Raw genomic sequence first — 56,934 nt, 5'->3', positions numbered from 1 at the left:
CGGCATGGTTCAGCAGGATTCGACCCAGCGCCGAGGTGTCGACGTAGACCAGCATCAGATGCTCTCCTCGCGCAGCTCTGCAAGGACCTCGTCCAGGTCCTCGTCCCGCGAAACGCCCTTCACGGACCTCCACCCCCCGCCCGTGCCCGTCGGCATGCGGACCTGACCGAGAGCCACCATCTGGTCGAACCTGCTCTTCGGAGCGGGCGAGATCACCGCGATCGGACGGCCGTGATCCGTGACGAGTAACGACTCGCCATTCTGGACGCGCCGCAGCACCCGGCCCGTCTGCTGGTTCAACTCCCCCACGCGAACTTCGCTCATACATTTACGATAACTCGGCTCGTAGAACTTTTCTACAGAATCGACCGGCGTTAAGGCGCCGCTAGCTTTCTGGCTGATCGAGGTAGAGACAGAAAGGGTGGCCCTCGGGGTCGAGCATGACGCGTACGTCGGCCTGGGGTTGGAATTCTGCGAGCTGCGCACCCAGGTCAACGGCGTCCTCGACTGCCGCGGCCACGTCGGTGACTCCGATGTCCAGGTGGACCATCTGCTGCTGGGCTTCGGGCTCGCTCGGCCAGACCGGCCGCCGGTAGCGGCGGTCGAAATCGAAGGCGAGGTTGCTGTGAGTGGCGTTGCCCGACGGATCACGGATGAGGACGGTGGCGTACGTCGGTTCGGAGCTGCTGACCTCCCAGCCGAACAGGTCCGCATAGAACTTGGCAAGTGCGAGCGGGTCGGTGCAGGCGAGGTTGACACCGATCCATCCTGTGGTGCGGTGTCCCGAGCCTGTCGAAGGGTCGGCGATCGTCATGCCGCTCACGCTAGACCGGATTCCGGACGCAAGGCTTCCGATTAGCGGGAACGATACGGCCGTCAGGGGCTTGGGAGCACGGCAATCTGGGTACCGAGCCAGGCATGACTGACGCCACCACCTATCGGTCCATGACAGCAACGACGCTGCAGACCGCAGCGACGGTCGTGGCCGCTACGTTCCTGCTCGTCGGAGTCCTCGGGTTCATCCCGGGTGTCACCACCGACTATGACTCGATGACCTTCGCCGGCCACGAGTCCACCGCCCTGCTCCTCGGCATCTTCCAGGTGTCGATCCTGCACAACATCGTGCACCTCCTGTTCGGGATCGCCGGGCTCGTCCTGGCCACCTCGTGGCGCGGAGCCCGCGCCTACCTGATCGCCGGCGGGGCGATCTACATGGTCCTGCTGATCTACGGCGTGGCCGTCGACCACGGCAGCAGCGCGAACTTCGTACCCGTCAACAGCGCCGACAACTGGCTTCATCTGGCGCTGGGCGTAGGGATGCTGGCGCTCGGCCTGGGACTGGGACGAACAGCAGATCGACCCGGCGCACTCTGAATGGAACGCACGAGCGTGTGGCTGGCCACGGCCGAAAGGCCGCGGTCCGCCACCCCGGAAACGGGGCGGAAGGCTGATCTCGCGGTCGATGTGGCCGTGGTGGGCGGAGGCATCGTCGGGTTGACGACCGCCCTCCTCGCACAGCGGCGCGGCCTCCAGGTCGCCGTGCTGGAGGCTGCGACCGTGGGTGGAGGCACCACGGGGTACAGCACCGGAAAGGTGACCGCGCAGCACGGGCTGATCTACGCCGAGCTGGTCGAGCGGCACGGCGAGGACGACGCCCGGCTGTACGCCAGTGCGATGCGCGCCGGGGTCGAGCAGGTCGCCGACCTCGCCACGGAGCTGGAGATCAGCTGCGACCTGACCCGAGCGCCGGCGCTGGCCTATACCCGGCAGCCGGACCAGCGCTCCCGGATCGAGGACGAGGCGAGCGCCGCTGCTCGGCTCGGGCTCCCCGCACGGGTGACCGACCGAACCGACCTGCCCTTCGATGTCGAGGCCGCGGTTGCGTTCGACGACCAGATCCACTTCCACCCCCGCAGATACCTGGCGGGCCTCGCCGACGCGTTCACCGCGGCCGGAGGGGAGCTACGCGAGGGAACGCGGGTCATCGACATCGATGAGCAGAGCGACCGAACCGTCCAGCTCACCACCCACGCCGGCACGGTGGTGGCCGACAAGGTGGTCGTCGCATCGCTGCTCCCGCCCGGCCTGCTCGGCGGCTACTTCGCGCGAACCAGGCCCTCCCGCTCCTACGGGTTGGCGGTCCGCCTGCGCGACGCGGCGCCGACCAGCATGGCGATCGGCATCGACTCGCCCAGCCGCTCGACCCGGCCCTGGCTGGACCCCGGGCCGAACGGCCTGATCGTGGTCGGCAACGGCCACGAGACCGGTGCCGAGCCCGACACCGAGGCGATGTACGCCGACCTCGAGAGCTGGGTCCGCACCACCTTCGACGTCGAGGCGATCGACTACCGCTGGTCGTCGCAGGACTACTTCACCCCGGACCGGTTGCCCTACGTCGGCTACCCACCGACGAGCGAGATGATCCTGGTGGCCACCGGCTTCCAGAAGTGGGGCCTGAACAGCGGGACCGCTGCCGCGATGATGCTCGCCGATCTTCTCGCCGGCACCGACAACCCGTGGCTACCGGTGTTCGACGCCAGCCGGATCGGCGACGTCCGGAGCGTCGGCCGAATCATCAAGGACAATCTGAAGGTCGGCGAGGAGCTCGTCGCGGGCCGTCGTCAGGACCCCGAGGCCCGCCCCGCCTCCGAGCTGCAACCGGGCCAGGGCGGCTTGGTCGACCTCGACGGCGACACGGTCGGCGGCTACCGGGACCCGGCGGGCGCCCTGCACACAGTGAGCGCCAGGTGCAGCCACCTCGGCTGCCCCCTGCACTGGAACCAGGCCGAGACCAGCTGGGACTGCACCTGCCACGGCTCCCGGTTCTCCCCCGACGGCTCCGTCCTGGACGGGCCCGCCGTCAGACCGCTGGACCGACCCGGCACCCACGGTCCCGATCCGGCTTGACCTCAAGCCGACATGAGCACCGACGCTGGTGCCATGAAGTTCACCGACACGCAGCTCCGCTACCTCCGCACCCAGCCGCTGGGCAGGCTCGCGACCCTCGCCCCCGACGGCGGCCTGCAGAACAACCCCGTGGGGTTCACGATCGACGAGGAGCACCGGATCATCATCGGCGGCTACGAGATGGGCCGGTCACGGAAGTTCCGGAACGTCCAGAAGCACGCCAAGGTGGCCTTCGTGGTCGACGATCTCGGGTCCACCGACCCGTGGAAGCCGCGGATGGTCGAGATCCGGGGCACCGCCGAGCCGCTCACGGACGTGGACCCGCCGATGCCGGGGACCTCACGCGAGGTCCTCCGGATCACGGCGGACTCGATCAGGGACTACGGACTCGGTGACTGACTCAGCGCTTCCGGAACAGCCGGGGCGGCACCAGCGAGAGCGGGTTGATCGCCGCCCGGATGCGCTGCCACCTCGTGCGTGAGTCGGACATCGATGAGCGAAGCGTCCCGACCTGCTCCCAGAAGGCTGCGACCTCATCGTCCTGCGGCCCGGCTTCGCCGAACATGGTGGTGTCGGTGAGCAGCGCCAGCCCGGGCGCACCGTCCATGCCCGGCGACGCGGACAGCGCCGAGGCCTGCTCGCGGCGGGTGGCGCCGACGGGCACCCCGACCCCGAAGTCACGGGCGTGGTCGAGCGTCTCGCGCCAGCCACCGGAGAGACGGGCGACCGGAGTCCCGCGCGTCCGCCGGCGATGTCGCCGCCAGATCTTGGCGCCGATGATCGCCCCGCACAGGGCCGCGATGAGCAGCAGCGGGATGCCGACGTACGTGAAGACGGCGATCAGCCAGCCCGGCAGCGTGAACCCGTCGGGCCGGGAGTTGGCCTTCTGGTTGACCGACTCGTCCAGCGGGTCGCCGGAGGTCGCGGGCGGGCGTACGGGCGCCGGCGGCGGGACGACCTTGCCGGTGACGAGCTCCTCGGGCTGAGGCGCGTTCTGCTCGGGCGGCTTCTCGGTGTTCATGAACTCGGACCAGTCCAGGGTGGCCCAGGACCCGTCCGACATCCGCAGCTCGACCCAGGCGTGCATGTCCTTGCCCTGGACGACGCCGTCGGAGCCGACGACGGCACCCAGGACCACCCGGGCCGGGACGCCGACCTGGTTGGCCAGGATCGCCATCAGCGCGGCGTACTGCTCGTCGTTGCCGGCGAGCTGGCCGCCCTTGGCGGTGAAGTCGGCGAGCCGACGCAGGGAGTGGCCGGCCGGGTACTGCTGGTTGGGCGGCTCCCCGTCGGTGTAGGTGCCCTCCTCCTTCAGCTTCTCCGCCACCGCCAGGGCGTTGGTGATCGGCGAGTCACCACCACCGGCATACTCGGCGGCGAGCGCCTGGAACTGGGCGGCCTCGTCGCCGATCGGCGAGCCTCCCGACCAGGTCTCGCTCTTCTCCCCGACCTTCTCGTCGGCGACCGAGGCGGTGAAGGAGTAGGAGTCGCCGGGCTTCAGCGCCGACGGCAGGACACCGGTGGACGTCGCCAGGTTGTAGCGGAACGAGTCGGCGTCGGGACCGTCGAACGAGATGTGCGTCAGCGCGGTCGGCAGCGGCACCCAGACGCCGCCGAAGTCCTCCCCGATCGTGATCGTGCCGCGCACCTGCTTGCCGTCGGCGAGCGGGTTGCGCAGCGTCGAGCTGATCTTCTGGAAGGTGTCGTCGGGACCTTCGGTCTCGCCGGAGTCGTTGGCCGCGCGCCAGACGGTGCCGTCGTACGAATCCATCGCGGCGACCCGGACCCGGGTGCCCTCGGGCAGGCCCGAGACGGTGAACAGGTCCTTCTCGTAGAGCCGGCGGTCGTCCTCGGGCGTCTGGTAGCCCTTGGTGTAGACGCGGAAGCCGGCCAGGGGCGACGGGTACTGCCCGACGTTGAAGGGCGGCTCGATCTCGCCGCGCAGCACCGTGCGCTCGGGCGCGAGACCCGGGAGCAGCGGCCCGGCGAGGAACGCCAGCCCGGCCGCGCCGAGGCACAGGGCGGCTCCGATCGCGGTCCGTGAGAAGCGTCGGCCACCGGCGGCGAGGGCACGAGCCCGCATCCCGCGGATGCACAGCCAGGTGATCGCGATCGCTCCGAAGAGCGCGCCGAGCAGGGCGGTCTTGGACGGGTCCTGGACGCCGAGCAGGATCACGCCGGCCATCAGCGCGAATGCGACGAGCACCGGCGGCAGCGCCGCCTTCATCCGCACCGCCAGCGCGAAGCCGACGCAGCCGGCGACGAGACCGAGGATGTAGGGGATCGTCAGCAGCGCCCCGCCGTCGACCGGCGGCAGCGTGGTCAGCAGTCGCTTCCAGCCGTGCACGGAGTTGTCGGCGAGGGTGCCGATCGTGTCGGGGACCGGGAGGAACGAGAGGTCGCCGATGCCATGCAGCGCGACCGCGCCACCGAGCACGAAGAAGGCGGCCAGTAGCCCGACGGCCAGCACGACCACCGGCTGCCCGCGGCCGACGAAGGCGATGAGGATCCCGAGCAGCAGCCCGGCGACGCCGGCGACCAGGTAGGTCCAGCCGGCGTAGGTGTCGTCGAAGCCGAGGAAGGCGATGGTGCCGAGAAGGAACAGGAGGAGGGCGTCGACGGCGTGGTGCTTCTTCATCCGGACAACCCCTTCGACAGCACGATCGGCAGCTGGTCCAGGTCGGGCAGGGTGAGCATGGGCAGGTCGGCGACGGCCTTGAAGCCGGCGCGCTGCGAGGAGTCGACCCGTACGGCGACGGTGGTGGCATCGACCGAGAACTGGCCGGCCGCGCGCTGCAGCGCGACGAACTCCGGGTAGCGCCCGGTCACTAGCATCACCAGCGACGCGTCCGGCGCCTGCCGGGCCGCCTCGGCGGTGATCTCGATCAGGTTGGTCTGCTGCGGCTTCGCCCGGGAGCAGGCGTCGAGAGCCGTACGCCCTCCCCCGCTCGCCGCGGTGGCGCGCACCATCAGCACGTCGCCGGTCGCGAACGAGACGTCGAACTCGTCCAGGATCCCGCGCCGCAGCAGGGAGCCCGCGATCGACATCGCGGTCTCGTACTCGTCCTCGCTGTCGTAGGACATCGGCGAGGAGTCGACGATGACGACGATGTGGGAGCGGCGGGTGTCGAGGAACTGGCGCACGAGCAGCTGTCCGTGGCGTGCCGAGGAGCGCCAGTGGATGTGGCGCAGGTCGTCGCCGGGGACGTACTCACGCAGCGCGTGGAAGGCGAGGTCGCTCATCGAGGTGTTCTGCGCCGTGGACCCCTCGAGGTCACGGACCAGACCGACCCCGAAGGGCTCCAGGTGGGTGGTGCGCGGGTGGACGAACACCTCGGTGCGGTCGGTCCACTCCTGCACGCGCCGGAAGAGCCCGAGGGGGTCGCCGCGCACGGTCCGTACGGGACCGACGTCGATCACGCCGCGGCGCTGGGTCGGCACCACGAACAGCTCGGTGTGCTCGGCGCCGGGAAGCAGCATCGGCAGGTCGTACGTGACCCCGCCCGCTCCGATGGGGAACTCCAGGCTCGTCGAGACGAGCGGACCGCGCGCCTCGTTGCGGGCCCGCAGCTCGCCGGTCAGCGCCTGGCCGACGGCGACGCGCGGCGGCTCGACCACGGTCGCCACCGCGAGCCGGGTGCGTCCGATCATGAAGAAGGCCGCACCGATCACGAGGAACAGCGCAGCCATCGCCACCACGGCCGCCTCGATCCAGCCGAGCGCGGTCGCGGCGACCCAGGCCAGCGCGCCGAGGAGCAGCACACCCCAGCCGATCGAGGTCACCGTGCCGAACCACGGACGGACCCGGTCGGCGACGAACGAGTAGACCGAACCCGCCCCGGACGTTACCGGGGCGAGTCGTTTCCGCAGGTCAGCAACGGTGTTGCGGACACTGAGCCTGCTCATCTCAGGCGACACGCTCAGTGGGAGCCGGGACCGAGGTGAGCAGGTCGCCGATGACGTCCTCGACCGTGATGCCGTTGAACATCGCCTCGGGGTCGAGGATCAGGCGGTGGCAGAGCACCGGCTCGGCGAGCGACTTGACGTCGTCGGGCAGCACCTGGGAGCGGCCCTCGGCGAGCGCCCACACCTTGGCGGTGCGCACCAGGGCGAGGCAGCCACGCATGGAGGCTCCGAGGCGTACGTGCTTGTGGCGACGCGACTCGTCGACCAGTGCGGAGACGTAGGCGACGATCGCGGGGTCGATGTAGACCTGGTCGGCCATCTCCGCCATCTGGGTGACCGTCGGGGCGGTGATGATCGGGGTGACCAGGGTGGCGCGGTCGCGGACCGAGGAGTTCATCAGCAGCTCGACGGTGGCGTTCTGGTCGGGGTAGCCGACCGACGTCTTCATCAGGAAGCGGTCCAGCTGCGCCTCGGGCAGCCGGTACGTCCCGGCCTGCTCGATCGGGTTCTGGGTCGCGATCACCATGAACGGCCGGCCGACCTCGCGGGTGGCGCCGTCGACGGTGACCCGGCCCTCCTCCATGACCTCCAGGAGCGCCGACTGGGTCTTGGGGGAGGCGCGGTTGATCTCGTCGGCCAGCACGATCGAGTGGAAGATCGGGCCCGGGTGGAACTCGAAGGCGCCCTTGCCCTGGTCGTAGACGGTCACACCGGTGACGTCGGACGGGAGCAGGTCCGGCGTGAACTGGATGCGGGCGTGCGAGCCCTGGACCGTGTTGGCCAGCGCGCGGGCGAGCTGGGTCTTGCCCGTGCCGGGGTAGTCCTCGAGGAGCAGGTGGCCCTCGGAGAGCAGCGCGGTCAGCACCAGGCGGATCACGTTGCGCTTGCCCAGCACCGCCTTCTCGACGTTGTCGGCAAGCTTCTCGAAGGTCTCGTGGAACCAACGAGCCTGCTCGGTCGTGACGGTCATTTCTTCTCTCCTACCACGTAACGTTCTTCGAAAGAGTGGGTCGACCCGACGTCGAGCAGGTCACCCTGAACGGAGTGTTCGCGCCGACCCAGCCCCGGCCGCTGCCCGAGCCCTTGCCATTGCTCCCGATGGTCACGTTCCACCGCGAGGTCGTGGAGTTGGTGCTGCACTCCCAGGTCTTGCCCGGGAAGGCGAGGTCGGTGATCGTCGAGCCGACGTACCAGCAGGTGCCGCCGCAGGCGACGTCCGGCTCCGGACACGATGCACCCGTGCACTCGCCGGCCTTGTTCACCTCGAGGATCGGGTCCGGCGGCGGGTCGGTCCGCACCGTGACCGAGTCGGACTTGCTCGCCCGCGGCGAGTCGCTGATGGTCACGGTGTAGGTGTAGGACGTGTCCCAGTTCGGCGCGGTGTCCGTGCCCGAACGGCTGCCCGCGCCGGTGCCGGTGCCGAACTGCGCGACCTCGGTTCCACCACGCTTGACGGTGACGGTCGCGGCCTTGCCGTTGGGGTCGTAGCTGACCCGCCAGTTGACCTTGTTTCCGTCGACGCTCGCCGAGATCGACGGCGTGCCCAGCGGACCGTAGGTGGTCACGTTCTTCGATGACGGGGCGCCACAGGAGTCGCCTGCGCCGGTGCCGCCGGAGGAGTCGTTGCAGGCGCGCAGCTGGACGGTCGTCGAGGTGCCGTTGGTGAAGCCGGTGATCGTCTTGGTCTGCTGACCGGCGCCCTCGGGCGGGTAGGTCCAGCTGCCGCAGGAGGAGCCGTTGCGCACGCACTCGACCCGGTTGGTCTTGCCGTGCGAGGCCCGCGGCGTGAAGACGATCTCGGCCGTGCCGTTGGCCCCGGTCGGGGTCGCGCTCGCGAACGAGACCGCGTCGGGTGTCGCGGCCGCCTCGACCTTGCCGCCGGCGGAGTAGCTGGAGATGTGCGCCTCCGGCGAACCACCGGCAGTGGTCTCGCGCGGCGAAGTCGCCTCGGCGTTGCGGGCCCTGACGGCGTACGTGTAGATCGTGCCGTCGTTGGCGACGTCGTCGCGGCAGCTGGTCTCGGTCACCCAGGAGCAGACGATCTTCTCGCCGGTGCCGCCGGTGCGGCGTACCTCGTAGGTCACCGGGGCGGGGCCGTTGGCCGCGACCGGGCTCCACGAGACCGTCACCGCCTTGCCGGAGTTGTTGGCCGTGTTGGCCCACTCGAAGGTCGGGGTCGCCGGGGTGTCCGGCTTGCCGGCACCCATCCCCTCGACGGTCGCCGTCGGACCCTTGTTGGTCTTGACGCCCTTGTCGTTGAGCGGCACCACCGTGAACTGGACCGGGTCGCCGTTGGAGCTGACCGCCGCCGCGTACGTCGTCTGACCTGCGGAGATGTCCTTGATGCCGCCGCCGGGCCAGCTGATCCGGTATTTCTGCACGTCCGAGCAGTCGCACGGCGCCGGCTTGCTCCAGCTCAGCTCGACCTGGTGGTCGCGCTGGCGGGTGACGCGAAGGTTCTGCACCGGGCCGGTGTAGGCGTCGGGCTCGCCCTCTGCCGAGTTGCTCCACTCACGGCTCGGGCCGACGGAGTTCACCGCGCGCACGCGGAAGTCGTAGACGACGCCGTTCTTCAGCCCGGTGATCCGGCACGAGGTCGACGGGCAGTCCTGGACGTGGTCGCCGTTGGCCTCCACCTCGTAGCGCTGGATCGGGTCGTCGCCGTTGTCCTTCGGCGCGTTCCACGACAGCGCGACCACGTTGGAGAGGAAGTCGGAGGTCGTACGCAGCCCCGTCGGCGCGCCGGGGACGTCGATGACGTCCACCTCGATGACGCCGGTGGCCTTGACCCGCTTGGAGTCCTTGCCGGAGTCGCTGACCTCGATCGCGTAGCGGTAGTGGCCGTGGCCCTCCTCGGGCGTGTTGAAGGTGATCTTCGAGCCGCTGGCCTTGCCCATGTCGGGCGAGTCGCCGTCGACCGGGTCGAGCTTGGTGACCACGATCTCCTGCGACTCCGACGGCACCGGTGTCTGCAGATAGTCGGCCAGGTCGATGGCGACCGTCTTTCCGGCCTCGGTCTGCAGCGGCTTGATCGGAGAGAGCGACGGGGCGGGCAGCGCGATGACGGTGACCAGGAGCTGTCCGGTCGCGTCCGTGCCCTCGACGCCGATCTCCAGGGCGCCCTGGGCGCCGGCGTCGGCGTGCTCAGCGGTGAGCCGCAGACCGCCGTCCTCGGGCTTGACCTCGACCCCGTCGAGCCCGTCGCCGACCTCGGCGGTGAAGTCGAGGTCGTCGGCGTCGCCCGGGTCGGCGGTCCACACGTGGCAGATGGCGGCGATGTCGACCAGCGCGCCGTTGCCGCTCTCCGGGACCTCGACCGGGGTGCTCGGACAGTTGATCTCCGGCTCCTCCTTGCCGATCTGGACCGGCAGCGAGATCACCGAGAGGTGGGCGTCGGCGGAGGTGATCTTCTCGCGGTCGGCGACCTCGAACGTGAGGGTCGCCGGACCCTTGGTCTCGCCGGCGGTGACCTTGACGGTCGTCGCGGTGGTGTCGCCGGTGTTGAGCATGCCCTCGGGAGCGGCCACGATCTTGTCGGTCGTGGTCAGCACGACCGGGTCGCCCTCGGGGTCCTCGACGTAGTCGGTGATGTCGACGTTCTTCGTCTCGCCAGGGTTGAGCTGGAGCTCGGAGCCCGGCTTCAGGTAGGGAGCGTCCTTGGGACGCGCGGGGACGTAGATCGAGCCGACCGCCTGGGCGCCGTCGGGGTCGGTGACCCGGTAGGTCCACACCCGGGTGTTGTCGCCGACCGGCAGGGTGACCTTGCCGTCGTCGATCTTCGGCTTGGACTCGTCCTCCCCGACCGACGGACCCTTGACCGCGTCGACGGTGAGGTCCTCGAGCGAGTCGTCGATGTCGGTCACCTTGGTCATCACGTCGACGGTGGTGGTCGACGAGTCGCCCTCGGGATGGGCGACCACGATCCCCGCCATCGGCGGGTTGTCGTAGCCCTCCTGATAGCGGATCGCGAGCTCGCCGGTGTCCTCGTGGAGACCCGTGGTGGCGCGGTAGGGGACGTGCTGGAACGGCTCCCCGGAACCACCCTGGACCGTGACGATGCCGTCGGAGCGCTGCTTGACGTTGGAGCCCTCGGTCGCGTCGGTCGAGGCGAGGTGCAGCTCGGTCCCCGGCGTACGCAGGTCGTTGGCGAGCACGTCGTAGGTCAGCTTCTTGGAGGGGTCGAGCGTGACCAGGTCGTCGACGGCGACCGGCCGCTGGGGCGCGCCGGGCGCGACGACGGCGATCCGCACGGTGCCGGTCGCGACCGCACCGAACGGGTCGCTGACCTCGTAGGTGAACTCGTCGGTGCCCGCGGCGTTGGGGAAGGCCTGGTAGGTGATCGTGTTGGCGCCGTGGGCCAGGACGCGGCCGTAGGAGGGCGCGCTGTTGATCCTGGTCACCGAGACCGAGTCGCCGTCGGGGTCGGTGCCGACCGTGGGCAGCCGCAGCGTGACCTCGTCGCCCTGGACCACCCGCGACTCCAGCGCCTTCGGCGCGGGCGCGGAGTTGTCCGCCTTCTTCTTCGGCAGCGGCTTGACGTGGATGCGGATGTTGCCCGAGGAGTGCTCCGCGGAGGGGTCGCCGGTGTTCTGCACGACGTAGCGGACATCGACGTCGACCGGCCCCTTCACGTCGTCGGGGGCGACGTAGCGGACCCGGTTGCCGTCGATGTAGGCCTCACCGACCGTGGGCTGGCCCAGCACCTGCAGCTGGCCCTTGGTCTCGATGGTCTGGTCCACGACCAGGCCGACCGGGTCACCCGAGGGCGTCGAGTCGTTGTCGAGGACCGGGATCGAGACGGAGTCGGCGGCCCGGACCGTGGCCTCGTCGTCGACCGCCTCGGGGGCGTTCTCGGCGCCGCGCAACGCCGGTCGCTGGCTCACCGTCACCGATCCCTCGGCCTCGGCCGCGCCGTTGCTGATCGTGTAGCGGATCGCCTGGGTCGACGGGTCCATGTCGGGCTTGGACGCCTGGATCCGCAGCCAGCGCCCGTCGAGCACGGCGACCGTCAGGTCGCTGTCGCCGACCGGCTCGGCATGGGTCACGGCGAGGAGCCGGCCCCGGGAGTCGTAGTCGTTGGCCAGGACGTCGAGGGTGCGGGTCGAGGTGCCGAGGACGGCGGTCGTGTCCGGGGTCGCGATCGGCTCGTCCGCCGCCTGGGAGGCGGGTTTGACGTCGACGCGGATCTTCGCCGCGGCGGGTTTCGCCGCCCCGAAACCGGCGTTGTAGCTGAGCTGGTAGGTGCCTGGCGAGCTTCCTCTGGCCCGCACCACGCCGGTCTCCCGGTCGGTGCTCACCTCGAGGCCGCCCTTGGGCGGGACGTCGCCGGCGAGGGTGAGGGTCGCGTCGAGGTTGGACGGATCGGCGCCGGGGATGTCGTTGTCGAGCGGGCGGATCGTCACCCAGGAGCCCTGGGTGCCCTCGGCGACGTCGTCCTTCGGCTCCGGGGAGGCGGTGGTCGCCCCGGCGACGATGTTGATCCGCACCTTGTCCTTCGACGGCTTGCCGCCGGTGCTGACCTGGTAGCCGAGGTTCTCGCTGCCCGAGGCGTCCGCGGCGGCGGTGTAGCGCAGCAGCCCGTCGGGCGTCACGCTGGCCTTGCCCTTGGACGCGGTCGGGGACTGGGCGGTGACCGGGTCGCCGTAGCGCTCGTCGCGCCAGTCGCCGACGACCGGGATCTCCACGGTGCCGCCGGCCGCGACGGTGTAATCGGTCGGCGTGTAGTGCTCGCGCAGCGTCGGCTTGCCGGTGCCGCCCGAGCCCTCGATGCTGAGCTCGACGCTGGCGTCGTCCTGGCCGGCCTTGCCCTTCATCCCGTCGTCGACCGTGTATTTGAAGCTGGTCTTCTTCCCCTGCGCCGACTCGGGGGCGGTCACCAGGACCGACTGCCGGTCGGGGGCGATGGTGGCCTCGACGCCCTTGACGGAGGCCTCGCCGACCGAGACGACGCTCAGGATCGAGTCCTTGGCCGAGGAGTCGTTGTCGAGGACGTGCAGGACCGTGGTGCGTCCGGCGCGGGCACCGAGCTGGTCGTCCTTGGCCTTCGGCGCCTGGGCGGCCTTGGTCTGCTGCTGCTGCTTGTCCTTCTTCTGGTTCTGCTTCTGGGTCTGCGGCTGGAACGCCTCCCAGTTGGAGATCTTCTTGATGTCGGCGCCGTCGATCTCCCAGACATCACCGTTGCGCAGGTCGTTGAGCACCAGCTGGCCACGGTTGACCCGGAACTCCAGCTCCGCGGCCGGGCCGAGCGTCGGGATCTCGCCCAGGATCGGCTCGCCCTCTCCGCACTGGGTCACCACCGAGCCGGTCGAGCCGTTGGCCCAGGCACCGAAGATGCAGTCGCCGAGACGTACGGGGGCCGCCGGGTCGCCGGCGGACTCGGCGATACGGCGGATCTCACCGTTGCGCAGGTCGACGGCCTTGAGGCCCTCCCCGTCACCGACGAGGACGTCCTTGGCCTTGACGGAGGGCTGCTGGAGGACCGCGCTCTCCGCGGTGTCACCGAAGTCGACGGCGATGTCGGAGCCCTTGGAGGCGCCGAGCAGCCAGCCGGCCTGGTCGAGGGTGATGACATGGTCACCGACGACGGTCGCCGAGGTCGGTGTCTCCGCGTACTCCGGAGCCTTCGGGAGCTTGGTCTCCTCGGGGTCGGCGAACCGCTCACCGTCCGGGGCGAAGGCGGTCAGCGTCCGCTTGGCGGCCGAGACGGCGTACGCGGTCCCGTCGGTGCCGATGGTGAGCACCGCGTCGGCGCCGACCGTCTCGGTGGGCTTGGTGGAGCCGGAGAGGTCGGAGAGGTCGCCGACGCCGGCGGTCGGGTCGACGGAGGTGAGCCAGACCTTGCCGGTCTTCTGCTCGGCGACGCCGATGGTGTTGCCACCCATCACCACGCGGCTGTCCTTCACGGTCACCGCGTCGTCGTCGATGCCCTCGGCGAGCTTGGTGTTGACCGGCGTGATGGTGCGGGCGTCGCGGTCGACGGAGGCCACCGCGATGCCGTTCTGCACCACGTCGAGACCGGCACGCTCGGACCTGGACCCGGTCTCGTTGCCCGCCCAGACGACACCGTCGAGCTGGGCGACGGGGCGGTTCTGGCGGCCCAGCGTGCCCCAGGACTGGTTGGTGACCCAGATGCCGCCGTCGTCGAGATCGGCCTTGTGCACGGGGTAGCCGGTCGACTGGATCGCGTAGACGGTCAACCCGCTCGCAACGACGGCAAGAGCTGCCCAGGACGCGATGGAGGTCCGATGACGCCGCATCCACCCGGGCGCCATCCCGAAACGTGCCACCAAGACTCTCCCCAAGTCCTTCCATGCCAAATGGCCAGCCGACGCGAAAAGCCTGGCTTACTCTAGGCGCGCCTCAGGGTAAGAAGCCACACGAACTAGCCAAACGTGGCACACGGCTCAGTGAACACGCTCACCGATACCGTACGGGATGTTCTAAAGTGTCCGCTTCCAGCACCACTATTTCGCATCCTGCCTGGGATGTCTCGATACATGGCTCCGCAAAGGAACAGCATGACCGCTTACCCAGCCCTGCGTGCCGCGGGGGCGACTGATGTCGGCCGGGTCCGCGAGGTGAACGAGGACTCGTTCGTCATGCTGCCCGCGGTGGCCGTCGTCGCCGACGGGATGGGCGGTCATGCGAGTGGCGACGTGGCCAGCGCTCTCGCGGTGGAGACCTTCCAGAGCCGCTTCGCGACGATCTGCCCGGTTCCCGAGGACATCCAGGACGCCGTCCACGCCGCCAACTCCGCGATCACCTCGGAGGCGGCTCGCAACTCCGAGAAGCAGGGCATGGGTACGACCCTGACCGGCGTGGCGCTCGTCGAGTTCGAGGGCGCTCCCCACTGGCTGGTGTTCAACGTCGGCGACTCGCGCGTCTACCGGCTCTCGCCGGCCGGCGTCACGCAGGTGACCATCGACCATTCCGAGGTCGCGGCCATGGTCGAGGCGGGCATGATCACCGCCGCGGAGGCCCGTGTCCACCCGCTGCGCAACGTCATCACCCGGTCGCTCGGCACCTACCCGTCTCCCGAGGCCGACACCTGGCTGATGACCGTGGCGCCCGACGACATCTTCCTGCTCTGCTCCGACGGCCTCACCGGCGAGCTCGAGGACCACGAGATCCATGAGATCGCGTCCAAGACGCTCGGTGTCGGCGGAAGCATCGACAACCTGGCCCAGAGGCTGGTGGACGCTGCGGTTGCTTCGGGTGGGCGCGACAATGTCACCGTGGTACTCGTGACACCCCCTCCCTCGCTCTTCGCCGTCCCGACGGAAGTCGACGCCTCCTCGTCCCATGAGTGATACCGCTACCTACTGTGCTGGGCACTGGCTCGCGTTGAAGGGCGACCAGTGCTGGGCGCTCGTCCAGCTCGGGCCCGGTGACCCGCGGGTCACCGGCGTCCAGGCAGCGCTGGCCGACCCCCACCCGGTTGACGCGATCGCCGGTCTGCTCTCCGCCGACGGGCCACGCGCCCCCGGCTTCGCGCTGGTCGGGCGCGAGGGCCCACGCGTGCGGTACGCCGTGCGCTCCCCCGCCAAGGTGACCGCCGTCGTCAATGAGGTGCCGGTCTTCATCGACGGCATCGACGTCGCCGGCAGGTGGGCCGACGGCCACTTCGCCGCCGTCCCCGAGCGGGCCGAGCTCGCCAACGGGGCCTGGGGCGGGATGGAGGAGGACCAGCCGCTGGTCGACACCGCCCACGCCCGCTCGCTGGACGTCGTCTTCGACCCCAACTTCTATGTCCAGGTGCAGCAGCACGTCGACTCGACCATGGCGCCGCCGCTGGACCACACCATCCGGCGCTCGGATCTGGCCGCCGCTCCGCCGCCCGCCGCGCCTCCTCCGGCCATGCCGAGCGCCCCCTCGTTCCAGAGCCCTCCCCCGTCGCCCGTGCCGCCGCCACCGGTGGCGCCGCCCCAGCCTGCGCCCGAGTCCAAGAAGGGCATCATCGACGGGCTTCCGTGGCGGAAGAAGGGTGCCAAGAAGCCCGACCCGAACGCGTGGGGTCCGCCGGACCGGCAGCCCTCACCCCCGCCCGCGACACCGCCCGCGCCGCGGCCCACCGCGCCTCCTCCGCCGATGCCCGCGCCGGCGCCTGCGCCGTCGCCCACCCCGCCCAACGACATGGCGACCCGCGTGCGCGACGTCGCGACGCCGACCCCGGTGCCGCCGGCGGGCGGACCGACCGTGTGGGCGGTCTACTGCCCGCAGGGCCACGCCTCACCGCCCTACTCCCCGACCTGCCGCATCTGCCGGATGGCGCTGCCGCCGCACCAGCAGCCGGTGTCGGTCCCGCGCCCCGCGCTGGGCCAGCTCAAGCTGGGTGACGGCCGAGTCGTCATCCTGGACCGAGGTGCCGTCTTCGGGCGGTCGCCGCGCGCCGATGCCAGTGGCAACACGGGGGCCGGTGGCGTACCTCCGCATCTGGTGAAGGTGATGCTGCCCGACATCAGCCGGCTGCACACCGAGGTGCGCCTGGAGGAGTGGCAGGTGCTCGTCCGCGACCTCGGCTCCGCCAACGGAACCTACCTGACCCTGCCCGGTGGGCGGCCGCAGCAGATGCGGCCGATGGAGGAGTACGCCCTGGAGCCCGGCGCCGTGGTGAGCCTCGCCGGCTCCATCAACCTGACGTACGAGGTCCTCGGGTGACCCAGACACCACACCCCGAGCTCGGTCCCGAGCTGCCGGGGATGACCTGCCTGGGCCGGCTCGGCTCGGGCGGCTTCGCCGACGTCTACCTCTACGAGCGCCACCACCCGAAGGTCCGGGTCGCGGTGAAGCTGATGCGGTCCTCCGACCTCGCCGAGGCGCAGCGGGCGCAGTTCGCCGCGGAGGCGGCGGTGATGGCCGAGCTGGCCGAGCACCCGTTCATCGTGCCGGTGCACAGCGCCGGCGAGACGCCGGACGGCCGCCCCTACCTGGTGATGGGCTACTACCCCAACGCCGACCTCGGTGCCCGCGTCCGCAACAACCCGATGAAGGTGCAGGACGCGCTGCGCTTCGGGATCCAGATGGCCTCGGCCGTCGAGACCGCCCACCGCGCCGGGATCATCCACCGCGACATCAAGCCGTCCAACATCCTGCTCTCCCGCTACGACGTGCCCGGCCTGGCCGACTTCGGTATCGCCGGCCGCCCGCGCGACGACGAGGGTGACATCGGGGTCTCGCTGCCGTGGTCGCCACCCGAGGTCCTCACCTCGGCGTCCAACGGCTCGGTCGCCTCCGACGTCTACTCGCTGGCCGCGACCGTCTGGCACCTGCTCGTAGGCCGCTCGCCGTTCGCGGAGCGGGGCAACAACTCCGACCGCGCCGTCTTCTCCCGCATCCTGCACACGGCGCCGCCGGCAACCGGGCGCCCGGACGTGCCGCCCTCGCTCGACCGCGTCCTCCAGCAGGCGATGGCGAAGGACCCGGCCTACCGGCCGAGGACGGTCCTCGACCTGGCCCGGCACTTCCAGCGGATCGAGCAGGAGCTGCGGCTGGGACGCACCGAGGTGCAGGTCCTCGACCGCGATGCCGGCGGCAGCGGGTCGATCCCGGTCGTTCCCGACATCCCGGCCGCGCGGGGTGAGGGTCCGACCACGGGCTCGGGCCGTTCGCGTCTCCCCTCTCCGCCCTCCGACCCGGAGATGGAGAAGGCCACCGAGCTCAAGCCGCCGTCCCAGGTGATCGCGCAGGCGCCGATCACCCAGCCGCCGGCCTCGCTCGCGTCGGCGCCGGTGGCGGATGCCGGTTCGGCCTCGGCCGACCGCACCCGGTTCAGCTACCCGCGGGCGGAGGAAGGCCCCTCGGTCCTCACCGGCGCGCGCCCGGAGAGCCGCAGCAAGACCCCGGCGATCATCGGCGTCGTCGTCCTCTTCCTCATCGCCGCCGCCATCGGCATCGTGCTCTCCCGCGGCGGCGACGACGAGAAGCCCGACGAGGTCCCGCCCCCGCCCGTCGAGACCGACCTCCCCGGTGTCACCGGCCCGGCCGCCCCGGGCAAGGTCAAGGGCACGCTCAAGGGCAACCGCGCCGTATTCACCTGGTCCGGCGTGCCCGGAGCGACCGGCTACAAGTGGGTCGGCGACAACTCCACCAGCGGCAACGTGGACCGGCCCAAGGCGGTCGTACGCCTCGACGGTGCCACCAAGGTCTGCATCCAGGTCCGCTCCCTCGGGGAGAACGGCAACGTCTCCCAGGGCGCAGCCCAGGCCTGCGTCAGCAAGTAGCCCGGCGCAGGCGATACTGGGCGCATGCCGAACACCCCTGTGGCCACGTCAGCGAAGCTGGCGGACGGACGCGAGATCTGGTTCTTCGACGAGCAGCCGACGCTGCGGTCGGTGCACGACGAGCGGCCGCTGGAGCCGCGGGCGGGCGGGTCGCAGCTGCGCTGGGACCGGCTGACCGCGACCTGGACGGCGGTGGCGGGGCACCGGCAGACGCGTACGTTCAAGCCACCCTCGGACGAGTGCCCGCTGTGCCCGTCGGTCGATGGGCGGCTGACCGAGATCCCGGCCGAGAGCTACGACGTCGTCGCCTTCGAGAACCGGTTCCCGGCGCTCTCGACGGTCGCGGTCGGCGAGGCGACCGGGGAGCCGTTCGTCTCTCAGCCGGGGCGTGGCCGGTGCGAGGTCGTCTGCTTCACCAGCGACCACGAGCAGAGCTTCGTGGACCTTCCTCCCGAGCGGGTGCGGACGGTGCTCGCGGCGCTCGCGCACCGCACCGAGCAGCTGACGGCGATGCCGGAGGTGGCGTACGTCTTCTGCTTCGAGAACCGCGGCGAGGAGATCGGGGTGACGCTGCAGCACCCGCACGGGCAGATCTACGCCATGCCGGTGCTGCCGCCGCGGATCGAGTCCCTCGTGAACGCCGCCGACGCCCACCGCGAGGAGACCGGCGAGTGCCTGCAGTGTGCGGTGCTCGCCGACGAGATCGCCGACGGGTCGCGGATCGTGGCCGAGAACGGGACGTTCGTGGCGTACGTGCCCTATGCCGGCCGCTGGCCCTACGAGATCCGTGTCGTGCCGCGGCGCCACGTGGGCTCGCTGCCCGGACTGACCGCCGACGAGATGGACGACCTCGCCGCGCTCTACCAGGAGTGCCTGCGGCGGATGGACGGGCTCGACGACGCCGGCCCGGTGCCCTACATCGCCGGCTGGCAGCAGGCTCCGACCGGCCGGGAGGACACCTGGCACCTGGCGGCCGAGATCTTCACCATCCGGCGGGCTCCGGGGCGGCTGAAGTACCTGGCCGGCATCGAGTCCGGCGTCGCGCTCTGGGTCAACGACATCCCGCCGGAGACCGCCGCCGAGCGGCTCCGCGACGCTCTCTAGAGCCCCTGCCAGTCCGGCTTCCCGGCGTAGACCTCGCGGTAGTAGTCGCGGCGTACGAGCCGGGAGGCCGCGGCCTCGTCGAGGAGGACCGAGACGTGGCCGTGGAGCTGCAGGACCGACGCCGGGCAGGTCGCCGAGAGCGGGCCCTCGACCGCGGCGGCGACCGCCTCCGCCTTGCCCTCCCCCGTGGCGAGGAGGAGCAGATGACCGGCTCGGGTGATGGTGCCCAGGCCCTGGGTGAGCACGTGGTGCGGCACCGCGTCGGGTGAGCCGAAGAAGCGCGCGTTGTCCTTGCGCGTCGTCGCGGTGAGCGTCTTGATCCGGGTCAGCGAGGCCAGCGACGAGCCGGGCTCGTTGAAGGCCAGGTGGCCGTCGGAGCCGATGCCGAGGATCTGTACCTCGATCCCGCCCGCGGCCACGATCGCCGCCTCGTAGCGCTCCCCGGCCGTCGGCAGCGTCTCCTCGGTCGGGTCGGGACCGTGGACCCGCTCGGGCGGGATGCCGATCGCGTCGGTGAACTCGCGCCGGATGGTCGCCAGATAGGACTGCTCGTGCCCGTTGGGCAGGCCGACGTACTCGTCCAGGTTGAACGTCTCCACGCCGTCGTAGGACGGCCCGCGACCGTCCCGGGCGCGCCGGATGAGCTCCTCGTACGTCGCCAGAGGCGTCGAGCCGGTGGCCAGCCCGAGCACCGCGGGGGTGCCGGCGGCCGCCCGGCGGCGTACGACGTCTTCGATCGTGTCCGCGGCGAGGGATGCGACCTCGGCGGGGGTGTCGAGGACAACTACTTCCATGTCAGTCCTTCGTCGGGGTGATCAGGGCGGCGCCGATGGCGGCGACCGGGGCGGCCGAGACCACCCGCAGGCGCGAGGCGAGCTCGAGGGAGGCGAGGAAGGGGGACGTCTCGGTCTGCCGGACCAGCGCGAGCGCGATCGCCTCCCGCAGCGGCTCGCCGACCGTCGCGACACCCCCGCCGATGACGACGCGTTCGGGGTCGACGGCGAGAGCGAGGGAGCGTACGGCCGCGGCGACGCCGTCGGCGAAGCGGTCCCGCACGATCACGGCCGCCGGGTCGCCCGAGGAGGCTGCGGCGAAGAGCGCCGCGGCGGGGTGGCCGGTGGCCGTCGGCCAGGCCGCCGCGAGCGCGGCACCGGAGGCGACCAGCTCGAGGCAGCCGCGCTGGCCGCACCCGCACACCGGGCCCTCCGGGTCGACCGGGAGGTGCCCGACCTCCCCGGCGGCGCCGTGGAAGCCTCGGCGGAGCGCGCCGCTGAGGTAGAGGCCGGCCGCCAGGCCGGTGCCGAGCGAGAGGTAGACCAGGTCGTCGACGTCCTCGACGGCGTGCGCGCCGAGGGTCGCCGCGTTGGTGTCGTTCTCGAGGGTGACGACCGCTCCGGTGCGGGCGCCGAGCAGCTCCGCGAGCGGGAAGGCGTCGCCGTCCAGGCCCAGGTTGACCGCATGCTTCACGGTGCCGGCGCGGGTGTCGACGATGCCGGGGATGCCGACCCCGATCGAGCGGATCTCGCCGCCGTCGAGCGCGTCACGCAGGCTCGTGACCACCGCGGCCGCGCTCTTGACGACGCCCTCGCCACCGGGGGTGGTAGCGGCTCGGTCCTCGGCCAGCACCGCCCCGTCGGCGCCGATCGCGATGCCGTGGATCTTGGTGCCGCCGATGTCGAGGCCCACCCGTGCGCCGTTCATCGGTTCCAGCCCGATCGTCGCAGCACCTCGGTCACAGCGGCCACGCCCGGCAGGGAGAACCCCTGTGGACACAGTCGTGGCACGCCCCTCCGGTCGTACGCCCCGGGCCACCCCCACTCCACCAGCACCGCGACGCCCGGGAGCTCGGCGACGGTCCGGCCGACCTCGGGACGGCGGTGCGCGTCACGTACCTGCACGATGAGGGGTGCGTCGGGGAGATCCGGGAGCGGGTCGCCGGGACGGATCACGATGTCCGGCGGCAGCCCCCACGGCACGTCGCCCACGGCGATGTTGGCCTCGGTGTCGACGGTCACGACCTGGGCTCCGGCGAGGTGCGGGATCTCGCTGATGTCGTCGCTGGCCGTCGCGAGCGCCCGGCGAGCGCCCTCGACGGAGCGTTCCTCGAACCGAGGGTCGAGCTCGCCGTCCGGACGCTGCTGCGCGTCGGCGAGGTCGGCGAGCAGCCGGTCGATGCGGGCGACCGCGTCCTGGAGCCGCTCCAGCGGCAGCTCACCGGACTCGACTGCGGCCACGATCGCGGCGGTCGTCTCGTGGACCAGCGAGGTGGGCTTGTCGGGGCCGAGGAGAAGCAGGTCGGCGCCTGCCTTGAGCGAGAGCACCGCCGCGGCGGGGATCCCCCGGCTCGCCGAGGCACCGGCCATGTCGAGGGCGTCGGAGACGATCGGGCCGTCGTAGCCCAGCTCGCGCAGCAGTCCCAGCACCGGCGCGGAGAGCGTTCCGGGCAGCTCGGGGTCGAGGGCGGGCACCACGATGTGGGAGGTCATCACCGAGGCCGCGCCGGCCTCGGCGGCCGCCAGGAACGGGACCAGCTCACGGCTTCGCAGGGTGTCCAGAGGGGCGTCGAGGACGGGGAGGGCGACGTGGCTGTCCTGTCCGGTGTCACCGTGGCCGGGGAAGTGCTTGACGCAGGCGGCGACCCCGGTCGACTCCAGGCCCTTCACCCATGCCGCGACGTGCTTGGCCGCCACGCCGGCGTCGTGGGAGAACGACCGGGTCGCGATCACCGGGTTGTCGGGGTTGGAGTTCACGTCGGCGACCGGTGCCAGGTTGAGGTTGATGCCGGCTCGCGCCAGCCGCAACCCGACCGCCCGGCCGGTCTCCTCGGTCAGCGCCAGGTCGTCGGCCGCGCCGAGGGCGGCGGCACCGAGCACCGAGGAACCGGTGAGCGCCTCCAGGCGGGTGACATCCCCGCCCTCCTCGTCGATGGTGATCACCGGCGCCCAGCCGCCCTCGGCGGATGCGGCCCGGATCTCGGCCGCCAGGCTGCGTACGGAATCCTCACCGGCCTCGGTGTTGGGGCCGAAGAGGCAGATCCCGCCCAGACCCTCGCGGAGCAGCTCGGCGTAGCCGGGCGGCAGGGTCGGGCCGGCGAAGGCGGAGACCTGGACGCGCAGCGCCAGGGTCTCGACGGTGGTCGGGGAAGACATCACGACACCCCCAGCTCACCGGCGAGGACCAGCACCGCGGCGCCGACGATGACGACGTCCTCGCCGAGCGTCGACGTACGGAACTCCAGCGGCTCGCCGCTGACCGGCATCGTCCGCTCGCGGATGATCCGGTCGGCGGTCTCGCGCAGCGGTCCGTCCAGGAGATCGGCCGGCCCGGAGAGGACCAGCTCGTGAAGATTCAGGGTTCCGACCACAGGGGCCAATGCCTTTCCAAGATGTTCGCCGGCTTCCACGAGCGCATCGTCGTGGGCTGTCTCGAGTCGCTCCCGCAGGCGCGGCACCGCGAGGAAGGTCTCCAGGCAGCCCTGTCGGCCGCATGCGCACCGAGGACCCTCGGGGTCGACGGTCACGTGCCCGACCTCACCGGCGGCGTCGACGAACCCGTGCAGCAGCGCCCCTTCGAGCACCAGCCCCGCACCGACACCGGTGCCGACCCGGATGAGCATCAGGCCGCCGTCGCCGGACTGGCCGAAGGTGTACTCCCCCAGCACTGCGGTGTTGGCGTCGTTGGCGACGTACGTCGGTCGGCCGGTCTCACGGCGCACCTGGTCGGCCAGCGCGACATCGGTCCAGCCCAGGTTGGGCGCGGCGACCACGGTGCCGTCGGCTGCGACGACACCGGGGCTACCGATCCCGATGCCGAGGATCGGCCGGTCGGTGCTCGCGATCAGCTCGGTGACCAGCTCCTTCACGAGGCGTACGGCCTCGCTTCCGGTGCGGCCCTCGCGGCACCTGGTGGTGCGATGGACGACATCGCCGGTCAGGTTGAGCACCGCTCCGGCGACCTGGTCGTCACCGGAGACGTCGATGGTCACGATGTGCGTGGCGTCGGCGGCGAGACCGACCAGCATCGGCGGCTTCCCGACCCGGCTCTCCACCGGCGCGCCGAGCTCCTCGACGAGCCCGTCCTCGAGCAGGCTGCCCACCAGATCGGAGACCGTCGCCCGGGTCAGACCGGAGGCTCGAGCCAGGTCGGCGCGGCTCGCCGGACCCACCGCGAAGAGGTGCTGGAGCACCAGGGATCGGTGATGCCGCCGCGCATCTTCCTGCAGCAACTTACCGATCGGCCGCAACGTACGACGTCTCGCCTTGGACATGTTTGTTAGTCCATCGTACTTATTAATGCTGCGTCAAGTCGACACGACATTTTCCTCGCCGAGAGGTCGCATTCTGACGCCGAAGGGTCAGTTTCTGCCATCGAGACGTCACCTTTCGGAACGTTCGGGGACAGAAACCGACCTTTCGGCGGGTCAGATGATGGCGGCAAGCTGGGCACGGGTCGGGACGTACGGCTCGATGCGGAGGACCATGTGGGCCTCCTCGGGGGTGCGGTTGCCCTTGCGGCCGTTGCACTTGCCGCACGCCGCCACGGTGTTCATCCACGTCCATCTGCCGCCGCGTGACTGTGGCAGCAGGTGGTCGATGGTGCGGGCGTGGCCGCCGCAGTAGGCACAACGATGTTGGTCGCGCTTGAGCACTCCCTCGCGGGAGTAGCCGGCCGGCCGGTACATCCAATGCATGGCGATATAACGGACCAGCCGCACCGCCTTGGGCCATGGATGTGGCCCGATCATCTTGTCGCCCTGTTGCTCGTGAACTACCGCCACCTCACGGAACAGCATCCGCACGGCGTGCTTGAACGAGACCCTTCCGAGCGGCTCGAAGGAGGCGTTATACAGGGTCACGGCGCCCATGGTCGTGGTCATACTCGGTTACCTCCCAGGAGAGTCGGATAGGGATCGCGTGCTGATCGGACAGAAACAAAAAGGGCCGCCCCGACGAGACAGACATGTCTCGCAGGAGCGGCCCGGAGTGATCCGGTGCGGCTATGCACCCAGGTCACTGTCGGCTCCCGCGGGCATGAGGGTCGCGCTCGTGCGCAGCGGTCAGCGACCAGGCCGCCGGGGCGGTGGTCGAGTGCTGCGTGCTCATGGTGGGCCCTTCAAAAGGTCAAGTGGTGGCACCCGGCGGCGAAACCGGGTGCTACCAGAATAGAGCGAACACCCTCCAGCTACCAACGGTTTTCCCAGGTCAGGAGCGTGTCTTTCCGGTTAACTACGCCCGACGTACGCCGTTTGGCCCCGTTAGCGCGACCCGGTCCGCCTCGCGGAGCCTCGGGATCAGCGCCTCGCCGACCCGGGCCACCTCGGTCCGGTAGGGCGTGTCCGAGAGGACGAAGTGGGTCACGCCGAGCTCCTGGTAGCGGCCGAGCGCGGCGGCGACGTCGTCCGCGGAGCCGACCAGCCAGGTGGTTCCGGCGCCACCGCCGCCGTACTTCCCAGGAGCGGTGTAGAGGCACTCGTCGAGCACGTCGCCACGGTCGGCGAGGTCGAGGAGCCGGCTCTGCCCGACCGCCGCCCGGCCCGACCGGCGGAACTCGCGGTCCCCGACGGAGTCGGCCATCCGGCGTACCTTCTCCTCCGCGTCACGCCAGGCCTCCTCGCGGGTGTCCCGGATCAGCGTGGTGATCCTCAGCCCGAACTCCAGGGGCGCGAGGTCGCGGTCCAGCGATTGCTCGAGGCCCTGCAGGCGCTCGACCCGCTCGGCGATGCCGTCCAGCGGCTCACCCCAGAAGAGCTGTACATCGGCCTCGGTCGCGGCCACCGCCTCGGCCTCCGGGGACGCGCCGCCGAAGTAGAGCCTGGGGTGCGGGCGGTCCTCGGTGGCGTACGGACGCGGGATGATGGTGGAGTCGGCGACCTGGAAGTGGTCGCCGTCGAAGGTCACGTTCTCCTCGGTCCACAGCCGCCGCACCAGCCGCATGAACTCCTTGGTCCGCGCGTAGCGGGCCGCACGTGAGTCCTCGCGATCGCCATAGGCGGCCAGGTCGTCCTGGCCGGAGACGATGTTGACGCGTACCCGACCACGACTGAGCTGGTCGAGGGTGGCGGCCGAGGTGGCGAAGTTGGCTGGGCGCCAGTAGCCCGGGCGGATCGCAATGAGCGGCTCGAAGGTCGTCGTGCGCGCAGCCAGGGCCGTCGCGACGGTGAAGGTGTCCGGCCTCCCCCAGCTGGTGCCGAGCAGGGCACCCGTCCAGCCGGCCTTCTCGACCGCCTCGGCGAGGCCGACCTGGTAGTCGAGGGTGCCGTAGCCCTCCTCCGGCGACGCGGTGTCGCCACGATGGCCGGTCTCGACGAAGTTGGGCAGGTACCAGAGGAGCTCGGGGTTCGTGGGGGCGTTCATTCCAGACTCCTTCGCATTGTCTATTGAGTTAATAGACTAACGCATCTGGTGTCGCTCCTCGGGACAGGCTCAGCCACTGAGCCAATTCCTGGGTATCGTCCGATCCATGGGCCTGACCTCCGATGAGCTGATCGACCTCGTTCTCGACCCCGGCACCTGGACGTCCTGGGACATCCCGCCCGCCCACGGCGAGGTCCCCGAGGCGTACGCCGCCGACCTGGCGCGCGCCCGGGAGCGGGCCGGGACCGACGAGTCGGTGGTCACCGGCGAGGCCCGGATCGCCGGGCGGCGGGTGGCCGTGGTGCTCTCCGAGTTCCGGTTCCTGGCCGGGTCGATCGGGCGCGCGTCGGCGGAGCGGCTGATCGCAGCCGTGGACCGGGCGACCCGCGAGGGGCTGCCGCTGCTGGCCGGCCCGGCGTCGGGCGGGACCCGGATGCAGGAGGGTACGCCGGCGTTCGTGCAGATGGTGCGCATCGCCGAGGCCGTCACCCGCCACAAGGCCGCCGGATTCCCCTACCTCGTCTACCTGCGCCACCCCACCACCGGCGGCGTGATGGCCTCGTGGGGATCCCTGGGCCACGTCACCGTCGCCGAGCCCGCGGCACTCCTCGGGTTCCTCGGTCCGAAGGTCTACGAGGTACTCAACGGCCGCCCCTTCCCCTCCGGCGTCCAGGTCTCGGAGAACCTGTTCGCCCACGGCCTCGTCGACGGCGTCGTACCTCCCGACGAGCTCGCCGGGCTCGTCGACCGCGTCCTGACGATCCTCGAGCTCCGGCCCGAGAAGCCACCCACGTCGGCCGAGACGTCGCTCGCGTCGGCCGAGAGGTCAGCCGGTGACGCTTCGGCCGACGGGGCCGACTTCTCGGCGGTCGACACCTGGGATGCGATCACGCGGTCCCGCCGCGCGGACCGGCCGGGGGCACGGGCGCTGCTCCGGATCGCCGCCTCGGACGTCGTACCCCTCAACGGCACCGGGCAGGGCGAGCGGGACCCGGGCCTGATCATCGCGCTGGCGCGCTTCGGGTCGGCGCCGTGCCTGGTGCTGGCCCAGGACCGGCGCGAGCAGGCACACCAGCCGCTCGGCCCGGAGGGACTGCGCGAGGCGCAGCGCGGGATGAAGCTCGCCGCCGGGCTCGGGCTCCCCGTCGTCACCGTCATCGACACCCCCGGCGCGGCGCTGTCGGCGGAGGCTGAGAACGGCGGCATCGCCGGCGAGATCGCGCGTACGTTGGGCACGCTCGTCAACGTCGAGACCCCGACGCTCAGCCTGATGCTGGGCGAGGGCAACGGCGGTGGCGCGCTCGCGTTCCTCCCTGCCGACCGGGTGGTCGCCGCCCAGCACGCCTGGCTCTCCCCGCTTCCTCCGGAGGGCGCGAGCGCGATCGTGTACGGCGACTCCGACCACGCCGCCGAGATGGCCGAGGCCCAGCGGGTCCTCGCCGTCGACCTCCAGCAGATCGGCGTGGTCGACCGGATCGTCGCGGAGTCCCCCGACGCCGCCGACGAGCCGGAGACGTTCTGCCGCCGGGTCGGAGAGGTCCTCGAGGACGAGCTGCTCGGGCTGCTCGCCTCCGGACCGGGCGAGCCGACCGCGCGGGCTGCTCGCTACGCGGGCTGAGGCGCGGCGCCGCGCACGCGAGGTGACGCCGCGTTCCCCCTTGCGCTCTGACTGAACACGTGTTTAGCATTAAACATGCGTTCAGCCCCTGCCGACCCGACGACCCGCGAGCGAATCCGCGACGCGGCGGTGGTGCGCTTCGCGCGTGACGGTTTCGGTGCCTCGGTCCGCTCGATCGCCACCGACGCCGGCGTGAGCCCGGCCCTGGTGATCCATCACTTCGGCTCCAAGGACGAGCTCCACGCGGAGTGCGACGAGCGGGTTCTCGCCGAGATCCGGGCGGCGAAGAACGAGACGATCGACGAGCTGGCGTCGGGCCAGGGCATCCTGCACAGGTTCGCCGCCGCGGACGAGTACGCACCGATGCTCGGCTACGTCCTCCGCTCACTGCAGGACGGCGGGCCGGTCGGCCGCACCTTCATCGAGCAGATGATCGAGGACGCGGTCGGCTACACCAAGCACGGCATCGAGGCCGGGCTGATCAAGCCCAGCCTCGACGAGACGGCCAGGGCCCGTTATCTGGTCCTCTCCGCCCTCGGCACGCTCATGCTCGAGCTCACCCTCAACCCGCCCAAGGACCCGAGGGACATCAGCGGCATGGTGCGTGGCTTCCTGTCCACGAGCTACCTGCCGATGATCGAGCTCTACACCCAGGGCGTCTTCACCACCCGCCGGATGCTCGACGAATACCTGCTCTACGTACCGGACCCGCCGCAGGACGCCGCCACGGAGCCCCCGTCTGCATGACGCCAGGCCCGTCGGCGTACGTCCTCCTACCCTCCCAACGCGGAAGCGAGTTCCCATGTCCGACAACATCCCCGCGGTCGAGATCGCGGGTCTGCACAAGTCCTTCGGTTCCTTCAAGGCCCTCGACGGCCTCGACCTGACCGTCCAGCACGGCCAGGTGGCCGGCTTCCTCGGCCCCAACGGTGCCGGCAAGTCCACCACGATCAAGGTCCTGCTCGGGCTGCTGCGCGCCGACTCCGGCACCGCCCGCCTCTTCGGCGGCGACGTCTGGCGTGACGCGGTCGAGCTGCACAAGCGGATCTCGTACGTCCCCGGCGACGTCAACCTGTGGCCGAACCTCTCGGGTGGCGAGTGCATCGACTACCTCACCCGGCTCAAGCCGGGCGGCGACAAGGCGAAGCGCAAGGCACGGAAGGCCGAGCTGCTCGAGCGGTTCGACCTCGACCCGACCAAGAAGGCGCGCACCTACTCCAAGGGCAACCGGCAGAAGGTCGCCCTGGTCGCAGCCTTCCTCGACCAGTCCGACCTCTACATCTTCGACGAGCCCACCTCCGGTCTCGACCCGTTGATGGAGGCGGTGTTCACCGAGTACGCCCGGGAGGCCAAGGCCGAGGGCTCCTCGGTGCTGCTCTCCAGCCACATCCTCAGCGAGGTCGAGAAGGTCTGTGACACCGTCACGATCATCCGCGCCGGCGTCGCCGTCGAGTCCGGCACGCTCGAGGAGCTGCGCCACCTGACTCGCTCCTCCGTCGTCGCCACGGTCGGCGGCGACCCGTCCGCGCTGCGCGGCCTGCAGGCCGTCAACGACCTCGAGACCAGCCAGAACGGTGCCGGCACGCGGGTCGCTTTCGACGTCGACAACCACGCCGTCGGCGACGTGCTCAAGACCCTGACCGACCTCGACGTACACGGTCTGACCATCACGCCGCCCTCGCTCGAGGAGCTCTTCATGCGCCACTACGGTGACGTCATCGAGTCCTCCGACACCGAGAAGGACGCGTCATGAGTGCGGTCGCGACCGTCGTCCCGCGACGTACGGCCCTGTCGGACTTCACCGGCACCGGCCACCTGATCTGGTTCATGCTCCGGCGCGACCGGATCCGGATCGCGGTATGGACCGTCCTGATCGCGCTGCTCTACCTCGCCTCGCTCGCCCCTGGCGGGGAGTACTCCGTGCTCGACGACGACCCGGAGGCCCGGGCCGCCAGGGCGGCGACGCTGAGCAGCCCCGCCATGATCGCCATGGCTGGGCCCGGCTACGGCCTCGACAACTACACGACCGGGGTCGCGGCTGCCAACGAGCTCATCCTGTGGGTGACGATCTCGCTCGCCGTGATGACGATCCTGCAGGTCGTACGCCACACCCGCGCCGAGGAGGAGTCGGGCCGCTCCGAGCTGATGCGGGCCGGTGTCCTCGGGCGGCACGCGCCGTCGATCGCGGTCATCGTCGAGGTCTTCCTGACCAACATGCTCGTCGCGACCGCCAGCACGCTGGCTCTCGTCGGGGTCGGGCTCGACCCGGTCGACTCGGCGGTGATGTCGTACGGGATCGCGCTCGCGGCGCTGGTCTACGGCGCTGTCGCGCTGGTTACCTCCCAGGTCTCGGAGAGCAGCGGCGGGGCGCTGGGCATGGCCTTCGGCGTTCTCGGTGTCACCTACGTCGCCCGCGTCATCGGCGACATCCAGGAGCCGCTGGGCAGCCCGCTCTCGTGGCTCTCCCCCATCGCCTGGGTGCACCAGACCCGCGTCTTCGTGGACACCCGGATCTGGCCGCTCGGCATCGCGGTGGTCGTGGCGTTCGTGCTCCTCGTGGTCGCCGCCGTCCTCGGCTCCCACCGCGACTTCGGCGCCGGCATGGTGCAGGTACGCCGCGGCCGGGCCGACGCCTCCCCGATGCTCGCCGGCCCGGTGGCCCTGGCCTGGGTGCGCCAGCGCGCCGGCCTGCTGTGGACCACGCTCGGTCTGGCGGCCATGTGGTTCGCCACCGGCACCATCCTCAACGAGGTGCCGAACATGGTCGAGGCGATGGGCGACAACCCGCTCTACGAGGATCTCCTCAAGGGCTCCGGCGACCAGCTCGTACGGACGTTCGCCGCCTTCATCGGCGCCTACTCGGCCTTCGGGGCCGCGGCGTACGGCATCATCATGACGCTCCGGGCCAAGGCGGAGGAGGACGCGACCAGGGCGGCACTGGTGCTCGCCAAGCCCGTCGCCCGGTTGCGCTGGCTGCTCTCGGGCACGCTGGTGGCGACCCTCGGGTCGCTGGTCGTGCTGTTCAGCGGCATCTGGGCGATGGCCCTCGGTGCGTACGTCGCCGGGCTCGACTCGATCAGCTTCGCCGACTTCACCGGCCTGGCTCTCGCCTACGTGCCCGCGGTGCTCGTGCTTCTCGGGTTCACACTCGCCCTCTACGCCTGGGTCCCCCGCGCCTCGGGGGCCGCCTGGGCCCTCTTCGGCTGGATGTTCGTTGTCCTCATCCTGGCCGACATGCTCGACCTCCCCGACTGGCTCCGCGGCCTCTCGCCGTACTGGTGGGTCGAGAACACCCTGGTCGACACCATGCCCGCCAGCCACACCCTCGGCTTGCTGGGCGTCGCGGTCGCGCTGCTCCTGGCCGCCCTCGTCGGCTTCCGCCGCCGCGACATCCACGGCTGACGCCTGCCGAGAAGTCACGTACGCCGGTCGAGTGGGCACCGTGGTGCCCACTCGACCGGCGTTGCTGACGTCTCGGCGGAGGCCGCGTCAGCCGGTGACAGTGAGCACCGGGATGTCGGGGTGCGCCCGGTAGCTCCCGTCGCCGGCGAGATCGGCGTCGGTGTAGCCATCACCGTTGCCTCCCACGTCGGAGATGCCGATCCACAGGTGGTAGCTCCCTGAGGGCGTACCTTGCGTGACGACCACATCGCCCTCCCACCAGCCGTCGAACACCGTTCCGCTCGTCCGCTTCAAGGTGATGCGCGGGAAGGACGGGTCGGAGCTGAACCCGCCGGACAGGACCGTCGCGTCGACTCCCTTGACGCCGGAGTTCGGCCCGTACGCGTCCGTCACCCGGGCACGGACATGGATCTTCGCGTCGCCGGCGGCCGCGCTCACGCTCGTCCGCGAGACCGTCACCTGCGCGAGCTTCGGGGGCGTCGTATCACGCCCCGGTCCTTTGACCTCGACGCGGGTGAGTGCGGCCGTGAGCTCGCGGACGTCACCAGCGGACCAGGTGCCCGCCGCGTATGCCTGATACGCCTCGGGGCCCATCCAGGTCGCCCGGAACCCGATGCGGTCCTCGGCGTCTACCACGACGTTGTAGATGCCGCCCGGGGAGTTCTTCGGAACGGTCAGCTTGGTCGTCCAGATCCCGTCGCGCATCGTGCCGGACGTCCTCGGGACCGCGTCCTGGCAGGCGACCCCGTCGTACATCGGATGCGGGTCGACGCTCGTCGCGATGCCCGGCTGCGAGAGACAGATGTCGACCCTGCCGATCCCCGCCTTGGGGTCGACACCGCGCACCGAGACCTGGACAGTCTTCGCGCCGGTGGTCACGTCGATGGTCTTCGGGGAGAGCGCGGTCACGCTCATCCTCGGGGGCTCGGTGTCGGGGTCGCGGTTCGCGACCGTGAGCGACCCCATCTCGTAGCCGCTGCCCATCCTGCCTGCGGCGTCCTCGGGCAGAACGCTCGCTCGCAGCGTGCCGGCCGGCGTATAGCGCGGGACGGTGATGACGTACTCCCACCAGCCGTCGCGGGGACCGCCGGAGACCTTCGTCATGTTCTGCATGTACAGCGAGGGCCCGCTGTTCGGGCGCTCGGGGTCGTTCACATGACCCTGCGCCCAGGTGACCCCGATGTCGTCGGTGAGGTGTGCCCGCACGCGCACCTTCACGTCGGCCAGGGTGGTGTCGATCGAGCTCGGGGAGAAGGTGACGCCGAGCACCTTCGGAGCCGACTTGTCGGTGCCGCACCCGCCGAGCAGGTAGTCATAGGTGTCATAGCTGCATCGGTTGACGCCGGTACCACCGGTCAGCTGGTCGGTCCCGGCGCCACCACTGAGGACGTCGTTGTGGCTCTCACCTTCGAGCTGATCGTTGCCGTCGCCGCCGGAGAGCTGGTCAGCGCCACTACCGCCCCTGACCTGGTCGGCTCCTGCATCGCCCCACAGTTTGTCAGCGTCGGCCTCGCCGAGGACCAGGTCGTTGTGGTTGCCGCCGTGCAGCTGGTCGTTGCCCGCTCCGCCGTACAGCCCGTCAGCGTTGTCTCCGCCGTAGGCTCGGTCGTTGCCCTTGCCGCCCAGGATGCGATCACCGCCTGTCCCGCCGTAGAGCACGTCCCAGCCGGTCCCACCGTTGATCGTGTCCGGATCGGCTTCGCCGTAGATCTGGTCGTGACCGTCATCGCCCTGGATCTGGTCGTTCCCGGAGCCACCGCGGATCGTGTCGTCCGAGGTTCCGCCGTAGAGGTAGTCGGACGAAGGTCCGCCGTAGAGGACATCCGCGCCGGCCTCACCACGGATGCTGTCGCGCCCGGTCCCACCGAGCAGCTTGTCGGTGCCATAGCTGCCGTAGATCCGGTCGTTGCCGCCGCCACCGTCGACCAGGTCGTTGCCGCTACGCGCATAGATGACATCGCTGCCGCCGCGACCGCAGATGACGTCGCGATGCGATGTTCCTCGCAGGACATCTGCGCCGGATGTGCCGACGATCGTGCAACGTACGCCGGTCGATGTTGTCGCCGCGCTTGCGGGACTCGCCACGAGCACGGTCGCCGAGGCGGCCGTCGCGACGATCCCGGCAAGCAGCGTGCGCCCCGTCAGGAGCACCATTCCTGCCTCCAGAAGATCCTCAGGCCCGCGTCAGCGCGGGCCTGAGGATCGTTCCAGATCCGATACCCCTCGAGGTAGCGAATTGCCGTTCTGTGGAGCGATTGTCGAACGGGTCAGAACAGCAGCGCCGTGCTCGGGTCTCCGACGATCCTGGCCACGTCGGCGAGGAAGCGGGAGCCGGCCTCGCCGTCGATATGGCGGTGGTCGAAGCTGAGCGCGAGGGTGCAGACGTCGCGGGGCTCGATGTGCTCGTCGTCGCCTTCGCCCACGACCCACGGTTGGCGCTTGACCGCGCCGACGGAGAGGATCGCGGACTCGCCCGGGTTGATGATCGGGGCGCCGCCGTCGATACCGAACGGACCGATGTTGGTGATCGTGAACGTCCCGCCGGTCTGGTCGGCCGGCGGGGTCTTGCCGGTGCGAGCGGTGACGGTGAGCTCGTTGATCGCGGTGCCGAGCTCGACCAGGGACATCCGGTCGGCGCCCTTCACGTTCGGCACCTGGAGACCCCTGGGGGTGGCCGCGGCGATGCCGAGGTTGACGTACTCCTTGAAGACGATCTCCTGGGCGGCCTCGTCCCACCACGAGTTGATGATCGGCGTACGTCGCATCGCCAGCAGCGACGCCTTGGCCACGATCAGCAGGGGGCTGACGCGGACCTCGGCGAAGTCGCGGTTGGCCTTGAGGCCGGCGACCAGCTCGGAGGTACGTGTCACGTCGATCGTCGTCCAGATCGTGACGTGCGGCAGGGTGAACGCGGAGTCCACCATCGCCTGGCCCATCTGCTTGCGCAGGCCCTTGATCGGCTCACGGCGCTCACCCCCGACCGGCGCTGCCGGCTCGGTCGACGACGCTGGGGCGGACGTCAGATTCTCCAGGTCGGCGGTGGTGATCACCCCGTCGTCCCGCTCGGGGGTGACGGTCGCCAGGTCCACACCCAGGTCGCGCGCGAGCTTGCGGGCTGTCGGCTTGGCGAGCACACCGGTGCCCGCGGCGGCTGCCGGCGCGGAGACGGTGCGGTTGCGGCGTACGACTGCGTCTTCCTTGGAGCCGTAGCCGACCAGCGTCAGCGGCTTCTCGGCTTCGTCCGGCTCAGGAGCTGACGCCTCGGCCGACGGGGCTGACGCCTCGGCCGACGGGGCTGACGCCTCGGCGGAGTCGCCGATGCGGATGATCGGGGTGCCGACCTGGACCTCGGTGCCGACCTCGACCAGAAGCTCCTGGACGACCCCGGCATAGGGCGAGGGGAGCTCGACGACGGACTTGGCGGTCTCGATGTCGCAGACGGGGTCGTTGACCTTGATGACGTCACCGACCGCGACGTGCCACTCGACGATCTCGGCCTCGGTGAGGCCCTCGCCGACATCCGGCAGCTTGAACTCGTTCACCATGCCAGGCTCCTGTCGACGGCATCGAGGACCCGGTCGAGGTCGGGGAGGAAGTACTCCTCCGCCCGCGCCGGCGGGTAGGGCGTGTCGAACCCGCCGACCCGCAGGACCGGCGCCTCCAGCGAGTGGAAGCACTGCTCCGTGATCCGGGCGGCGAGCTCGGCGCCGAGGCCGAGGTTGACGTGGGCCTCGTGGACGACGACGGCCCGACCCGTACGCCGCACCGACTCGTAGACCGGCGCCATGTCCAGCGGCGAGAGCGTGCGCAGGTCGATCACCTCGACCGACTTGCCCTCCCCCGCGGCCGCCTCGGCGGCGGTCAGCGCGGTCTTCACGGTGGGCCCGTAGGCCAGCATCGTCAGGTCGGTGCCGGTGCGCGTGACCCGTGAGGCGAACAGCGGACCAGGCGTGGCGTCGACGTCGACGTCGGCCTTGGTCGAGTGGTAGAGCCGCTTCGGCTCCAGGAAGATCACCGGGTCGGGATGGGAGATCGCCTGCTGGATCATCCAGTAGGCGTCGACCGGGTCCGAGCAGGCCACCACCTTGAGACCAGGGGTGTGCGCGAACTGCGCCTCCGGCGACTCGCTGTGATGCTCCACCGCGCCGATGCCGCCACCGAACGGGATCCGGATGACCATCGGCATCGCGACCCGGCCGCCGGAGCGGTAGTGGAACTTGGCCACCTGCGACACGATCTGGTCGTACGCCGGGTAGACGAACCCGTCGAACTGGATCTCCACCACCGGCCGGTAGCCCCGCAGCGCGAGCCCGACCGCCGTGCCGACGATCCCCGACTCCGCCAGTGGCGTGTCGATGACTCGGGCCTCGCCGAAGTCTTTCTGCAGCCCGTCGGTGATCCGGAAGACACCACCGAGCCGGCCGATGTCCTCGCCCATCAGGACGACCTTGTCGTCGTCCTCCATCGCGCGCCGGAGCCCTGCGTTGAGCGCCTTCGCCAGCGTCATCTTCGTCATCGAGAAGCCCCCTCGTGCTCGAAGGAGGAGAGGTACGCCGCGTAGCCGTCGCGCTGCTCCCGCAGCTCGTCGGGCAGCTCGGTGTAGACGTTGTCGAAGAGGCGTACGGGATCGGGCTCGGGGAGCGAGTGGATCCCGGCGCGCAGGCGCTCGCCGAACTCCTCGGCCTCGGCCTCCACCTTGGCGAAGAAGGAGGTCGAGGCGCCGCCGCCGCGGCGCAGATAGGCCTCGACCCGGGCGATCGGGTCCTTGAGCTTCCAGGCCTCGACCTCGTCGGAGACCCGGTAGCGGGTCGGGTCGTCGGTGGTCGTGTGGGCACCCATCCGGTAGGTGTAGGCCTCGATCATCGTCGGCCCGCCACCTTCGCGGGCCCGCTTGAGCGCCGACTTCATCACCTCGTACGTCGCCAGCACGTCGTTGCCGTCGACACGGATGCCCGGGAAGCCGAAGCCCTGGGCACGCTTGTAGAGCGGCACCTTGACCATCTGCTCGACAGGCTCGGAGATCGCCCACTGGTTGTTCTGGCAGAAGAAGACGACCGGGGCGTTGTAGGAGGCGGCGAAGACCATCGCCTCGTTGACGTCGCCCTGCGAGGACGCACCGTCGCCGAAGTGGGCCACCACGGCGGTGTCGCGGGTCGGGTCGCCGGTGCCGACGAGGCCGTCCATCTGGACACCCATCGCGTAGCCGGTCGCGTGCAGGGTCTGGGCGCCGATGACGATCGTGTAGAGCCCGAAGTTGTGCTCGGCGGGATCCCAGCCACCCTGGTCGGTGCCCCGGAAGAGTCCGAGCAGCTGCATCGGGTCGACGTCGCGACACCAGGCCACGCCGTGCTCGCGGTAGGTCGGGAAGACGAAGTCCTGGGGCGCGAGCGCGCGGGCTGCGCCGATCTGCGCCGCCTCCTGGCCCAGCAGCTGTGCCCACAGGCCCAGCTCGCCGTGGCGCTGCAGCGCGGTGGCCTCGACGTCGAGGCGGCGGGTCAGCACCATGTCGCGGTAGAAGCCGCGTACGGCCTCGTCCTCAGGTCGGTCGGGTGAGAACTCGAAGTCCGGGTGCGAGACCCGTTCTCCCTCGGGGTTCAGCAGCTGCACCATGTCGGTGTGGCTGGGGCTCGGATCCAGAAATTCAGTCATCACGCTTCCTTCACACGGGGTGGGGTTGCCACCGCTGGCTACGCCGATCACGGGCTTGTGATCCGTGGCACATCGGCATAGCCACACGGTACCCGGCCCCGGGGAGAGAAAGGGTCCGAGCGACGTGAACATAGACAACTAAGCAAGCGCTTAGTAAGTTCTACGGGACGCGCTGATGTCCCGGCCCAGGAGATGAGGAACCGATGACTCGATTTGCCCGAGTGGAGTCGCTCAAGAGCGACCTTGGCGTGGCTGACCTGGTGGAACTCCCGACACCACAGCTCGACGAGGGTGAGGTGCTGGCACGGATCGAACGCTTCGCCCTGACGACGAACAACATGACCTACGCCGTCTACGGCGACGCTCTGGGCTATTGGAATCTGTTCCCGGCCCAACAGTCCGGGTACGGCTGCATGCCGGCGTGGGGGCACGCGGAGATCATCGAGTCGAGGGCCTCCGACGTCCCCGTGGGGACGCGGGTCTTCGGCTACTTCCCCATCGCGACCCATCTGACGATGCGACCCACGTCGGTCACCTCGCGCAGCTTCGTCGACGGTGCCGGACACCGCACCGGGACGCCTCAGGTCTACAACCTCTACGAGTTCGAACCCCGAGAGTCCGATCCGCGCCTGGACAGCCTCACCGCCATCTTCCGCGCCCTGTTCATCACCTCCTACACCGCCGCCGACTACCTCCGTGATCGCGACTTCTTCGACGCCGAGCAGTTCGTGATCTCGAGCGCCTCGAGCAAGACGGCGTACGGCGCCGCCTACTGCCTCGCCGACTCACCGGCACAGCGAATCGCGCTCACCTCCGCCCGGAACGTCGAGTTCGTGAAGGGCCTCGGCCACTACACAGCGACACATGAGTACGCCGATCTGACAGCCATCGACAGCACCAGACGGACCGTGTACGTCGACCTGTCAGGCGATGGTGACCTGCGTCGCCGGGTGCACGAGCACTTCGGTGACCGGCTCGCGTTCGACTGCCTCATCGGGTCGACCCAAGCCGACGGCTTCCCCGAGGCCGACGACAGCCTCGTGGGACCGGCTCCGGTCTTCTTCTTCGCCGCCGTCCAGCTCGACGCCTACAAGGCCGAGGGCCAGTCGCGCGCGTTCATGCAGCGCTATCGACGCGACGAGCGAGCCTTCCTCGAGCGCGTAGGAGGAACGGAGCAGCCATCGATCGAGCTGCTCGAGCACACCGGCCTCGAGGACGCCCCGGCGGTGATAGCCGGATTCCACGACGGCTCGACGGACCCTGCCGTCGGCCACGTCTTCCTCCCCAACGCGGGCTGATTTCCCGTCGAGGGTCGGAATTTCCGTGGTCGCGACCGTCCGGCGCCGCTAGAGTCGCGCCCCCTAGACCACCGGAGGCGCACCATGTCCGATCCGTACGGCTACAGCCAGCCCATCGAACGGCCCACGACGCTGACGTACGCGGTCTACGGGATGTGGCTCGGCGGCCTGCTGAGTGTCGTCTCCTCCGTCTTCCTCCTCACCATGGACACCACCGAGATGAAGACGCTGATGATCACGGAGATGGAGAAGCAGCCGACGTACGACCCCTCCGTCTTCGACGCGCGGGAGATGGCGGACGTGTTCGTCCCGATCATTCAGATCGGCGGCGCCGTCTTCGGGCTGATCGCCATCGGGCTGTGGATCTGGATGGCGGTCATGAACGGGAAGGGCCGCAACTGGGCGCGCATCATCGCCACCGTGCTCGGCGCGCTCTCGCTCGCCGGGAGCCTGTCGAGCGTTGCCAACCTCGCCGGCAATGCGGCGCTCGGCGGCGCCACCATGCCGATGTCGGCCGGGAGCACGGTGCTCGCGATCATCGACCCGCTGCTGGTGATCGCGATCCTGGTGCTGCTGTGGGTGCGGCCGTCCTCGGCGTACTTCAATGCGGTCGGCGCCGAGCGTCAGCGTCAGCAGCAGGCGCAGCGCACCGGCTACTACGCCGGCTGAAGGAAAACCTTCTTTTCAGCCCAGCGACTCGCGCCCATGCGGCTCGTCCCAGCCGGAGAGGTCGGGACCGGCGGGGACGATCTGCGTCGGGTTCAGGTCGGTGTGGACGACGTAGTAGTGCTGCTTGATCTGGTCGAAGTCGAGCGTCTCGCCGATCCCTGGGGTCTGGTAGAGGTCGCGCGCGTAGGCCCACAGCGCGGGGAACTCGACCAGCTTCTGCCGGTTGCACTTGAAGTGGCCGTGGTAGACCGCGTCGAAGCGGGCCAGCGTCGTGAACAGCCGGATGTCGGACTCGGTGAGGTGGTCGCCGACCAGGTAGCGCTGCCCGGAGAGCCGCTCCTCGAGCCAGTCGAGGGCGGCGAAGAGACGTGAGTACGCCGCGTCGTACGCCTCCTGGGAACCGGCGAAGCCACACCGGTAGACCCCGTTGTTGACCTCGGTGAAGACCCGCTGGTTGACCTCGTCCATCTCCTCGCGCAGCGCCCGCGGCCACAGGTCGGGCGCGTCGTCGGCGAAGAAGTCGGTCCACTCGTGGAAGAAGTCGTGGGTGATCCACGGGAAGTCGTTGGTGACGACCTTGCCGGTGGCCTCCTCGACGATCGCCGGCACCGTGATGCCGCGCGGGTAGTCGGGGTATCGCTTGAAGTAGGCCTCCTGCAGCCGCTCGATACCGAGCACCGGGTCGACGCCACCGGGGTCGAGGTCGAAGGTCCACGACCGGGCGTCGTGCGTCGGGCCGGCGAGGCCGAGGGAGATGACGTCCTGCAGCCCGAGCAGGTTGCGGACGATGATCGCCCGGTTGGCCCACGGGCACGCGGCGGCCGCGACCAGCCGGTAGCGGCCCGGCTCGACCGGCCACAACGGCACGTCGCTCGGCCCGAACTCGGGCTTCCGCGCGTCTCGCGTGATCCGGTCCGGGATGTAGTTCATGTCCCGGTTGAACTCAGTGCCCGGTTGTACGTAGGTCGCCTTCTCCCGCATGGGCTCACTCTAACGTTGTGGTTGAATCCTGAAGCGAATCAGAGGAACGTCCAGGCGAGACCTGCCGCCTCCAGGATCAACCAGAACCGCAGCGCACGAGAGATGAGCACCGTGAGCGTGAAGATCGGCAGGTTGAACCGCAACGCGCCGAAGAGCACCGACATCACCGCGAGCGGCGGAAAGCCGGAGAGGCCCGACGCGGCCAGGAGTGCGGTGGCCAGAACCGGGCGACCCGAGGTCCGGGCGTACCAGCGGTCATAGGAGCCCTGCCACTTGGGCGACTCGAGCTTCTTCCTGATCCAGGGGATCTGGGTGGACCCACGACCGGCGTAGTACCAGACCACCTTGCCGCCGGTCTGGCCGAGACCGGCGACGAAACCGAGCAACGGCGGCCACCAACCGGAGTTCTGGGCGACGACGGACAGGTACGCCTCGGCGTTCATCACCGGGATGAGCGCAGAGCCGAGACAGAAGAGCAGGGTGCCGATCAGTAGTCTCATCTGGGCACGGGTATGCCGATCCTGAGGAGCCGTCCCAGCGAGACGCACTTCATGATCAGCAGGGCCGTGGCGATCGCCAGCCCCAGCCACATCCATCCGGTGACCAGCAGCAGGATCGCGAAGAGCCCGGAGTTGAGCGCCTTGCCGGGATGGGACCAGTTCCACCGCCACAACGTCCGGTCGATGACGTAGAAGTAGTTCGGGCTCTTGATCGGCCAGGCCAGGTAGGCGATCGAGAGGAAGCAGTCGATCACCATGAACTCCGCCAGGTAGACGAAGATCGCCGGCGACAGGTCGGGCTGCAGGAACGCCAGCCCAACGTAGAACGCCGCCGCGCAGAGACGGTCGGAGAAGATGTCGAGCACGCCGCCGATCCGTGTCTCCTCGTCGCGCCACCGGGCGACCGCGCCGTCGAGGCTGTCCCCGGCCCAGTAGACGACCAGCGCGATGACCAGGAGCGTCAGGCTGCCCTGAGACGCAGCGCTCGCCGACAGCACCACCGACGCGATGGTGCGTACGAACGTGATCACCGTCGCCGACGTCCACAGCCGTTCCGACTCGGGCCGGGCGCGCTCCTTGGCGTCGAGGACGACGGCGGTTTCGATCATGGTCCGGAGCATAGAGTGCCGATGGGCGTAGCCCGGTGGAATCGACCTGCGGCTCAGCGCTGTTCGCGCACCAGGGAGGCCACGAAGTCGAGCTTGTCCAGGACCGCGGGCGGGATGACGAAGGGATACAGATCGTCGTGGCCCATGGACCGGTTGATGACGTTCAGCGCGGCCGAGAGGGGCACCCAGATGTCGGTGACGACCTGCCGGAACGGCATCTCGGCGGGCACCGGGTCGGCGAGCCCGTACGCCGCCGCGGACCCGAGCGTGTCGCGGATGTGCAGGTAGTGGGCCCAGGTCTCGGCGAAGTCCTCGAAGGGGTGCATGGTGGCGTAGGTCGAGATGTAGTTCTCCGTCCAGCCCGCGGGTGGCCCTTCGGAGTAGTGGCGCTGGAGCGACTCCTCGTAGGAGACCGACTCGTCGCCGAAGACCTCGGTGCAGCGCTCCATCAGCTCAGGCCCACGGACCAGCTGCCACTCGTAGTAGTGGCCGACCTCGTGCCGGAAGTGGCCGAGCAGCGTGCGGTAGGGCTCGTCGAGCGTCGCCCGGACGTGCTCACGATAGGCGTCGTCGGACTCGGCCAGGTCGATCGTGATCACGCCGCCGTCGTGACCGATGACCACGTCGGGGGTGGACGCGACGCCGTCGCTGGCCAGCAGGTCGAAGGTGAGCCCCTCGGCCGGGTCCTCGGCCTTGGTACGGATCTCCAGACCGAGGTTGTCGAGCTCGACCACGAGGTGACGTTTCGCCTGTTCGGCAAGGGAGTACTGCTGCTGGACGAACTCGGGCGCGGCGTCGTTGGGCCGGGTCCGGGTCAGCTCGCAGGCGAAGCAGATGCCGCCTTCGATACGGGCCAGCCAGGTGCATCCCGTCTCGAGCGTGTTGGCGCAGACCCACCAGATGTAGCCCTCGCTGTCGACGTACCTGCCCTCGGACGAGACCGGAACGATCGCGCGCTCCTCGCGGGAGTAGGCGAGCCGGGTGCCGCACGAGACGCACGCCGAGTTCTCGAAGTAGAGACGGTTGCCGCACTCCCGACAGGTGAACGCTTCCATGTCGCCCATCATCGGCCGTCTCAGGCCGTCCCCCAGCTCTCGACGCGCCACTCGCCGTCCTCCCGGACGAGGACCACGACCATCGACTCGTCGGGTACGGAGCCGTCCTCGGCCGTGTAGGAGACCCTGACGGTGACCTGAGCGGCGTCGCCGTACATCTCCGGCTCACCGAAGACCATGTCCCGGCTCACCGCGCGCGGGTTGGGGTCGGCGTAGGTGCGCTTCCCCTCCGCGGCGTCGATCATCGCGCTCGCGCCGCCACCGTCGAGAAGCTCGTCGCCCTCGTCGGAGGCCAGCTCGTAGAGGGTCGTGACCGAGGTGGTCTCCATGAACTCGCGGGTGACCTCGGCCGGGGTCGAGCCGCGCGCCAGCAGCCAGAGCGTGAGCGCGGTGAGAGCCGCGGCGACCACCAGCACTCCGGATATGCGTACTCCGCGACGCCAGCGGCTGCCGCGGGTCACGATGCTCGCCCGCTGCGGAGGCTGTCCCACGAGCAACACCGTAACTTCACTCCTGCTGGTCGGGGGCCACATCGACAGAGACGGTCAAGGTCGAGGTGGTGGCTTCGGTGTAGATGACCCCCTTCACAGGAGGCACATCGGCATAGTCACGCCCCCAGGCGACGCTCACGTAGCGATCGTCGGCTCTGGTGTCGTTCGTCGGGTCGAGGGCGAGCCACTGGCCCGTCCCCGCGCCGCTGCGGTCTGCCCCGTAGTGGGGCACCCACACCTCCACCCAGGCATGGGAAGCATCGGCTCCGACGAGCCGCGGCTTCCCCGGCGGAGGGGTGGTGGCGAGGTAGCCGGAAACATAGCGGGCCGCGAGCCCGTGCGCTCGAAAACAGGCCAACATCAGGTGAGCGAAATCCTGGCAGACACCACCCTCGGCCTCGAAGATCTCCGGGATCGTCGAAGTGACCGTCGTGGCGGTGTCGTCGTAGTCGAACCCGGCATGGATCCGATGCATCAGATCCTCCGCCGCCTCCACGATCGGTCGCTGTTCGGTCAAGGAGACGGCACCGAAGTCGTACGCCTCCTGGGTGTGCTCCACCAGCGGCGACGCCACCGCCAGGTCGGTCGCCCGCCAGGCGCCGGGGATCGTCGGGTCGACCAGCGGCCGCGCCCGCTCCCACGGCTGGTCGAAGCTCGCCTCGTCATAGACCGGCGTGCTGACCTCGACCTCCGAGACCGCCGTGATCTCGAGCAGCCGATGCGGCTCGAGGACCTGGAAGTACGTCACCGTGTTGCCGTAGAAGTCGACATCGCTCGACTGGTCCGCGGGCGCCGGCGTGATCCGGACCTCGGCCTTCTCGACATGCTGGTGAGGCAGTTCCCGCGGCGTGACGTTGGCGATCCCGAACGAGTTCGTCACGTCCTCGTCATAGGAGTAGGTCGTCGTGTGGTTGACCCGGTATCTCACCCGCCGGATGCTATCCCGAGCACCGCCACGTCGCCGGGGTCGATGAAGTCTCGTGCCTCGAATTCGCCATCCCCGTCGATCCACCGCACACGAAGCGCCCCGCTCGGCGAGATCTCGACGATTCGACCCCGATGGCCACGAGCCGGCGGCCCAGATGCGCTGCCGAACACCGCCAGTCTCCAGGCGTCGATACATGGGTCCCAGCCGTTGTCCCCAAGAACCGGCCCGATCCACATGACCGAGGCACCGACGACGTACGGCGACGGCTCCGGATCGTCCACGACGTCATGAACGATCCCCTTCCAATCTGGCCTGCTGCGGACAGCACGGACCGCGTCGTCGAACTCAGCTTCGGAGACCACTCGTAGGTTCTTCACCTCATAGACCGCATCAGGGCAGTACCAGCCGTCCTTGTCGAGCCACGAGACGAACGTCCAACCGTCGGGCAAGTCCTCCACAACGACCCCCGGAAGTGCTGGCGGAGCGCCTTCGACGGGAGGTCGTCTCCCCACCCAGACCACGCGCCGACCGCGCGGCCGATTGCGGGAAGCCTTCTCGTGCTCGCGATCAGACGTACTGTCCATGCCACCAACCTATGCTCAAGTGAGCGATTGCGCCGGGAGGGCGTTGAGGGGCTGGGGGGCGGGGCCGGTGGCGAAGTGGACGTCGCTGATGGCGTCGGCGAGGCGGACGAGCTGGGCCTGGACCTGGTCGAGGAAGGACTCCAGGTTGGGGCGGCCGACTCCGCCGATGGCGACGAGGCCGGCGACCTCGGTGCGGTCGAGCATGTCGGTGATGTCGTCGAGGAGCCGCTCGGGGCGGGACGAGCCGGTCGAGCCGGGGAGCTTGGTCAGGTGGAGCCGCAGCTCGTCGAGGCAGAAGGCGAGCGAGCGGGGGTTGTCGCGGTCCATGATGAGCAGGTCGAGCACTCCCCCGGTGCGTACGTAGCCCCGGTAGCGGCGGCGGTGGGTGACCGCGGACTCGGCGGAGGCGAGGACGGCATTGAGCACGGCCCGGTCGACCTCGAGCCCCCTCCGCACCGTGGTCGTCGCCCGGAGCAGATGACAGACCTGCATCGAACGCTCGAGGAACCGTCCCAGCCGGATCGAGTGGTAGCCCTCGTCGCGGATCATGCTCGCCACGATCCCCTGCATCGCCAGGATGCCGTGCAGCATCTCGGCACCCGACTCGGCGATCTGCAGCGAGTGCGGGTTGACCCGGAGCTCCTCGGCGGCCCGGTCGGTCGCGGAGAAGATCCGCCACATGTCGGGGCTGAGCTGGTCGCGTACGCCACTGAAGGCCTGTCGCATCCCGGCCAGCGACTGCGCGGCCGACCCCGGACGGTCGGCATCCAGCAGCATGGACCGGAACTCGGCGTCGATATCGGCGTCGGCGTCGGCGTGGCCGTGCCCGCCCAGCCGGTCGAGCGCACTCAGCATCACCTCGAGGCTGATGCCGCCGGACGTACGCGGCCTGGTCCTGAAGTCCTCGGCGAGCACGTGCGTGGCCAGGATGAGCCGGATGAGGTCCTCGGCACGCTCCGCGTAGCGCCCCGACCAGTACATGTCCTCGAGCGCACGCGGGACGAGCACCGTGACCGAGCGCGAATGGGTCATCGGGAGCACGTCGGCCAGACCCTGGTCGGCGTCCTGCGGCGACTCCTTGAGCACCCAGACGTCCTTGCTGCACGGCGGCAGCCCGGTCTCGTCGGCCCGGATCGAGGCCAGGCCACCGACGAGCGGCCGGTAGGCAGAGCCGTAGCGGAGCGAGAACGTACGCAGCGTCAGCGGCCGGCCGACCGCACCGTGCCCCTCGGCCCAGGTCGGAGCCTGGGAGAGCGTGATCCTCTCCTGCCCGACATGGCGGTAGGGATCGGCCGCGATCCTGGCGGCCAGCTCCTCGGGCGTTCCGTCGACGATCGTCCCTTCCAGCGTCCGCACGACCAGGTCGCCCGCGGCCAGGCGCCGCTCGACCTCCTCGCGCTGGGCGGGGTCGCCGCACCACCAGGTGCCGAGCGACGCCAGCCGCAACGGCTCCCCGAGCAGCGCCTCGCAGGCGGCGGGAAGATAGGGAACCAGCCCCGGGTTCTCGAGTACGCCGGCCCCGAACCCGTTGACCACCCGCACGTTGCCGCGGCGTACGGCCTCGATCAGGCCGGCCACGCCGAGCTGGCTGTCGCCGCGGAGCTCGAGGGGGTCGGACCAGGTCGCGTCGACGCGACGGAGGATCACATCGACCCGCTCCAGCCGGTCGCCGTGGCCGCGCATGAGGACCTCGCCGTTGCGTACGGTCAGGTCGGTGCCCTGGACCAGCGGGAAGCCGAGCGTCGAGGCGAGAAAGGCCTGGTCGTAGGCGGTCTCGGAGTGGGTGCCCGGAGACAGGACGACGACCCGCGGGTCGGCCTGGTCACCGGGCGCGGACTCGAGGAGGGCGGACCGGAGGGCGGCGAAGTAGGGCTCCATCCGGTGCAGCCCGGCATCGCGGTGCAGCTCGGGGAGCACCCGGCTGATCACCCGGCGGTTCTCCATCGCGTAGCCGATCCCGCTCGGCGCCTGGGTGCGGTCGGCGAGCACCCGCCACTCACCGTCGGGGGTACGGCCCAGGTCGGTGGCGGCCAGAACGAGCGGCCGCGGGTCGTGGTTGCTGGCCCGGGCGGCGACGCGATGGAAGCCGTGATGGCCGAAGACCACTGCCGCCGGGACGATCCCGTCCTGGAGGAGACGCTGCGGGCCGTAGAGGTCGACGAGGATCGCATTGAGCAGCTCGGCGCGCTGGGCCAGCCCGACCTCGAGGATGCGCCACTGCGCGGGGTCGATGACGAGCGGCACGGGGTCGAGCCGCCAGGGCTCGGGTCTGGCGCCCGGACGCAGGTAGGTGACCCCGTCGTCGGCGAGGAACCGCTCGACATCGTGGCCGATCCGGCTCAGCGTCGCCGGCGTGATCGAGACGGCCGTCTCGGCCATCGGCTTCCACGCGGGGCGCAGGGTGCCGTCGGGCCCGACGACCTCGTCGTAGGGCTGGTCGGTCGCGTCGAGGAGGCCGAGGGCGTCGGCGTACTCGCGAAGGACGGTCACCGCACCACCCGTCGGAGATCCAGGGTGTGCGGGTTGTCGGGAGTGGTGCCGCGGGCCGCGCGCTCACGCATCTCCGCGACGTCCAGCCGGCCGGAGGTGTGGCCGCGCGCCTCGAACCTGCTCGCGCGGCGCGCCTCGGCCTCGTTGGCGTTCACCGGCGGGTGGTCGTAGCTGCGGCCGCCCGGGTGCACGACGTGGTACGTCGCTCCACCGAGGCTCGTCTCGGAGGCGATGTCGACGACGTCGAAGTGCAGCGGCGCCTGGACGTCGATGCTGGGATGGAGGCTCGACCACGGGCTCCACGCCTTGAACCGGACGCCGGCATAGAACGTGTCCGGCACAGAAGTGGGGGTCAGCGGCACCGGAACACCCTGACACGTCACCAGCTGCCGGTCGAGGTCGATCCCTCTCGCCGAGATCTGAACCCGCTCGACCGAGGAGTCGACGTAGCGCGCCGTGCCCGCCTCGGTGGCCTCCTCCCCGAGGACGTTCCACGGCTCGATCGCCTGCCGCAGCTCGAGCTCGATGCTGGTCGTGGGATCCACGGCGACCCGCGCGAGCCCGATCCGTGGAAAGCGGAACTCGGCGTATGCAGCCAGCCACTGCGACTCGAAGGGGATCCCGTGGCGGCGCAGGTCGGCCACGACCTCCTCGATGTCGCGCAGGCACCCCTGCGGGAGCAGGAAGTCCTCGTGGAGGGCGCTGCCGTGGCGGACCAGGGGCGCCTCGTACGGCTCCTCCCAGAACCAGGCGACCAGGCTCCGGACCAGGAGCGACTGGAGGAGCGCCATCTGCGGGTGCGGCGGCATCTCGAAGCCACGAAGCTCGAGGAGACCGAGGCGTCCTCGGGATGAGTCCGGGGAGTACAGCTTGTCGATGCAGAACTCGGCGCGATGGGTGTTGCCGGTCAGGTCGGTGAGCAGGTGGCGCAGGGCACGGTCGATCATCCACGGGCGGGGTTCGGGGTGCTCCCGGGTGATTCGGGCGACCTCCTGGAGCGCGATCTCCATCTCGTAGACCGCCTCCGGGCGGCCCTCGTCGAACCTCGGCGCCTGGCTGGTCGGGCCGATGAAGCGGCCGGAGAAGAGATAGGAGAGGGAGGGATGGCGCTGCCAGTAGCGGATCAGGCTGGCCAGCAGGTCGGGCCGTCGGAGCAGGGGGCTGCGCTCGGGGCTACGTCCGCCGAGGGTGAGGTGGTTGCCGCCGCCGGTGCCGGTGTGGAGCCCGTCGAGATCGAACTTCTCGGTGGACAGACGAGCCTGACGAGCCTGCTCGTAGAGCGTCGTGATCAGCTCCCGCTGCTCCGCCCAGGTGGCGGTCGGCTGCACGTTGACCTCGATCACGCCGGGGTCCGGGGTGACCGTCAGCCGGGCCAGCCTGGCATCGGGCGGCGGACCGTAGCCCTCGAGCACGACCTGCGTGCCCTGGTCGGTGACAGCCCGCTCGATCACGCGGAGCAGGGCGACGTAGTCCTCCAGCCGATCGGTCGGCGGCAGGAACACATGGACCAGCCCGTCGCGCTCCTCGATCGCGAGCGCGGTGGTCGGTGCCTCGTCGGGATCGGTGACGGTGACCTGCGGGATCTCCGGGTCGAGCGGCGCATCCGCGGTCAGGTAGGACGGTTCACCCTGGAACTCAGGGTCGTGCCAGGAGATCGAGTCGAGCGGCAGCCGAAGCCCGACCGCCGAGGTGCCCGGGGCGAGCACCAGCCGCCCGCGCCGGAACCGCCACTGCGGGCTCGTCCACTCCCCGTCGTTGGTGTTGATCGGGATCACCCAGCCGACCGGCTCGGTGACCTCCTTGTCGAGCTCGGTGACGTTCAGGTCACCGCGATCCGCGGCGTCGTCCGGCCTGGGGCCGTCGGGCTGACGCACCTCCTGGGCGATCTTCGCCAGGGGATCCTCGTACGCCGGAAACACCTGCTCCTCGGGGAGCCCCAGAATCCTGGCAATGCGAAGCGCAACTGCCGAAGCGTCACCCCGGTCGGGCGAAGCGTCACTCAGGTCGGCCGAGCTGTCATCGGGTGACGTCTCGGCCGACGTACCTGACGTCTCGGCCGACGCACCTGACGTCTCGGCGGGGGGCCAGGGGTCGGCGAAGAGGGTCTGGTCGCTCCACAGCGGCTGGCCGTCCGTACGCCACTGCAGGTCGATGTTCCAGCGCGGGAGGGGCTCGCCGGGGTACCACTTGCCCTGGCCGCGGTGGACGATCCCGCCCTTGCCGTAGACCTTGCGCAGGCGCTCGGCGAGGTCAGTGGCGAGCTCGCGCTTGTGCGGGCCGTCGGCGTCGGTGTTCCACTGCGCACTCTTCTGGTCGTCCAAGGACACGAAGGTCGGCTCGCCGCCCATGGTCAGCTCGACGCCGGCGGCTTGGAGACGCTGGTCGACCGCCTCGCCCAGGGCGTCGATCCGGTCCCACTCCTGGCCGGTGAAGGGCAGCGTCACCCGCGGGTCCTCGTGGATCCGGGTGACCTCGTTGGCGAAGGAGAAGGTGACCTCGACCGGGTCGGTGGCGCCCTCGATCGGAGCCGCGGAGGACGGGTGCGGCGTCGCAGAGAGCGGGATGTGGCCCTCTCCGGCGAACAGGGCCGAAGTCGGGTCGAGGCCGATCCAGCCGGCTCCGGGGACGAACACCTCGCACCACGCGTGCAGGTCGGTGAAGTCCTCGGTCGGGCCGGAGGGGCCGTCGAGCGACTCCTGGTCGGCGGCCAGCTGCACCAGATAGCCGGAGACGAACCGCGCCGCGAGGCCGTACTGACGCAGCAGGGACACCAGCAGCCACGCCGAGTCGCGGCACGAGCCGATGCCCAGCCGCAGGGTCTCGTCGGGAGTCTGTACGCCGGGCTCCATCCGCACCGAGTAGGCGACGTCCGAGTTGACCGCCTGGTTGACGCTCGCCAGGAAGTCGACGGTGCGGACGCCATCCTCGGGCAGCGCCGGCAGCTGCTGCCGCCAGGCATCGGCCGCCGTCGCCGACTCCACGTCGCGGAGGTAGGGCGCCAGATCGGCCTTCAGCTGCGGCTCGTAGTCGAAGGGGAAGGTCTCGGCGTACTCCTCCACGAAGAAGTCGAACGGGTTGATCACCACCATGTCGGCGACCAGCCCCACGGTGACCTCGAGCTTGTCCGTCTTCTCCGGGAAGACCAGCCGTGCGAGCCAGTTGCCGAACGGGTCCTGCTGCCAGTTGATGAAGTGCGCCGCCGGCGTCACCGACAGCGAGTAGGCCTCGATCGGGGTCCGGGTGTGTGGCGCCGGGCGCAGGCGTACGACGTGCGGACCGACCCCCACCGGCTGCGCGAACTCGTAGGTGGTCCGATGTTCGAGCGCAACCTTGATCGACATGGGGTCAAGACTGACCGATCGAGGTTGCACCGGGGTAACGAACCGCCGCCGCGCCCGAAATGCGGCTTAGCACGACGGCGAATCGACGGGATCCGAATTCGCCGATTGGTAAACCCATTTCACCCGGACTAAATGCCGTGTTCCGCCCTCGGGAAATTACCCATTCGCCAGTTCGAACAGCTCTATTACCCCCGGAGGTACATCGGAAACAGGCCGATCCACCAGGCGCCGCAAGCGATATCGCGCCCGCTTATCCCTGCAGGTCGGGCATGAACACCGAAACGATTCGCTTGTAACAAGACTGGGATTTCAACGCCAGTTGAAGTGCGAATCGATGAGTTTACGCCACTCAAACCGGCTTTGGTATAGGAAATGATCAATTCAGGAGTGTTCTTGACATTATGACTCAAATCGCTTCAGGATTCATCGGGCAGGACCCAACAGCAAGCTAAGGAGATTTCGTGAATTCTCGGACTCGAATCGCCGCTGTCGTCGCTGGACTCGCACTGGCCACGGTCGCCGCACCAGCCATGGCCAGCCCCGTTCCACCACCGATCCCTGACCCTCCGGTCCCCGGCACTCCGGGCCCTCCGATTCCGGACGTGCCCGACACCCCGGAGACCCCGGACGTCCCGGAGACGCCGGACGTTCCCGACACCCCGGAGACGCCCGACGTTCCCGACACTCCGGACGTACCCGACACCCCGGAGACCCCGGACGTTCCCGACACTCCGGAGACCCCGGACGTACCCGGCACCCCGGACGTTCCGGAGACCCCCGACGTTCCCGACGTACCGGAAGTCCCCGACACCCCGGACGTACCGGACACACCGGTCCCTGACGTACCGGAAGGTCCCGGGATCCCGGAGACTCCGGACGTTCCCGTTCCGGACAGCCCGGCCGCGGACGTTCCTGCCGCAGACGTTCCTGTCCCGGAGGTCCCGGTCCCGGACGTTCCGGTCCCGGATGTTCCGATCCCGGACGTCCCCGTTCCCGGCGTTCCCGGCGTCCCTGGAGTTCCCGGCGTTCCCGAGCTCCCCGGCGTCACCGACAGCCTGCTCGGCATCGTCAACAGCCTCCCGGTCGTCGGCCCGGTCCTGACGGACCTGCTCACCTCGATCCTCGGGAAGCTCCCGGTGCCGTAAAGGCGCACACCACCATCACCCAATCAGCAGAGGTCCAGCAGCGTCGACGCTGTTGGACCTCTGCTATTTCGCCGAGCAGGGCCGGCTCTCAGCCCTTCGGGAACGAACCCGCGAGCTCGATGAGGCGGGTGTTGGCCTCGGCCTCACCGATCGAGACGCGTACGCCCTCGGGCGGGTAGGGACGGACCATCAGGCCGACCTCGTCGGCGGCCGCGGCGAACTCGGCGCAGCGCTCGGGAGAGCCGAAGGCGAACCAGACGAAGTTGCCCTGCGCGTCGGGGATGTCCCAGCCGGCGGCGCGGACGCCCTCGACCACCCGGGTCCGCTCGGCCACCACGTCGTCGACGCGCGCCAGCAGCTCGGTCTGCCGCTCGAGCGAGGCGACGCCGGCGGCCTGGGCGACGACGTTGACGCCGAAGGGCAGCGCCATCGCCCGCAGGGTGGCGGCGATCGGGGCCGGCGCGAAGGCGTAGCCGACCCGGAAGCCGGCCAGCCCGTAGGCCTTGGAGAACGTACGCAGCACCACCACGTTGGTCCGCGCGCGGTAGGTGGCGATGCCGTCGACGGCGTCGTCCATGCGTACGAACTCGGCGTAGGCCTCGTCGACCACGACCAGCACGTGCTCGGGCACCTTCGCGAGGAAGGCGTCGAGCTCGGCCTGGGTGACCGAGGTGCCGGTGGGGTTGTTGGGCGTGCAGACGAAGACGACCTTCGTACGCTGCGTGATGGCCGCCGCCATCGCGTCCAGGTCGTGATGACCGTCCCCGGTGACCGGCACCTTCACCGCGGTCGCTCCGGCCGCGAGCACCGCGATCGGGTAGGCCTCGAAGCTGCGCCAGGCGAAGACGACCTCGTCCTCGGGACCGCAGTAGGCCGAGACCAGCTGGAAGATCAGCGCCACGGCGCCGGTCGAGAGAGCGAGCTCCTCGGCCGGCACCTTGTAGGACGTCGCGAGCGCCTCGTACAGCTCCGTGTTGCCCGCGTCGGGGTAGCGGTTGACCCGTCCCGCCGCCTCGGCCGCGACCTCCACCACGCCGTCCAGCGGCGGGTAGGGGTTCTCGTTGGAGGAGAGCTTGTAGGTCACCAGACCGGGCCGCTCGACCGGCGGCTTGCCCGCGACGTACGCAGGCATCGCGGCGACACTGGGACGGGGCTGTGGGGTGCTCATATCGTGAGATCCTAGGTCGGGATGACCTCGCCGCCGTAAACCACGGGAACGTCGCGGCCGACCACGATGTCGAGCGGGTTGGTGACGCAGCGCACCGACCCGCCACCGAGGTGGAGCTCGCTCATCTCGACGATCCGGATCGTGAAGCCCCAGTCCTCGAGGACGGGGCGGATGCGGTCCGGGCAGGAGGGCATCACGATGGTCCGGCCGATCACGATCGAGTTGGCGGCGAAGGTGCTGAGCGCCTCCTCCTCGGTGATGAACAGCGGCTCGGGGACCAGGTCGACGAGCGCCTGCGCCGACTCGGGAGCGAGCGCGTCCGGGCAGATGATCGCGCGGCGCTCGTCGAGCGGGCAGAAGGCCAGGTCGAGGTGGTACATCCCCGAGTGGGTCGTCCGGACGCCCAGGACGCGCACGCCCATCTCGGTCGCCAGCGTCTTCAGCGCCATCTCGTCGGTGCGCGGCCCGGTGCCGGCGACCAGGTGGCCGGCGAACGGGAAGACGTCGCCCGCCTCGAAGGTCGGTCCGACCCCGTCCTTGCCGACGTACGCCGTCCCCCAGCCGTTCGCGGCGAACCACTCGACCGCGGAGTTCGTCTCGTTGCGGCGCTCGGGGAAGCGCATGTGGGAGAGGAGCACGTGCCTGCGGCCGTCGGCGAGGGTGGCCGCGAAGCCGAGGTTCATCGCGTAGACCATGTCGGGGCTGTCCTCGCGTGGCGCGATGACGTCGACGCGGCCGCCGAGCTCCTCGATGGTGGCCCTCAGGGTGTCCCACTGCGCGCGAGCACGGACCGGATCCGGCTGGATCTTGGTGTCCATGAACGGGTTGATGGCGTAGTCGATGCGGTAGTGCGTCGGCTCGGTCATCAGGTAGTGACGGCCCCAGCTCAGCGATGTGCTCACTCGTACCCCTCTCAGGTCTGATCGTCGGATTGCCTGATTGACTGATTGTCAGACAATCCTGTGCCGTTAGGTTAGAGCACGAACGGTCATCACCGGAAGCCGACGCAGATAGGACAATGGGTCCATGTTCGAGTCGCTCACCCTGGACGAACCCGCATCGACGGTCGACCGCGTCGCCGACGAGCTCCGCCGGGCGGTGTTCGAGGGCGAGCTCGAGTCGGGCACTCCGCTGCGCGAGCACGGTCTCGCCGAGTCGCTGGGCGTCGGCCGCTCCACCGTCCGCGAGGCGCTGACCATCCTGGTCGCCGAGGGCCTGGCCACCCGCGCACCCAACAAGGGCGTCGCCGTCGCCACCCCCGAGGCCGCCTCGGTACGTGACGTCTGCGCCGCCCGCTGGGTGCTCGAAGGGGCCGGGGTACGCAACTGGCGGAGCGCCTCCGCCGAGGCGCGCCGGGCCGTGCACGAGTCGCTCGATGCGTACATCTCCGCGGTTCACTCGGAGCGCGCGACCTACCGCGAGCTCAACGAGCGCCACCTCGCCTTCCATCTCTCGCTGGTGGCTCTCACCGGGTCACCGCGGCTGGTCGCGATGCAGGAGCATCTGGTGCTCGAGCTCAAGCTCTCGCTCGCCCAGGTCGACCGCATCCGCCGCAACGCCCACGACCAGGCCGAGGACCACGCCGCCCTCGTCCGTCTCCTCGACGCGGACCGCATCGACGACGCCGAGCAGTTCCTGGAGAAGCACCTCTCCGACGCCGCCCACGCCATCTGCAAGGCGCTCCGCCTGGAGCAGTGACCCCGGGGTAACACAGTCGCCACACCTCGCGCGCGCCCCTTACGTACGTCCAGCGGAGCCTGACACACTCACGGACATGCGCATCGTGACCTGGCTCATCACCAACGCCATCGCTCTGGCCGTGGCCACCTGGCTCGTCGGCGGGATCTACTTCGACGGCCCGACCAGCGGCATGGAGGAGGTCAAGCAGAAGCTGCTCCCGCTGCTGATCGTCGCCCTCGTGCTCGGTCTCGTGTCGTCGTTCGTCAAGCCGATCGTGACGTTCTTCACGTTCCCGTTCATCCTGCTCACCCTGGGCCTGCTCCTGCTGGTGATCAACGCGGCGATGCTCGGCCTGACCGCGTGGGTCCTGGGCCCGACCGGGGTGGGTTTCCACGTCGACGGGTTCTGGGCGGCGGTCCTCGGTGGCATCATCATCTCGATCGTCGGCTGGGGCGTCGACCGCGTCTGGCCGGAGAGCGACGAGTGAGGCCCAGATTCCACATCCGCCACGCGTTCTTGGCGGAAATGTAAAACTCGGGCCATGAAGATCGCGGTCGTCTGCCTGGGCAACATCTGCCGTTCTCCGATGGCGGAGGTGGTGCTGCGGAACCGTCTCGACGGTGCCGGGCTCGATGACGTCGAGCTCGTCTCCGCCGGCACCGGCGGCTGGCACGCGGGCGAGAAGATGGACCGCCGGGCGGCTGCGACGCTGCTCGAGGCGGGCTATGACCCCGAGCGTCACCGGGCCCGGCAATGGCCGGTCGGGGACCCCGAGACGTACGACCTCGTGCTCGCGATGGATGCCGACAATCTGGCCGATCTGGCTGGTCAGGCACCGGAGAGCGGGCTGCGGATGTTCCGTGATTTCGATCCCGAAGGCCCCGGCGACGTCCCCGATCCCTATTACGGTGGTGCCGAGGGATTCCGGGAGGTGCTGGCGATGGTGGAGCGTACGAGTGATGCGATCGTTGCATCCGTCGCCTCGGCGAGGCCCGGTTCGTGACCCGTCAGCCCGCGGTCGCCCGTCGCGCCGAGCAGCTGCTCGGGGCGGCGGTGGTGAGCACATCTCCGGTCGCGGGCGGTGACATCTCGACCGCCACCAAGATCCGGCTCAGTGACGGCTCGCTGGTGCTGATGAAGGCTCTCTCCCCGCCACGTGACGACTTCGTCGCCGCCGAGGCCCGCGGCCTCCGCTGGCTGGAGGAGTCGGGGGCCGTGAAGGTCCCCGAGGTCCTGGCCGCCGAGCCCGACTGCCTCGTCCTGCGCTGGATCGAGCCCGGCCGGCCCAACGCCGAGACGGCCGAGGAGCTCGGCCGCGCGCTCGCGCGCCTGCACAGCACCCCGGTGTCGGGCTTCGGGGCCGACCGGGATGGGTTCATCGGGCGGCTGCCGATGCCCAACAAGCCCGCGGACACCTGGGCCGAGTTCTATGCCGTACGCCGCCTGCTCCCCTATCTCAGGGCCGCGCGCGACCGTGGCGCCATCGACGCCGCTGGCGCCGAGCGCGTCGAGCAGGTCGTCGGGAAGCTGCCCTCGCTGATCCCGGAGGAGCCGCCGGCCCTGCTCCACGGCGATCTCTGGAACGGCAACGTGCTCTGGGACCGGAGCAGCGAGGCCTGGCTCATCGACCCCGCGGCGTACGCCGGTCACCGTGAGGTCGACCTCGCCATGCTCGCGCTCTTCGGCCTGCCCCACCTGGAGCGGATGATGTCCGCCTACGAGGACGCGACCCCGCTCGCCGAGGGCTGGGAGGACCGCCAGGGCCTCCACCAGCTGTTCCCGCTGCTCGTGCACGCCGCCATGTTCGGCGGTGGCTACGGCGCCCGCGCCGCCACCGTGGCCGCTCGCTACCTCTGATTCCCTGGGAAACCAGAAAACCCCTGGTTACCCAGGGGTTTTCGGATGGCGGTGACGGTGGGATTTGAACCCACGGTAGGTCTCCCTACACAACATTTCGAGTGTTGCACCATCGGCCGCTCGGACACGTCACCGCCGAATAAGTTACAACCTCGGGTGGTCTTCGCCGAAATCGGGGCCGCCTCGCTGGGATCCGAAGAAGTCCTCCAGCAGCGCGCGCTGTTCCTCGGCCATCAGCCCGGCGACGACCTCGGGCCGGTGGTTGAGCCGGCGGTCGCGTACGACGTCCCACAGCGAGCCGACCGCGCCGGCCTTGTCGTCGAAGGCGCCGAAGACGATCCGCTCGACCCTGGCCAGGACCGCGGCGCCGGCGCACATCGTGCACGGCTCCAGCGTCACCACGAGCGTGCAGCCCTCCAGACGCCACTCGCCGCGCGCCTTGGCGGCCTCGCGCAGTGCGACCACCTCGGCATGTCCGGTGGGGTCGGCCTCGGCCTCACGTATGTTGCGGCCCCTCCCGATCACCGCGCCGGACGGGTCGACGACGACCGCGCCGATCGGTACGTCGCCGGTCGCCAGCGCAGCACGACCCTCATCGAGAGCGGCCCGCATCGGGGCCTCCCAGCGGTTGGCTGGGGTCACGCCGGCATGAGGCCGACAGCGTCGTCGAAGGCCTCGCCGCAGCCGATCGCCCGGGCGATCTCGGAGAGCGTCTCGTCGGGGTAGAGGTCGTCCTCGAACATGTCGTCGAGCAGCATGCCCATCTCGACGGCGCTCATCCCGAAGTCGGCGAGGATGCCGAGGTCACCGGCGGGATCGGGCTCCTCCTCGTCCTCGACCTCTTCCGGCAGCGGAAGCCCGAGCACGTCGAGAGCCGACGCCGCCAGCTCCCACTCGTCGGCCGCGGTCACATCGGAGAGCAGCACCTTGGTCGCTGCGCCGTGGACCCGGACGATCACGAAGAAGTCCTCGTCGATCGCCGCCATCGCGATCGCGCCGCCATCGCCTGGGAAGCGGTGGAGCGCGTGCGTCAGAGTCTCGACATCGGTCAGGAGGTCGTGAGCGAGTTCGCGCACGACCCAGGCGCCGTCCTCGCGATACATCGCGACGGCGAAGTCAACACCCTCGATCTGCTCCAGCTGATCAGACACACGACCAGAGTGACACCGAAACCGCCGTGGGTCTAGGGGGAATTGATGACCTTAGGACGAAGCGATCGTAGGGTTCAGCCCATGGAGACCCTCGTTGTGGACCACCCTCTCGTCGCCCACAAGCTCACCACCCTGCGCAACAAAGAGACCGACTCGTCGACGTTCCGTCGTCTCGCCGACGAGCTCGTCACGCTGCTCGCCTACGAGGCGACCCGCGGGGTGCGTGTCGCCCCGGTCGACATCGTCACCCCGGTCGCTGCGACCCAAGGCGTACGCCTCACCGACCCGCAGCCGCTGATCGTTCCCATCCTCCGGGCCGGTCTCGGGATGCTCGACGGGATGATCCGGCTGCTGCCGACGGCGGAGGTCGGCTTCCTCGGCATGGTCCGCAACGAGGAGACGCTCGAGGCGACGACGTACGCCGAGCGTCTCCCCGCCGACCTCTCCGGTCGCCAGTGCTACGTGGTCGACCCGATGCTCGCCACCGGTGGCACCCTCGCCGCGGCGATCGACTTCCTGGTCAAGCGCGGCGCCGACGACATCACCGCCGTCGTGCTTCTCGCCGCTCCGGAGGGCGTCGCCGCCCTGGAGAAGGAGCTCGATGGCGTCGACGCACCCGTCCGCGTCGTCACCGCCGCGATGGACGAGAAGCTCAACGAGAAGGGCTACATCGTCCCCGGCCTCGGTGACGCCGGCGACCGGCTCTACGGCGTCGCGGGCTGAACGACCGCTGGTCGAGCCGCGAGGCCGCCTGCGGCCGAGCGTGTCGAGACCAACACGGTCCCCTCTGCGCTCGATCGGACCGTGTTGGTCTCGTTCTCGGTCGCCGC

At 70.0% G+C, this 56,934-nt stretch carries 49 protein-coding genes and 1 tRNA gene (1 of these 50 only partly in view); 19 read left to right on the top strand and 31 right to left on the bottom strand.

Annotation, left to right across the window (positions count from 1 at the left end; translation table 11 throughout):
- The 3 genes from ABTX24_RS16360 to ABTX24_RS16350 all read right to left on the bottom strand — a co-directional run.
- Window positions 1-55 carry the 5' portion of a type II toxin-antitoxin system VapC family toxin gene (locus ABTX24_RS16360; RefSeq protein WP_350840951.1) on the bottom strand. It extends 365 nt beyond the left edge of the window, so the window shows 55 of its 420 coding nt (coding positions 1-55); the start codon lies at window positions 53-55; its stop codon lies beyond the left edge, outside the window.
- Complete coding sequence (locus ABTX24_RS16355; RefSeq protein ID WP_160026555.1) at window positions 55-324, bottom strand: type II toxin-antitoxin system Phd/YefM family antitoxin; 270 nt, start codon at window positions 322-324, stop codon at window positions 55-57. Before ABTX24_RS16355 ends, ABTX24_RS16360 begins: the two co-directional genes overlap by 1 nt.
- Window positions 325-385: 61 nt before the next feature.
- The gene (locus ABTX24_RS16350) at window positions 386-814 is read right to left on the bottom strand and encodes a VOC family protein (protein WP_350840949.1); all 429 of its coding nucleotides are present in this window, start codon (window positions 812-814) and stop codon (window positions 386-388) included.
- A 104-nt stretch (window positions 815-918) separates the two neighbouring features.
- Here ABTX24_RS16350 and ABTX24_RS16345 point away from each other — a divergent pair, with 104 nt between their 5' ends.
- The 3 genes from ABTX24_RS16345 to ABTX24_RS16335 are packed head-to-tail and all read left to right on the top strand — an operon-like array spanning window position 919 to window position 3,306.
- Entirely contained in the window at window positions 919-1,374 is a 456-nt protein-coding gene (locus ABTX24_RS16345; protein WP_350840947.1) for a DUF4383 domain-containing protein, read from the top strand.
- Complete coding sequence (locus ABTX24_RS16340) at window positions 1,375-2,907, top strand: FAD-dependent oxidoreductase (RefSeq protein WP_350840945.1); 1,533 nt, start codon at window positions 1,375-1,377, stop codon at window positions 2,905-2,907.
- A 33-nt stretch (window positions 2,908-2,940) separates the two neighbouring features.
- Window positions 2,941-3,306, top strand: a complete 366-nt coding sequence (locus ABTX24_RS16335) for a PPOX class F420-dependent oxidoreductase (protein ID WP_160026552.1) — start codon at window positions 2,941-2,943, stop codon at window positions 3,304-3,306.
- A gap of 1 nt (window position 3,307) precedes the next feature.
- Here ABTX24_RS16335 and ABTX24_RS16330 read toward each other — a convergent pair whose 3' ends face one another.
- From ABTX24_RS16330 to ABTX24_RS16315, 4 genes are read right to left on the bottom strand one after another with little or no spacing between them, the layout of a single operon-like run.
- Entirely contained in the window at window positions 3,308-5,545 is a 2,238-nt protein-coding gene (locus tag ABTX24_RS16330) for a transglutaminase TgpA family protein (protein ID WP_350840943.1), read from the bottom strand.
- On the bottom strand, window positions 5,542-6,813 hold the full coding sequence (locus tag ABTX24_RS16325; protein ID WP_350840941.1) for a DUF58 domain-containing protein: 1,272 nt from the start codon (window positions 6,811-6,813) through the stop codon (window positions 5,542-5,544). Before ABTX24_RS16325 ends, ABTX24_RS16330 begins: the two co-directional genes overlap by 4 nt.
- Window position 6,814: 1 nt before the next feature.
- Window positions 6,815-7,783, bottom strand: a complete 969-nt coding sequence (locus ABTX24_RS16320) for an AAA family ATPase (RefSeq protein WP_160026549.1) — start codon at window positions 7,781-7,783, stop codon at window positions 6,815-6,817.
- A 10-nt stretch (window positions 7,784-7,793) separates the two neighbouring features.
- Window positions 7,794-14,099: an Ig-like domain-containing protein gene (locus tag ABTX24_RS16315; protein ID WP_350840939.1), complete on the bottom strand. Its 6,306-nt coding sequence runs from the start codon at window positions 14,097-14,099 to the stop codon at window positions 7,794-7,796.
- A 231-nt stretch (window positions 14,100-14,330) separates the two neighbouring features.
- Between ABTX24_RS16315 and ABTX24_RS16310 the strand changes: the two genes are divergently transcribed.
- The 4 genes from ABTX24_RS16310 to galT are packed head-to-tail and all read left to right on the top strand — an operon-like array spanning window position 14,331 to window position 19,136.
- Complete coding sequence (locus tag ABTX24_RS16310; RefSeq protein WP_160026547.1) at window positions 14,331-15,122, top strand: PP2C family protein-serine/threonine phosphatase; 792 nt, start codon at window positions 14,331-14,333, stop codon at window positions 15,120-15,122.
- Window positions 15,115-16,470 (top strand): FHA domain-containing protein, encoded by a 1,356-nt coding sequence (locus ABTX24_RS16305; RefSeq protein WP_160026546.1) that lies wholly within the window; start codon window positions 15,115-15,117, stop codon window positions 16,468-16,470. Before ABTX24_RS16310 ends, ABTX24_RS16305 begins: the two co-directional genes overlap by 8 nt.
- Window positions 16,467-18,032 (top strand): serine/threonine-protein kinase, encoded by a 1,566-nt coding sequence (locus ABTX24_RS16300; protein WP_350840937.1) that lies wholly within the window; start codon window positions 16,467-16,469, stop codon window positions 18,030-18,032. Before ABTX24_RS16305 ends, ABTX24_RS16300 begins: the two co-directional genes overlap by 4 nt.
- A gap of 24 nt (window positions 18,033-18,056) precedes the next feature.
- Window positions 18,057-19,136: a galactose-1-phosphate uridylyltransferase gene (gene galT, locus ABTX24_RS16295; RefSeq protein WP_160026544.1), complete on the top strand. Its 1,080-nt coding sequence runs from the start codon at window positions 18,057-18,059 to the stop codon at window positions 19,134-19,136.
- Here galT and nagB read toward each other — a convergent pair.
- The 6 genes from nagB to ABTX24_RS16265 all read right to left on the bottom strand — a co-directional run bounded on the left by nagB (window position 19,133) and on the right by ABTX24_RS16265 (window position 25,489).
- Window positions 19,133-19,930 (bottom strand): glucosamine-6-phosphate deaminase, encoded by a 798-nt coding sequence (gene nagB, locus ABTX24_RS16290; RefSeq protein ID WP_350840935.1) that lies wholly within the window; start codon window positions 19,928-19,930, stop codon window positions 19,133-19,135. The two genes, galT and nagB, sit on opposite strands and share 4 nt — an antisense overlap.
- 1 nt (window position 19,931) lies before the next feature.
- A complete protein-coding gene (locus ABTX24_RS16285) occupies window positions 19,932-20,837 on the bottom strand; it encodes an ROK family protein (protein ID WP_350840933.1) in 906 nt (301 codons plus the stop codon).
- Window positions 20,834-22,285, bottom strand: a complete 1,452-nt coding sequence (locus ABTX24_RS16280) for a glycoside hydrolase family 3 N-terminal domain-containing protein (RefSeq protein WP_350840931.1) — start codon at window positions 22,283-22,285, stop codon at window positions 20,834-20,836. The genes ABTX24_RS16285 and ABTX24_RS16280 overlap by 4 nt, the downstream gene beginning before the upstream one ends.
- Complete coding sequence (locus ABTX24_RS16275; RefSeq protein WP_160026540.1) at window positions 22,285-23,403, bottom strand: ROK family transcriptional regulator; 1,119 nt, start codon at window positions 23,401-23,403, stop codon at window positions 22,285-22,287. Before ABTX24_RS16275 ends, ABTX24_RS16280 begins: the two co-directional genes overlap by 1 nt.
- A 153-nt stretch (window positions 23,404-23,556) precedes the next feature.
- The gene (locus ABTX24_RS16270) at window positions 23,557-24,012 is read right to left on the bottom strand and encodes an HNH endonuclease (protein WP_350718554.1); all 456 of its coding nucleotides are present in this window, start codon (window positions 24,010-24,012) and stop codon (window positions 23,557-23,559) included.
- A gap of 349 nt (window positions 24,013-24,361) precedes the next feature.
- Window positions 24,362-25,489 (bottom strand): LLM class flavin-dependent oxidoreductase, encoded by a 1,128-nt coding sequence (locus ABTX24_RS16265; RefSeq protein WP_350840929.1) that lies wholly within the window; start codon window positions 25,487-25,489, stop codon window positions 24,362-24,364.
- 106 nt (window positions 25,490-25,595) lie between these two features.
- Here ABTX24_RS16265 and ABTX24_RS16260 point away from each other — a divergent pair, with 106 nt between their 5' ends.
- The 4 genes from ABTX24_RS16260 (at window position 25,596) to ABTX24_RS16245 (ending at window position 30,509) form a co-directional block, all read left to right on the top strand.
- Window positions 25,596-27,107, top strand: a complete 1,512-nt coding sequence (locus ABTX24_RS16260) for a carboxyl transferase domain-containing protein (protein ID WP_350840927.1) — start codon at window positions 25,596-25,598, stop codon at window positions 27,105-27,107.
- Between the two features lie 75 nt (window positions 27,108-27,182).
- Window positions 27,183-27,854: a TetR/AcrR family transcriptional regulator gene (locus tag ABTX24_RS16255; RefSeq protein ID WP_350840926.1), complete on the top strand. Its 672-nt coding sequence runs from the start codon at window positions 27,183-27,185 to the stop codon at window positions 27,852-27,854.
- 55 nt (window positions 27,855-27,909) lie between these two features.
- Window positions 27,910-28,860 carry an ABC transporter ATP-binding protein gene (locus tag ABTX24_RS16250; RefSeq protein WP_350840924.1) on the top strand — a complete coding sequence of 317 codons (951 nt, stop codon included), beginning with the start codon at window positions 27,910-27,912 and terminating at the stop codon, window positions 28,858-28,860.
- Window positions 28,857-30,509: an ABC transporter permease gene (locus ABTX24_RS16245; RefSeq protein WP_350840922.1), complete on the top strand. Its 1,653-nt coding sequence runs from the start codon at window positions 28,857-28,859 to the stop codon at window positions 30,507-30,509. The genes ABTX24_RS16250 and ABTX24_RS16245 overlap by 4 nt, the downstream gene beginning before the upstream one ends.
- 87 nt (window positions 30,510-30,596) lie before the next feature.
- On the opposite strand, the gene ABTX24_RS16240 is transcribed toward ABTX24_RS16245, so the two are convergent.
- From ABTX24_RS16240 to pdhA, 4 genes are all read right to left on the bottom strand, one after another.
- Window positions 30,597-32,663 carry a calcium-binding protein gene (locus ABTX24_RS16240; protein ID WP_350840920.1) on the bottom strand — a complete coding sequence of 689 codons (2,067 nt, stop codon included), beginning with the start codon at window positions 32,661-32,663 and terminating at the stop codon, window positions 30,597-30,599.
- A 113-nt stretch (window positions 32,664-32,776) separates the two neighbouring features.
- On the bottom strand, window positions 32,777-34,054 hold the full coding sequence (locus tag ABTX24_RS16235; RefSeq protein ID WP_350840918.1) for a dihydrolipoamide acetyltransferase family protein: 1,278 nt from the start codon (window positions 34,052-34,054) through the stop codon (window positions 32,777-32,779).
- On the bottom strand, window positions 34,048-35,025 hold the full coding sequence (locus ABTX24_RS16230) for an alpha-ketoacid dehydrogenase subunit beta (protein WP_160026532.1): 978 nt from the start codon (window positions 35,023-35,025) through the stop codon (window positions 34,048-34,050). The genes ABTX24_RS16235 and ABTX24_RS16230 overlap by 7 nt, the downstream gene beginning before the upstream one ends.
- Window positions 35,022-36,158 (bottom strand): pyruvate dehydrogenase (acetyl-transferring) E1 component subunit alpha, encoded by a 1,137-nt coding sequence (gene pdhA, locus ABTX24_RS16225; RefSeq protein WP_201451197.1) that lies wholly within the window; start codon window positions 36,156-36,158, stop codon window positions 35,022-35,024. The genes ABTX24_RS16230 and pdhA overlap by 4 nt, the downstream gene beginning before the upstream one ends.
- 248 nt (window positions 36,159-36,406) lie before the next feature.
- Here pdhA and ABTX24_RS16220 point away from each other — a divergent pair, with 248 nt between their 5' ends.
- A complete protein-coding gene (locus ABTX24_RS16220; RefSeq protein ID WP_350840916.1) occupies window positions 36,407-37,456 on the top strand; it encodes a DUF2855 family protein in 1,050 nt (349 codons plus the stop codon).
- 84 nt (window positions 37,457-37,540) lie between these two features.
- Window positions 37,541-38,125 carry a hypothetical protein gene (locus ABTX24_RS16215; RefSeq protein ID WP_350840914.1) on the top strand — a complete coding sequence of 195 codons (585 nt, stop codon included), beginning with the start codon at window positions 37,541-37,543 and terminating at the stop codon, window positions 38,123-38,125.
- A gap of 15 nt (window positions 38,126-38,140) precedes the next feature.
- Here the strand turns inward: ABTX24_RS16215 and ABTX24_RS16210 are convergent, their stop codons facing one another.
- Genes ABTX24_RS16210 through ABTX24_RS16170 form a run of 9 tightly spaced genes read right to left on the bottom strand, consistent with a single transcriptional unit; the run spans window position 38,141 to window position 49,103 of the window.
- The gene (locus ABTX24_RS16210; protein WP_350840912.1) at window positions 38,141-39,106 is read right to left on the bottom strand and encodes a glutathione S-transferase family protein; all 966 of its coding nucleotides are present in this window, start codon (window positions 39,104-39,106) and stop codon (window positions 38,141-38,143) included.
- Window positions 39,107-39,144: 38 nt separating this feature from the next.
- Window positions 39,145-39,606 (bottom strand): hypothetical protein, encoded by a 462-nt coding sequence (locus ABTX24_RS16205; RefSeq protein WP_350840910.1) that lies wholly within the window; start codon window positions 39,604-39,606, stop codon window positions 39,145-39,147.
- The gene (locus tag ABTX24_RS16200) at window positions 39,603-40,214 is read right to left on the bottom strand and encodes a CDP-alcohol phosphatidyltransferase family protein (protein WP_350718528.1); all 612 of its coding nucleotides are present in this window, start codon (window positions 40,212-40,214) and stop codon (window positions 39,603-39,605) included. Before ABTX24_RS16200 ends, ABTX24_RS16205 begins: the two co-directional genes overlap by 4 nt.
- Window positions 40,215-40,267: 53 nt before the next feature.
- Entirely contained in the window at window positions 40,268-41,269 is a 1,002-nt protein-coding gene (locus tag ABTX24_RS16195; protein WP_160026525.1) for a zinc-binding metallopeptidase family protein, read from the bottom strand.
- Between the two features lie 20 nt (window positions 41,270-41,289).
- A complete protein-coding gene (locus ABTX24_RS16190; RefSeq protein ID WP_350840908.1) occupies window positions 41,290-41,760 on the bottom strand; it encodes a nuclear transport factor 2 family protein in 471 nt (156 codons plus the stop codon).
- A 16-nt stretch (window positions 41,761-41,776) separates the two neighbouring features.
- Window positions 41,777-42,688 (bottom strand): transglutaminase family protein, encoded by a 912-nt coding sequence (locus ABTX24_RS16185; protein WP_350840906.1) that lies wholly within the window; start codon window positions 42,686-42,688, stop codon window positions 41,777-41,779.
- Complete coding sequence (locus ABTX24_RS16180; RefSeq protein ID WP_350840904.1) at window positions 42,685-43,272, bottom strand: hypothetical protein; 588 nt, start codon at window positions 43,270-43,272, stop codon at window positions 42,685-42,687. The genes ABTX24_RS16185 and ABTX24_RS16180 overlap by 4 nt, the downstream gene beginning before the upstream one ends.
- Window positions 43,273-43,287: 15 nt before the next feature.
- Complete coding sequence (locus tag ABTX24_RS16175) at window positions 43,288-45,762, bottom strand: circularly permuted type 2 ATP-grasp protein (RefSeq protein WP_350840902.1); 2,475 nt, start codon at window positions 45,760-45,762, stop codon at window positions 43,288-43,290.
- Window positions 45,759-49,103, bottom strand: a complete 3,345-nt coding sequence (locus ABTX24_RS16170) for a transglutaminase family protein (RefSeq protein WP_350840900.1) — start codon at window positions 49,101-49,103, stop codon at window positions 45,759-45,761. Before ABTX24_RS16170 ends, ABTX24_RS16175 begins: the two co-directional genes overlap by 4 nt.
- Window positions 49,104-49,705: 602 nt before the next feature.
- On the opposite strand from ABTX24_RS16170, the gene ABTX24_RS16165 reads away from it, so the two are divergent.
- Window positions 49,706-50,248 (top strand): hypothetical protein, encoded by a 543-nt coding sequence (locus tag ABTX24_RS16165; RefSeq protein ID WP_350840898.1) that lies wholly within the window; start codon window positions 49,706-49,708, stop codon window positions 50,246-50,248.
- Between the two features lie 88 nt (window positions 50,249-50,336).
- Here ABTX24_RS16165 and hisC read toward each other — a convergent pair whose 3' ends face one another.
- Window positions 50,337-51,416 carry a histidinol-phosphate transaminase gene (gene hisC, locus ABTX24_RS16160; protein WP_350840896.1) on the bottom strand — a complete coding sequence of 360 codons (1,080 nt, stop codon included), beginning with the start codon at window positions 51,414-51,416 and terminating at the stop codon, window positions 50,337-50,339.
- An 11-nt stretch (window positions 51,417-51,427) separates the two neighbouring features.
- A complete protein-coding gene (locus tag ABTX24_RS16155) occupies window positions 51,428-52,318 on the bottom strand; it encodes a dimethylarginine dimethylaminohydrolase family protein (protein WP_350840894.1) in 891 nt (296 codons plus the stop codon).
- Window positions 52,319-52,442: 124 nt separating this feature from the next.
- Here ABTX24_RS16155 and ABTX24_RS16150 point away from each other — a divergent pair, with 124 nt between their 5' ends.
- From ABTX24_RS16150 to ABTX24_RS16135, 4 genes are all read left to right on the top strand, one after another.
- Window positions 52,443-53,114, top strand: coding sequence for a GntR family transcriptional regulator (locus ABTX24_RS16150; protein WP_160026517.1), 672 nt, complete (start codon window positions 52,443-52,445; stop codon window positions 53,112-53,114).
- Window positions 53,115-53,190: 76 nt separating this feature from the next.
- On the top strand, window positions 53,191-53,583 hold the full coding sequence (locus ABTX24_RS16145) for a phage holin family protein (protein WP_160026516.1): 393 nt from the start codon (window positions 53,191-53,193) through the stop codon (window positions 53,581-53,583).
- 54 nt (window positions 53,584-53,637) lie between these two features.
- A complete protein-coding gene (locus ABTX24_RS16140) occupies window positions 53,638-54,099 on the top strand; it encodes a low molecular weight protein-tyrosine-phosphatase (RefSeq protein ID WP_350840892.1) in 462 nt (153 codons plus the stop codon).
- A complete protein-coding gene (locus ABTX24_RS16135) occupies window positions 54,096-54,953 on the top strand; it encodes a fructosamine kinase family protein (RefSeq protein WP_160026514.1) in 858 nt (285 codons plus the stop codon). The genes ABTX24_RS16140 and ABTX24_RS16135 overlap by 4 nt, the downstream gene beginning before the upstream one ends.
- A gap of 46 nt (window positions 54,954-54,999) precedes the next feature.
- Here ABTX24_RS16135 and ABTX24_RS16130 read toward each other — a convergent pair.
- The 3 genes from ABTX24_RS16130 to ABTX24_RS16120 form a co-directional block, all read right to left on the bottom strand.
- Window positions 55,000-55,087 (bottom strand) — tRNA-Ser (locus ABTX24_RS16130).
- Window positions 55,088-55,097: 10 nt separating this feature from the next.
- Window positions 55,098-55,565 carry a nucleoside deaminase gene (locus tag ABTX24_RS16125; protein WP_160029375.1) on the bottom strand — a complete coding sequence of 156 codons (468 nt, stop codon included), beginning with the start codon at window positions 55,563-55,565 and terminating at the stop codon, window positions 55,098-55,100.
- Window positions 55,566-55,591: 26 nt separating this feature from the next.
- A complete protein-coding gene (locus ABTX24_RS16120; protein ID WP_160026513.1) occupies window positions 55,592-56,104 on the bottom strand; it encodes a tRNA adenosine deaminase-associated protein in 513 nt (170 codons plus the stop codon).
- An 81-nt stretch (window positions 56,105-56,185) separates the two neighbouring features.
- Here ABTX24_RS16120 and upp point away from each other — a divergent pair, with 81 nt between their 5' ends.
- Window positions 56,186-56,827, top strand: a complete 642-nt coding sequence (upp, locus tag ABTX24_RS16115; protein WP_350840890.1) for a uracil phosphoribosyltransferase — start codon at window positions 56,186-56,188, stop codon at window positions 56,825-56,827.
- The last annotated feature ends 107 nt before the right edge of the window (window positions 56,828-56,934 follow it).

The sequence above is a fragment of the Nocardioides sp. NPDC127514 genome (assembly GCF_040302125.1).
Taxonomy (GTDB): domain Bacteria; phylum Actinomycetota; class Actinomycetes; order Propionibacteriales; family Nocardioidaceae; genus Nocardioides.
Note: the sequence above shows the minus strand (reverse complement) of the source record. Positions and strands in the feature narration are given on the sequence as shown.

Bases quoted from the DNA above. Each gene is read 5' to 3' on its own strand.
- ABTX24_RS16355 (WP_160026555.1), bottom strand. From the start codon at position 324: ATGAGCGAAGTTCGCGTGGGGGAGTTGAACCAGCAGACGGGCCGGGTG.
- ABTX24_RS16350 (WP_350840949.1), bottom strand. From the start codon at position 814: ATGACGATCGCCGACCCTTCGACAGGCTCGGGACACCGCACCACAGGA.
- ABTX24_RS16345 (WP_350840947.1), top strand. From the start codon at position 919: ATGACTGACGCCACCACCTATCGGTCCATGACAGCAACGACGCTGCAG.
- ABTX24_RS16340 (WP_350840945.1), top strand. From the start codon at position 1,375: ATGGAACGCACGAGCGTGTGGCTGGCCACGGCCGAAAGGCCGCGGTCC.
- ABTX24_RS16335 (WP_160026552.1), top strand. From the start codon at position 2,941: ATGAAGTTCACCGACACGCAGCTCCGCTACCTCCGCACCCAGCCGCTG.
- ABTX24_RS16330 (WP_350840943.1), bottom strand. From the start codon at position 5,545: ATGAAGAAGCACCACGCCGTCGACGCCCTCCTCCTGTTCCTTCTCGGC.
- ABTX24_RS16325 (WP_350840941.1), bottom strand. From the start codon at position 6,813: ATGAGCAGGCTCAGTGTCCGCAACACCGTTGCTGACCTGCGGAAACGA.
- ABTX24_RS16320 (WP_160026549.1), bottom strand. From the start codon at position 7,783: ATGACCGTCACGACCGAGCAGGCTCGTTGGTTCCACGAGACCTTCGAG.
- ABTX24_RS16310 (WP_160026547.1), top strand. From the start codon at position 14,331: ATGACCGCTTACCCAGCCCTGCGTGCCGCGGGGGCGACTGATGTCGGC.
- ABTX24_RS16305 (WP_160026546.1), top strand. From the start codon at position 15,115: ATGAGTGATACCGCTACCTACTGTGCTGGGCACTGGCTCGCGTTGAAG.
- galT (WP_160026544.1), top strand. From the start codon at position 18,057: ATGCCGAACACCCCTGTGGCCACGTCAGCGAAGCTGGCGGACGGACGC.
- nagB (WP_350840935.1), bottom strand. From the start codon at position 19,930: ATGGAAGTAGTTGTCCTCGACACCCCCGCCGAGGTCGCATCCCTCGCC.
- ABTX24_RS16285 (WP_350840933.1), bottom strand. From the start codon at position 20,837: ATGAACGGCGCACGGGTGGGCCTCGACATCGGCGGCACCAAGATCCAC.
- ABTX24_RS16280 (WP_350840931.1), bottom strand. From the start codon at position 22,285: ATGTCTTCCCCGACCACCGTCGAGACCCTGGCGCTGCGCGTCCAGGTC.
- ABTX24_RS16275 (WP_160026540.1), bottom strand. From the start codon at position 23,403: ATGTCCAAGGCGAGACGTCGTACGTTGCGGCCGATCGGTAAGTTGCTG.
- ABTX24_RS16270 (WP_350718554.1), bottom strand. From the start codon at position 24,012: ATGACCACGACCATGGGCGCCGTGACCCTGTATAACGCCTCCTTCGAG.
- ABTX24_RS16265 (WP_350840929.1), bottom strand. From the start codon at position 25,489: ATGAACGCCCCCACGAACCCCGAGCTCCTCTGGTACCTGCCCAACTTC.
- ABTX24_RS16260 (WP_350840927.1), top strand. From the start codon at position 25,596: ATGGGCCTGACCTCCGATGAGCTGATCGACCTCGTTCTCGACCCCGGC.
- ABTX24_RS16255 (WP_350840926.1), top strand. From the start codon at position 27,183: ATGCGTTCAGCCCCTGCCGACCCGACGACCCGCGAGCGAATCCGCGAC.
- ABTX24_RS16250 (WP_350840924.1), top strand. From the start codon at position 27,910: ATGTCCGACAACATCCCCGCGGTCGAGATCGCGGGTCTGCACAAGTCC.
- ABTX24_RS16245 (WP_350840922.1), top strand. From the start codon at position 28,857: ATGAGTGCGGTCGCGACCGTCGTCCCGCGACGTACGGCCCTGTCGGAC.
- ABTX24_RS16240 (WP_350840920.1), bottom strand. From the start codon at position 32,663: ATGGTGCTCCTGACGGGGCGCACGCTGCTTGCCGGGATCGTCGCGACG.
- ABTX24_RS16235 (WP_350840918.1), bottom strand. From the start codon at position 34,054: ATGGTGAACGAGTTCAAGCTGCCGGATGTCGGCGAGGGCCTCACCGAG.
- ABTX24_RS16230 (WP_160026532.1), bottom strand. From the start codon at position 35,025: ATGACGAAGATGACGCTGGCGAAGGCGCTCAACGCAGGGCTCCGGCGC.
- pdhA (WP_201451197.1), bottom strand. From the start codon at position 36,158: ATGACTGAATTTCTGGATCCGAGCCCCAGCCACACCGACATGGTGCAG.
- ABTX24_RS16215 (WP_350840914.1), top strand. From the start codon at position 37,541: ATGTCCGATCCGTACGGCTACAGCCAGCCCATCGAACGGCCCACGACG.
- ABTX24_RS16210 (WP_350840912.1), bottom strand. From the start codon at position 39,106: ATGCGGGAGAAGGCGACCTACGTACAACCGGGCACTGAGTTCAACCGG.
- ABTX24_RS16205 (WP_350840910.1), bottom strand. From the start codon at position 39,606: ATGAGACTACTGATCGGCACCCTGCTCTTCTGTCTCGGCTCTGCGCTC.
- ABTX24_RS16200 (WP_350718528.1), bottom strand. From the start codon at position 40,214: ATGATCGAAACCGCCGTCGTCCTCGACGCCAAGGAGCGCGCCCGGCCC.
- ABTX24_RS16195 (WP_160026525.1), bottom strand. From the start codon at position 41,269: ATGGAAGCGTTCACCTGTCGGGAGTGCGGCAACCGTCTCTACTTCGAG.
- ABTX24_RS16180 (WP_350840904.1), bottom strand. From the start codon at position 43,272: ATGGACAGTACGTCTGATCGCGAGCACGAGAAGGCTTCCCGCAATCGG.
- ABTX24_RS16170 (WP_350840900.1), bottom strand. From the start codon at position 49,103: ATGTCGATCAAGGTTGCGCTCGAACATCGGACCACCTACGAGTTCGCG.
- hisC (WP_350840896.1), bottom strand. From the start codon at position 51,416: ATGAGCACCCCACAGCCCCGTCCCAGTGTCGCCGCGATGCCTGCGTAC.
- ABTX24_RS16150 (WP_160026517.1), top strand. From the start codon at position 52,443: ATGTTCGAGTCGCTCACCCTGGACGAACCCGCATCGACGGTCGACCGC.
- ABTX24_RS16145 (WP_160026516.1), top strand. From the start codon at position 53,191: ATGCGCATCGTGACCTGGCTCATCACCAACGCCATCGCTCTGGCCGTG.
- ABTX24_RS16140 (WP_350840892.1), top strand. From the start codon at position 53,638: ATGAAGATCGCGGTCGTCTGCCTGGGCAACATCTGCCGTTCTCCGATG.
- ABTX24_RS16125 (WP_160029375.1), bottom strand. From the start codon at position 55,565: ATGCGGGCCGCTCTCGATGAGGGTCGTGCTGCGCTGGCGACCGGCGAC.
- upp (WP_350840890.1), top strand. From the start codon at position 56,186: ATGGAGACCCTCGTTGTGGACCACCCTCTCGTCGCCCACAAGCTCACC.